Origin of the sequence: Oscillibacter valericigenes, assembly GCF_021531915.1 — a bacterium.
Taxonomy (GTDB): domain Bacteria; phylum Bacillota; class Clostridia; order Oscillospirales; family Oscillospiraceae; genus Oscillibacter; species Oscillibacter valericigenes_A.
This window is the reverse complement of record NZ_JAFBIV010000008.1, coordinates 1-55,546: the sequence shown is the minus strand read 5'-3', so window position 1 is coordinate 55,546 and position 55,546 is coordinate 1. Positions and strand designations below refer to the sequence as shown.

Sequence of the window (55,546 nt, the reverse complement as noted above, 5' to 3'; positions counted from 1 at the left end):
GACAACGGGACATGGTTCCTGTAAAATAAGGACGCGAGGAAAACAGACGGTCGCGTGGCCAGGCCGAAAGGCCGGTCATGAGGAAAGTCCGGGCTCCACAGGGCAAGGATAACGGGTAACGCCCGCCGAAGGCGACTTCAGGAAAAGTGCAACAGAGATATACCGCCCGTGAGAGTTTCTCTCACGAGCAAGGGTGGAAAGGTGCGGTAAGAGCGCACCCGATGGCTGGAGACTGTCCATCGCTGTAAACTCTATCCGGAGCAACACCGGTATGGGAGCATACAGGCTGGCCCGGCCGCTCCCGGGGTGGCTTGAACGTGCCGGCAACGGTACGTCTAGATAGATGACTGTCTAATACAGAACCCGGCTTACAGTTTTGCTCGCAAGATATGACCCCGGCTGCGGAATACGCGGCCGGGGCTCATTTTATGCCTATTGATATCGGTACTGCTGCTCCGTGTACTGGTCAATGCAGCGGAGAAACAGCTCCTGGCTTCGGAATTCCAGCAGCTCACAGTCCTCCGTCTCATGGAAGGAGACCACACGGCGCCGGGTGTCAACCCAAAGGCACCACAGGAGGTCAGTATGTTCCGCTTCCTTCATCGCTTTACTGCTCCCAAATGCAGACCAGCTTCTCACAGACCGTCTCCGGCACGGTGTCACGCCAGGTCTCCGTGATCTCTCCGTCTACCATGTCATAGATGGTATAGGGCTTCTCCACCCAGCGGGTACGGGCCACCACCTCATTTTCCCCATCGCCGTCCCAGTCACAGATGACGGCATTCATGCAGTCCTCCACCAGCAGGACGGTCTCCTTGACCTCCTCTGGATAAGGCGAACCGCCATCCTGTACCTCGTTCAGCAGCCTCTTATCCAGGGGGACATCTGTGATCCAGAACCGGGCATCGCAGAGAAAGGCCCTGCCCCGGGACTCGCTGTATGGGTCCTGGTAGTAGTTCTCCGTGGTGTAAAATACCTCGGGATACCCGAACAGTGGTTCGCACTCCACCTCAAAACTCACGTCCATCATGCCGCCCAACGAGATCCCGCTCCGCTCACAGGCCGTCACCACGCCCTGCCGGGTCCAGCGGTTCCAGCGGAAGGACATCCGGTAGGTGTACTCATCCCCCCATTCATCGGCCAGCTGGACGGCGTCAAAATCCACATTCTCTCCGCACCTCAGCCGCAGCAGATGGTCATCGTTCCAGGGCTCCATGATGTAAAGATAGTTGACTCCATCCACGGTCTCCTTCAGCTGGACCACATGGCTATCATCCTCCCGGACAGACCGAACGGATACCGCGTACAGGACCATCAACCCTGTTATCGCTAGCAGTGCCAGTACGCCGGCCAGCCGGGACCAGCCTCGGCGTTTCTCCGTTTTCACGCTATCACTGGAAATGTTCAGCAACGCCTTCACCGGACTCTCCTCCCCGCTCTCCGTCTCCTGCCTGCGGCAGGTCATCAGCTCCTCCACCGTCAGTCCCAGGGCAGCCGCCAGGGGCTCCAGCAGGGTCACGTCAGGGTAGCTCAACCCCGTTTCCCTTAGTTAAAGATATTGTTGGGTATCTCAAGATGTGTCATTCGATTTTGCCGATAAAGCGGTAGAAGATTTCCACTTCCTGTTCCCGGCTTCCGTCCTCACTTTTGACCGCTTCATGGACAAGGATTTTTTCAATCAGCGTATTCAGAAGTTCAGCCGTCAATTCTGTGGGATTGACATACTGTTTCATCAGACCTATCCACTTTTCAGCGTCAACCGCTGTCTGGGCGGCGGTCTCCATCGCTTCGTGAAGCCGTTCAATTTTTACGTCCAATTCTCGCTGTTCGCCCTGATACTTTTCGGACAGCATATTGAAATTGTATTCTGTAATGCGTCCGGCAGACCAGTCCTCATACATTTTTGCAAACAGGGTGTCTACTTCTGCTTTGCGCTTTTCCGCCTTTTTCAGTTCGGCTGTCTGCCGCTTCCTTGCAGTATTGCGTTCCTTGTCGCTGGCGTTAAGTAGCCGTTTCAGAAGTTTGTCCCCATCCTGCTGTGCCAGCACAGACCAGTATTGCAGACGGGAAAGGACATAGGCGTAAAGCACATCATAGCGGATATAGTGCATGGAACACTGGTGCAATCCTTGCCCGTACTTGCTACAATGGTAGTGGGCATAGGGATTTTTGTTCTGGCTGTTCATACCATAGGCCAGCGACCAGCCGCAGTCCGCACATTTTACCAGCCCGGAAAATATCTGTGTTGTGCCGTTCTTCTGCCGTCTGCGCCTGTTGCAAATCTGCTCCTGTACTTGACGGAACACATCTTCGGAAATAATCGCTTCGTGGGTGTTCTCCACACGATACCATTCCTCTTTTGGCTTGCGTACTTTCTTCTTGTTTTTGAATGAAATGTTGGTCTGCTTATTGTGGACGCTGTGTCCGATATAGGTTTCCTCTTTCAGAATACTTTTCACCTGCGCTATCGTCCACGCATAGGCTTTTTCCTCCGGCGCTCCGGCATAGATATTTGCGAAAGTGCCGTATCTCTGGAAATTCAGCCAGCCGGGAGTAGGTACTTTTTCTTCGACCAAAATCCGTGTAATGCTGGCGGCTCCCCGGCCATGAACGGCAAGGTCAAAAATCTTTTCGATAATCCACCTTGTTTCCGGGTCAATCAGAAGATGGCCTTTCTTATCTGGGTCTTTGACATAGCCAAGCGGAGCATAGGCTCCATAGTGTGCGCCATTTGCGAACCGTGTCCGCATGGCCGCCTTTACCTTTTTGCTGGTCTGGCGGGCGTGCATTTCATTCAGAATGTTGAGGAATGGGGCAAGCTCATTCTCTCCGTTGATGGTGTCCACATTGTCATTGACAGCGATATAGCGGACGCCTTTGCTGGGAAAGTAGATTTCCGTGTACTGGCCGGTCAGAATGTAGTTTCTGCCTAAGCGGGATAAATCCTTCGTAACAACGCAGTTGATTTTCCCGTCCTCAATGTCATCAATCATTCTCTGAAAATCCGGCCTGTCAAAGTTCGTTCCAGACCATCCATCGTCGATATATTCATCTATGACATTCAGGCCATGCTCGGCGGCATATTGCCGGAGCATCATGCGTTGTGTCTGAATACTCCCGCTTTCTCCTTGCAGTTCATCGTCCCGGCTCAATCTCATATAAAGCGCCGTGTTGTAAATCGTAGTATTGTAAGGTTGTTTCACCGTAAAAATCCTCCTTCTAAAGAAACAACCCACGCTTACAATACTTTTGCTCTATGGCAATTATATCATAAGCGTGGGCGTGTTATCAATGATGGGCTATCAGGTTGAAGCGGCTTTTTCTGCGGTATGCCGCACCACATCTACAATCAGATCACCGAGGGGCTTCCCGCCTGCGGCGAAGTGTTCGGAGATTTTTATACGGTTGTTCCCACATACAAAATACTGCGTGCCGTTCTCTGCTTGTATAACCTGCCCTGTTCGGGGTGTAAAAATATCGCTTTCACTTTTTGCCATCCAGTGTCCTCCATATTCAGTTTTCAAGGTACAATGCCGCACAGAGGCGGCGAAAATTTCTGCTTATATCTATCACCTTTCCTTTACCGTGTGCCGCTGCTGACGTTTCAGTTCCGCCAGTATATCCGGCGGGATACGGTCAACCAGCCGCTGTAAATTGTCCAGTTCGCTTTTCAGCTTTGCCCGTTCCATCGTATCTTTCATCTTTCCTTTTTCGCTGGCCTTTGCCCTTGCTTCCAACTTCTCATTCTCCGCCAGCAGGTCATTGATTGTGACCTTGTACTTTTTCAACTGCCCGGAGAAATTCTCCATCTGCGGGAACCACTTTTTCAGCATGGAGAGGGCTTCCTCTTTTTTCTTTCCGGCGTTCAGCGGGTTAATGCCGTCCAGTGTGGCTTCAATGGCTCTTGCCTGCCGGGAGAGGGAAACCGCCTGTTTGAAAAGCCGGGTGGGGATATGCTTCCGGCCTGTCCTGCTGGCGCTCTCCCCACGCTCCAAGTCAGGATATTTCTCCACCATATAGGCGTGAAAATCGTCCTGCCACTTCGTCAGGTTTGCCCGGTTGCCGATAATTTCTTTGGCGCACAGGCGGTTGTCCTTTGTCAGCGGCACAAAGACCAAGTGCAGATGGGGCGTTTTTTCATCCATGTGTACCATAGCCGAAACGATGTTCTCCCGGCCCACCCGGTCAATGAGGAAGTCCGCCGCCCTCTGGAAGTAGGCCGCTATCTCCTTTGGGGACTTGCCCTTGAAAAACTCCGGGCTGGCGGTAATCAGCGTGTCCACAAACCGAGTGCTGTCCTTGCGGGTGCGGCATCTGGCCTGCTCGATGCGGCTCTGAATGAAATGGTAGTAGCGGCCATCCGGCTTGACGATGTGGAAATTGTACTTGCTCCGGCTGGTGTCAATGTCCGGGTTGCTGGCGTACTGCTCCTTTTTCCGTTCATGGTGGGCTTCCAGCGGCCCCGCCGGGTGGCCCTTGTGCTTCTCAAATCGCAAAATTGCGTGTTGTGCCATTGAACTCCTTTCCCCATTCCATTCCTTTCCGGCGGGTTTTCCCGCCGAAAATATCTCTGATAGGATTGGAATGGAATGAATGTAAATAGATGGTTTTAATCTCTGTATTTCTATATACCGTCAGATTTCCGTACTTCAAGAGGATTGATTTTCGTACTCGCCAAGTACGGTTTTCAGCCCTCCGGCGTACCATAACCGGATTTCTTGAAGTCGGTGTTTGGAACCGCTTCATAGGATTTCGGGTAAATGCGGTTGGGTTTTCCACAGCCCTGTTTCTGGATTTCCACCAGCCCCGCATACTGCAACTCCCGCAGGGTGTTGACCGCTTTCTGCCGCCCGCAGCGGAGCAAAGCGACCACCTCGCAGATGGGGTAGTACAGGTAGACCCGCCCGTACTCGTCCGCCCAGCCGTTCTTCCGGGACAACTCCGCCCGGCGCAGGACAAAGGCATACAGCACCTTCGCTTCGTTGCTCAAGGGCTGGAATGTGGGTGCTTCAAAAAGGAAATTGGGGAGCCGGGTGAAACTGAACGCCTTTTCCGGCTGGTGAATATAAATCGTGTTTGTCATAGCGTGTTTTGTGGACGGTTAGAGGCCCGTTTTCCGGGGCGAATGATAAATGATACCAGCCGCCCCGGTTGAGGGCTTGCGGAGCCTTGCAAATCAAGGCTTTTCCCGCTCTTAACTGTCCACAGCAGACCTCCTTTTCCGTTCACTTTCTGTTTTCTGCCGCCTGTGAACTCTGGCGGCGCAGTCCGGGCAGTATTTGCCCCGGTTGGACTTCGGGACGAACACACCGCCGCACTCCGCACAGCGTTTCAAGTCCCTGTCCCGGTAAATCTCCGCTTCCAGCGTCCTGTCCAGCGGCAAGACCGCCCAGCGGAACCACTTGCAGCAGACGGAGAACGAAATCATCTGCGGACAGGCGCAGGTGTCGCCATCGTCCAGCGCAAGGCAGTTTCCGTCCTCGCAGTTGCAGCACTCCCGGCGTATCAGGCCGCTGGCTCGTCTCTTCTGGGGCGGGGTTATGCGGTAGGGGGAGCCGTCCGGCCTGTGTTCCAGCGGCGGCAGGTGTTGATAGGGTCTTTTGCTCATGCGTCCCTCCGTTTTCTTTGGCGTGTTCTGTTTCCAAGGTGCTTGTCCATCGATGAACTATCCCAAGTCTACACCTTTTTGACCGCCTGTGCCGTATATCCAAGAGGTAGGAAATCAGCCTGAAAAACTCCCTATTTCCACGCTCTCGGATTTGTGATATAATCAAAAAAAGATAAAAGACAAATTCAGGTTTCTGGTCTTCTTGCACAAAATAAAGGAGGAGCTATTATGCAAATTGTTTATATTCCAAGCGAATCAATGTCTGTTCAAGGTAAAAAAGATGAAATCTATAAAAGATATGGGAAAGACTGGAATATTAGAGAACAGGGAGGAGGTAACGGAAATTGGTTGTTGACCAGAAAAAGTGATGTGCTTGTAGATGGAAAAAGTTATCGTACTTTTGTACTTGAACACTACGGTAAATCCAAGCTGACAGCGAAGCTTGTTGATAAATTTCGTGAAGATGTAGCAAATGGTAAAATAAAACTGTAAATGCCTATGCCGTTATGCTATGAGCATAGTACATAGCATAACGGCTTCTCTTTCGTTGAGCTAGCAAGGAGGGTGAATATGTCTTTATCCATACAAGAGCGATTAAAAGACCTACGTGTGGAGCGTGGCTTGACGCTGGGGCAGCTTGCGGAGCAGACCGGGCTTTCCAAGTCTGCGCTGGGCAGTTACGAAACGGAAGACTTCAAGGACATCAGCCACTATGCCCTTATCCGGCTGGCGAAGTTTTACGGTGTGACCGCTGATTATCTGCTGGGGCTGTCTGAAATGAAAAATCACCCAAACGCCGATCTTGCAGACCTGCGTTTGAGTGATGAAATGATTGACCTGCTGAAAAGCGGGAGGATAGACAATACCCTGCTGTGTGAGCTGGCGGCGCACCCGGATTTCCCCCGGCTGATGGCTGACCTTGAAATCTATGTGAACGGAACGGCACTGAAACAGGCGCAGGGTGCAAACGCCATAGTGGACACGATGAGCGCAACTGTTATAAAAAAGCATAATCCTGGCATGAGTGATACGCAGTTAAGACAGCTTATCACCGCCCATATTGATGAGGACGAGTTTTGCCGCTATGTGATACAACGGGACATAAACGGGATTGCCCTTGCTCTGCGGGAAACACACAAGGACGATTTTTTCAGCGTCCCAGAGGATAACCCGCTAAAAGAAATGCTGGAAACTGCTGGTGAAATCGTCAGCCAGGACAGCGACACGGAACAAGCGTACTTGGCGTTTATCTGCAAACGGCTCAAGCTGAATTTTAGGAAGCTGTCAGTAGAAGAACGGAAGTGGCTGAAAAAGATTGCGGAAAAATCCGACTTGCTGAAGAATCCAAAACCGCAGAGAGGACGAAGATAAAAAATGCCTGAACGGCGGTTCTGGTTTTTCAGAACCACCATCCAGGCATTTTGTTTAGTAATAGAAAAAGGTGCAGTTGATTATTGCGTATTGTCAATCTCTCTCAAACCGGGTAGTAAAAATACGGCAAGCGCAACGATGATAATGCCAATTCCGCAAATGACAAACCATTTCTCAACTCCCAGCCGCTCCGCCAGAGGCCCGGAAATGACAAGGCCAAACGGCATGGCGAGGGAAGCGGCGCTTGTCAGTAGAGAAAAAACTCTCCCCAGATATTCTGGTTTGACCGTTTCTTGAAAAATCGCATTTTGCACACCGTAAAATGGAGCGGAAATTCCCATAACAGTACAGCACACAACAAAGACAAGAAATGCGTCTGGCGGCAAAAGCCCGGAGAGCATATTGCTAACGCCCATCAGGAGAACGGAAAGACCGATGGTGTACCGCCGTTTCTTAAAACCGCCCCAAATGCTCAGAATGACTCCGCCAAGCAGCATACCAACCGCAAAAGCAATTTCAGCGGCAGAGGCATGGGCCGGTGTTCCTTTGAAGTATGACATACAGATGAGAGGAAAAAGCGTACTGATTGGCATATAAAAGAACATATAAATTACACCAATCCAGAGCAGAGCAAAGAGGCCCCTGTTTTGCTTTAATACCACATACCCCTCTTTCATATCCTGTAAAAACTGTTGTCTTTTCGTTTCTGGACATAGTTCAGGCGTTGGTATGGACGAAATCGCAACAGTCACACAGGCAAGGATTGCACCCACAATATCTAACAATATAATTGCATTAAGAGGCCAAACAGCATATAAAAACGCTGCGGCAGCTGGACTGATAATCGCACTTACTGCTTGCATGGTCTGCGTGTAACCAGCGCATTTTGTAAGTTCCTCTTTTGGCACAATCATAGGTGTTGCTGCGCTGAATGCTGGAGAATGAAAAGCAGTTCCCGCACTTCGGATTAACAGGACAACCATAATAGACCATACGGGCAATTCCATGTAAAACGCCACCAGCGCCAGAATACCGCCAGCGGCGGCAATTATCAAATCCGCACCAATCATTACGCTTTTACGGCTGTGCCGGTCAACAAAAGCACCTGCAAACGGGCCTAAACAGGCTTGCGGCAAAAATCCAATCAGTGTTGCCGCCGTCAATATGATTGCAGAATTAGTTTTCGCAACCAAATAAAAGATAATGGCCATTTGCAAAATACCGCTGCTAATAAAGGATATTGCTTGTCCGGCAAGAAGTGTAAAATAAGTTTTTCTCCATGAATTGTTGTTTTGGGTCATAATGCGAACCTCCTTTTTTATTGCATTGTTCCTTTGTTTCTGCAATAAAAAGCAGGCGTTGTCCCACAGAGAGGGCAGACGCCTGCATAACAACAAAGCACGAAAAAACACCACGATACAGTTCAAAGACTGCTCGTGTCAAACCTACGTGTTCCTTTGCATACGCACGCAAAAAAAGCCCACCATCATGTGGAAAGGTACTTCTACTTTTTATTGCTTATTAGCGTACACAAATTAACACACGTAAGCCTCCTCCCAATCTCAAACTGTCGCACAGTATAACACACATCCGATAGACTTGTCAACCATTTTTAACCTTGTTTTCCATCTTGTTTTTCCATCTCTTACGGGCAGTAGCAAAGCCAGGCGAGCCAGTCAACGGTCAAGATGAACGGCGCTTTCAGCGCCGCCGTTGACAGTCTCGCCCGTCTTTGCTAATGGGTAATCAAGGCGGGAAAGCCATTTTAGGGCTTTCCCGCCCATTTCAATTTTGGGAGAAGAAAGGCCCCAAAATGAACGAGTGCGGCCAAACACTTTTAGGGATTGGCCACCTTGTCCACCCATCCAGCGGGGCGGCGGGGAACGGTCAAGGCCGGGCGTCAGCCCATTCATTTCAGCCTTGACGGTTTCCTGCCGTCCTGCTACTTTTCCCGGAGTGTGGCCACACATCTGGTCACGGTGTCCAGAGCTTTGGGACTTTTTGTCCCATAGGCCGGGGGCGGAGGACGAGGGACGGGGGCTTTCATAATACGCCCTGTCTGCTGCTGAAATCAGCCCTTTGTTTCCGGCTTACCAGCCCCAAACAAAGCCCTGCTTTCCTGCCGCGTCAAATGCCCTTGCCCTCCCCGGCGGCAACGGTATTTTCAGGGCAACGCCGACAGAGCGTATAACATAATACGCCCTGTCTGCTGCTGAAATCAGCCCTTTGTTTCCGGCTTACCAGCCCCAAACAAAGCCCTGCTTTCCTGCCGCGTCAAATGCCCTTGCCCTCCCCGGCGGCAACGGTATTTTCAGGGCAACGCCGACAGAGCGTATAACACACTACACTTTGCTCCGCAAAGTCGTGTGCCAAATGGGGCGCTGCCCCCTTTGGAAACCCCCACAAGAAAAGGCGGTACGCTACCCCTCCACGGGGCGCATACCGCCTTTTCTTGTTATCCAGCCCTCCGGCTGTATCGGTTGAGCAAAAGTCCGCGTGGGATTGATGTGGTATCTTTAACTTTGGGAAACTCCCCGCTCCCACTTGCTGACAGCCTTGTCTGTCACATGGAGACGCGCCGCCAGGTCCTTTTGTGTCATGTTCCGTTCTTTTCGGCGCGCCCCGATAAAGGCGCCCAGCCGTTCCTTGTTCATGTGCTTCACCTCGCCTCTGACTGTACGCCGTTTCCCTGAAAAAGGCAACCGACCAGCGGTAGAATCCATCGTCATTCATCGAGGCATCTTACTTCCTGTCCTCATTCATTTGCTGAATATACTTCCGCAGTTCAGTGTCCATAGCTGGCACAGTCTGTTTGAATAAACTTTTTCGCACGATAACGCAGAAAGAGATTGAGGTTGTTCCGGTAACTCCTAATCGTTTTAGGGGTATACTTCCGAACCTCAATCTCTTTCAAAAATTCCTTTGCTGCCAACGTCAATTTCATACAGAAAACCTCCCTATGTTTGTCGCAACAGGGATGATAATGTATGTCGTCGTTGAACAGGAGCTGTAGGAAAACTTGTAACTTTTTTGATTCAATAAGTTGACAAAATTAACTGTATTTTTGCAATTATCGTAATCAGTCCATATTCTCCCAGTTGTGCCAGACGTTCTGCACGTCGTCGTTGTCCTCCAGCATGTCGATGAGCTTGGCCATGTTCTTCAGGTCGCCCTCGCCGCTGAGGTTGATGTAGTTCTGGGGCACCATCTCCACCTGGGCGCTGACGAAGGTGTAGCCCTTGGCCTCCAGGGCCTTGACCACGTCGTTGAAGGCGTCGGGATCGGTGGTGACCTCCAGGGCGGGACCGTCGGCCTCGAAGTCCTCGGCGCCGGCGTCCAGCGCGTCCATCATGACCACTTCCTCGTCCAGCTCGCCCTCCTCGTTGTCGATGACGATGACGCCCTTCTTGTCGAAGGACCAGGACACGCAGCCCTGGGCGCCCATGTTGCCGTTGCACTTGTCGAAAGCGTGACGGACCTCGGGAGCGGTACGCTGGCGGTTGTCGGTCAGGGCCTCCACGATGACGGCCACGCCGCCGGGGCCGTAGCCCTCGTAGGTGACGGCCTCGTAGTTCTCGGTGCTGCCGGCACCCAGGGCCTTGTCGATGGTGCGCTTGATGTTGTCGTTGGGCATGTTGACGGCCTTGGCCTTGGCAATGACGGTGGCCAGGCGGGAGTTGTTGTTGGGGTCGCCGGAGCCGCCGCCCTCTTTCACGGCCACGATGATCTCCTTGGCGATCTTGGTGAACGCGGCGGAACGCTTGGCGTCCTGGGCGCCCTTGGTCTTCTGAATATTATGCCATTTAGAATGTCCGGACATAGTACTATTTCTCCTTCAAATCAATCTTTTACAAGGTATTGGATCACTTCCCGGTGGGAAGCGGATTTTGTGACGGTCAGTTCCGGGAACCGCGCCGTTAAATAGGAAACCAGTGCTTCACAGACCGGGTCCTCCGTTGGGAAATGGCCCGCGTCGATGAGGTTGATGCCCTTCCCTTTCGCGTCCAGGAAGGTGTGGTAGGTCAGGTCGGAGGTGACGAAGGTATCGCATCCGGCTTGGATGGCGAAGTCCTCGTAGTCCCCGCAGGCGCCGCCGCCCACGGCCACCTTGCTGACCAGCTTTCCGGCGTCGGCAAAGCGGACGCCGTTGGCGTGCAGGGCCTTTTGGACGGACCGGGCGAAGTCCGCCAGCGCCATGGGCGTTGCCAGAGTGCCCACCCGGCACAGGCCCTCCGGGTCTCCCAGGGGCCCAGGGTCGATCAGCTCCAGCGCTTGCGCCAGGCGGTCGTTGACCCCTCCCTCCGCGATATCCAGGTTGGTATGCATACAGGCGGCGGATACGCCGCTGCGCAGCAGCTTCAGCAGCAGGTGGCCCTGGGGCGTGTCGCTGCGGACGGTCTGCACCGGCAGCCACTTGCAGTTCATGACGGGGTGATGGCTGACGATCAGCTGACAGCCCTTTTCCAGGGCCTCGTCGGCCACGGCTTCCGTGATGTCCAGCGCCACCAGGACCCGGGAAACTTCCGTATCCGGGTCCCCCAGCAGCTGGCCTACGTTGTCCCAGCTCATGGCCAGGTCTTTGGGCGCCAGGGCAAACAGCGCCTGTTCGATGTCACGGACAGTTGGCATGGCGCCACTCCTCTCTCATAGCCAGCAGCGCGGTGACGGTGTCCCGCAGCCCGTCGGCCTTCTCCCGGTCCTCCGGGCGCTCCGAGCGGTTCTTCCCCGCGATGGCGCCCATGAGCCGGATGATCTTTTCGATGATGTAGCGGTCCCCCAGCGGGTCATGCAGCAGTCTGGCGCCGCCCCACAGCTGGCCCTGGGCCAGGGTCATCTCCCCCGCCGTGACCTCCATCACCGGGTAGAGGGTGCCCCGGTCCCGCACCAGCGCCTCCCGGCGGATGGCGTAGCCGTGGTCCATCAGGAACAGCCGCAGCTCCTCCGCCTTGGTGTGGGGGGAGAGCAGCAGGGTGTGTTCCCCGTCCGCCGTCCAGGGTGCCGCCGCCAGAATGGAGGCGATGTTCTCCCCACCCATACCGGCAATGACGATGGTGTCGGCCTCCTCCGGGCGGATGCCCACCAGGCCGTCGCCCAGGCGGTAGTCGATGCCCTCGGCCCCGTAGGTCCGGCCGGTCTCCCTGGCCCGCTCCAGGGGCCCTTTCCGAAGATCGCTGGCAATGGCAGAGGTCACGCGGCCGTGGAGCGTCAGCCACACGGGCAGGTAGGCGTGGTCTGTGCCAACATCAGCGAACCTGGCGCCCCGGGGGACCCAATCGGCCAGCAGCTGCAGCCGGGGAGACAGTTCCAGTTGTCGCATGTTCGATCCTCCGGCAGTCGGTTTAAGGACGCATACGGGTTTGCCCCCGTATGCGTCCCATTGGTGCATTGGTCCCTTACTGGGCCTTGTTGGCCTCTTCGTTCACCAGGGCCAGCAGCTTGTCCACGTCCACGCCGTGGACCATGCAGGCCTCCTCCACGGTCTCACCGCGGGAAGAGGGGCAGCCCAGGCAGTGCATGCCGATGGACAGGAAGATGGGAGCGGTCTGGGGAGCGATATCCAGGATATCACCGATGATGGTATCTTTGGTAATGGTGATCATAGCAGTTTTCCTCCAGTTTAAAATTCAACGGTGGTATTATACGCTATTGTAAACGGAAATTCAATAGAAAATCAAAGAAAAGTATACATCTTGCGGAAAAGTGCCGTCCCTTCTCCCCCTCCGCGCGCAAAAAAGCGGCGCCCGCTTTCACGGACGCCGTTTTTCCTTTGCAAGAAACAAAACCGTAGATCAGTTTGTTATCTGCCCTCGCGCATCTTGGCGAAGCACTCGCTGCAGTAGACAGGACGGTCAGACTTGGGCTCGAAGGGAACCTTGGCCTCGCCGCCGCAGGCAGCGCAAACAGCGGTGAAATACTCACGGGGGCCGCGGGCGGCGTTCTTGCGAGCATCACGGCAGGCCTTGCAGCGCTGGGGCTCGTTCTGGAAGCCGCGCTCAGCGTAGAACTCCTGCTCACCGGCGGTGAACACGAACTCCTGGCCGCACTCTTTGCACACTAAAGTCTTGTCTTCGTACATGATTTTACCCTCTCTTTGAAAAGAAAAATATATTGCGTTCAGCCTTTGCTGAATTCGCCGGAAAGAAGTTGCTGTGCTACCTTGCGGCGGATCCGCTGCACAGCGTTGTCCACGGACTTTGGGGGCTTGCCTACCGTCTCGGCAATTTCCCTGCATGAAAGACCGTCTAAATAGTACCCCAAAATCTTCGCTTCAAATTCGGACAACTGTTTCCGGACACCGGTCAGGAGGGCTGCTGTGTGCTCCCGGTCGATCAGGTGATCTTCGGGATTTCGCTGCGCCAGATGCGAGGTGCCAGAGGTGTAAGAATGACTGTCAAATTCAGGAGTATCCAGAGAAACCGACTGATTGAGCGCCTGGTGCTTTTCACGGGCCGCGGCGCGGAGTACGGAATACAGCCGGTTGCGAATGCAGACTTCGGCAAACGTCCGGAACGTGGTCTCCTTGGACCCGTCGTATTCCCGGACGGCCTTGATGAGACCCACCATCCCCTCCTGGGTCAGGTCCTCACTGTCGCCGCCGGCCAGAAAGAACGGCCGGGCGCAGGTGCGGACCAGACGGTTGTACCGCGTCACCAGAGTCTCCTCCGCATCGCGGTTCCCGGAGGCCGCCAGACGGCAAAGCTCTTCGTCCGTCAGGTCCTCCAAAGGTATTGAGGTGTTCTCATGCCATTTGCACATATCTTATTATACCTGTCCAATGCTCAAAATGTCAAGCAAATTATCAAATTTTCGTGAAACAAAATCCGCGAATTTTAGTGAATTTGGAAAATCGCCGAAAATATCACAATGTCAGCTGATCCATGCCCCCCTCCGGCACGGCTCCGCCGGGGATGGCCCGGTGGAGATGCTGGTACGCTTTCTGGGTCACGCACCGTCCCCGGGGCGTCCGGGTCAGGAAGCCCAGCTGCATCAGGTACGGCTCGTACACATCCTCCAGGGTGACGGACTCCTCGCCGATGGTGGCCGCCAGGGTCTCCAGGCCCACGGGGCCTCCGTTGTAGTTGTCCATGATGGCGCCCAGCATCCGCCGGTCCACCGGGTCCAGACCCAGGTGGTCGATCTCCAGGGCGCACAGGGCCTGGTCCGCCACGTCCTTGGTGATGACGCCGTCAGCTTTCACCTGGGCAAAGTCCCGGACACGGCGCAGCATCCGGTTGGCGATTCTGGGGGTGCCCCGGCTGCGGCGGGCGATCTCATAGGAGCCCTCGGGGACGATGTCCACATTCAGGATGCCGGCGGACCGGGTGACGATCTTCGCCAGCTCCTCCGGGGTGTACAGCTCCAGCCGCAGGGTCACGCCGAAGCGGTCCCGCAGGGGCGCGGACAGCTGGCCCGCCCGGGTGGTGGCACCGATGAGGGTGAACTTGGGCAGGTCCAGCCGGATGGAGTTGGCGCTGGGACCTTTGCCTACGATGATGTCCAGGGCGTAGTCCTCCATGGCGGGGTAGAGAATCTCCTCCACGGAGCGGTTCAGCCGGTGGATCTCATCCACAAACAGAATGTCGCCCTCATTCAGGTTGGTCAGCAGGGCCGCCAGGTCGCCGGGCTTCTCAATGGCGGGGCCGGAGGTGATGCGGATGCCCGCCCCCATCTCCTGGGCGATGATGCCCGCCAGGGTGGTCTTGCCCAGGCCCGGAGGGCCGTGGAGCAGCACATGGTCCAGGGCCTCCTCTCTCCTTCTGGCGGCCTCGATGAAGATAGCCAGGTTGTCCTTGACCTTCTCCTGGCCGATGTACTCCGCCAGGGTCTTGGGCCGCAGGGAGCTCTCCTGGGCGTCCTCCGCCAGGAAGGTCTTGGCCACAATGGGCTCCTCGTAAATATCATTTCCAAAGTCGATGCTCATAGCTTCACTTCCCTGTTTGGGGTGTATTCGCCCGCAGGCGTCCTCACTTCACCATCTTTTTCAGGCTCTGGCGGATGATCTCCTCCAGCGGCAGGTTCTCCACGTCCACGCCCTTCAGGGCCATCTGGACCTCCTGGCTGGAGTAGCCCAGCACCGCCAGGGCCTGAGCGGCCTCCGTGGCCTTGCTGGCGAACAGCGGCGCCGCCGGAACGCCCTTGCCGCCGGAGAAGTCCAGGCCCCCCGCGGTCTCCCGGGCCATTTTGTCCTTCAGCTCCAGAATGATGCGCTGGGCGATCTTCTTGCCGATGCCCGGCGCCGCCGTCAGGGCCTTGGCGTCCTCTGTGACCACGGCCATGGCCAGAGCCTCCGGCGTGGCGGAGGACAGGATGGCCAGGGCCGCCTTGGGTCCCACGCCGCTGACGCCGATCAGCATGCGGAAGCTGTTCAGCTCGTTCTGGGCGGCGAAGCCGTACAGCTCGAAGATGCCCTCCCCCACGTTCAGATGGGTATACAGCTTTCCCCGCTGGCCCTTTTTCAGAGCCGCCAGGGTGTTGTTGGTGGTTTTGCAGGCGTAGCCCACCCCGCCGCAGTCGATGACCGCCAGACCGGGTAAGATCTCCGCCACGGTGCCGTCCAGATAGTAAAACATAGCGCTCTCCTTATACCGTCTCTTTCACATTCCCCGTCTGGGGAAGCCGTGAAGTAAAACTCCTTGCATGACACAGGGCCAGAGCCAGTGCGTCCGCCGCATCGTCTGGCCTGGGGACGCTTTTCAGCTTCAGCAGCCGCTTGGTCATGTCCATGACCTGATGCTTCTCCGCCTTGCCGTAGCCCGTCACCGCCAGCTTCACCTGGGAGGGGGTGTACTCGTACAGGGGGATGCCGCACTTCTCGGCGGCGTACAGGATGACGCCCCGGCCGTGGGCCACGGCGATGCCGGTGGTGATGTTGGTGTTGAAGAACAGCTCCTCGATGGAGATCACGTCCGGCTTCAGCTGGCCGATCAGGTCCTCCATATCGGTGCCGATCTGGTACAGCCGCCGGGACAGCGGCAGGCCCGCCGGAGTGGTGATGGCCCCATAGGTCACCATGTGAACTTGTCCCCGGTCCGCCTCCACCAGGCCGAAGCCAATGGTGGCAAAGCCCGGGTCGATGCCCAAGATGCGCATAGGCCGCCCCTTCCCTGTTGAATCACAGTCAGTATAGCAGACTTCCCGCCTTTGCGCAACCGAAAAGAACAAATGTGCGAGAAAAAGACGCCCGCGCTGGGCGGGCGTCTCTGCTCTCATTTCAGCAACTCGTAGCCGTGGACGGCCAGGGCCGCCTGGATGTCGGCGATGTGCTGGTGGTTCCGGGTCTCCAGCACCAGATTGACCATGCAGGCGTTCACGTCGGAGTCCTGGTCCTCCCGGGCGTGGTTGATGGTCATGACGTTGGCACCGGTCTCGGAGATGATGCTCAGCATCCGCAGCAGGTGGCCCGGCTGGTCCACCACCTTGGTGGTGATCTCCATGATGCGGCCGGACTTGCTGAGGCCCTTGGTGATGACCCGGGACAAGGTGGTCACGTCCACATTGCCGCCGGACACCAGACAGACCGTCTTCTTTTCGGACACGTCCACCTTGTTGAACAGAACCGCCGCGATGGGGGTGGCCCCGGCGCCCTCCGCTACGATCTTCTGGTCCTCCATCAGGGCCAGGATGCCGGTGGCGATCTCGTCATCCCGGACGGTGACGATCTCGTCCACGTACTTTTGGCACAGTGCAAAGGTCAGGTCCCCGGGCCGTTTCACGGCGATGCCGTCGGCGATGGTGGAGACACCGGGCAGCTCCACCGGCTCCCCGGCGTTTTGGGAGGTCAGCATGGAGGCGGCGCCCTCCGCCTGGACGCCGATGATCCGGCAGCTGGGGCGGATGCTCTTCACCGCGCAGGCCACGCCGGAGATCAGTCCGCCGCCGCCGATGGGCACGATGATCTGCTCCACCTCCGGCAGCTGCTCCAAAATCTCCAGGCCGATGGTCCCCTGCCCCGCGATGACGGCGGGGTCGTTGAAGGGATGGGCGAAGGTGTAGCCCTTCTCCTCCGCCAGACGGGCGGCCTCCCTGGCCGCGTCATCGTAGACACCGGGCACCAGCACCACCTCAGCGCCGTAGTTCCGGGTGGCCTCGATCTTGCTGATGGGCGCGCCGGCGGGCATGCAGATGACGGACTTCATCCCCAGCCTTGTGGCGGACAGGGCGATGCCCTGGGCGTGGTTGCCGGCGGAGCAGGCGATGACGCCCCGCTCCCGCTCCTGGGGAGACAGGCTCCGCAGCTTGTTGTAGGCACCCCGCAGCTTGAAGGCACCGGTGAGCTGTAAATTCTCGCATTTGATGTACACATTCTTCCCCAGCGCCTTGGCGGGGTTCAGGGGCGTGACCCGTGCGACGCCCCGCAGGGCGTTCTGGGCCTCCCAGATGGTTTCCAGAGTGACCATGTTCCATCCTCCTCGGATTTTCATATTCCTATCATAACCGAGCTGGAAAAAAATGCAATCTGCAAATAGCACAATGTTTTCTTCTGAAAAACGATATTTCTTACAATTGTATTTATACTGGAGACAACCGCGCTTCCATGGTGCAAAAAGAGGCGCCCGCCGGGATGGCGGACGCCCTTGGTGGTCATTTGATGGGGATGGTGATGGGGATGGTCTCAGCGGTGGTGCGGGAATAGGTGGGCTGCAGCCAGACCACGTCCTCCTGATACCCCGGCAGGGGCAGCATCTCCTCGAAGTACCCGCTGCCGTCGGTGGTGGTGCCCCGGCGGTTGGCCTCGTACGGGTTCCCCGCCTCGTCATAGAAGGTGGCGTACCAGACCTGATAGCTGTGGTTTTCCTCCCGCTGCTGTACCCGGAAGGTCAGGAGCCAGCCGCCGTCCCGCTTTTCGGCGCTTTGGAAGGCAACGCCCTCCGGCAGCCGCTCCGCCGTCCGGTGCGCCAGGTCCACCCGGACAGTCTCCATGTCCTTGTCCAGCCACTCCGCCCCGGTGATGTGGAGGATCAGGTGTTCGCTGTGGGCGAAATAGGGGCTCTCCAGCCGGAAGGAAACGTAGGCGGGAGAATCCTCGTCTCCGGTGGCGCTGACGCCGTTGGAGATGGGCTCAAACCGCTCTCCGTCCTCGTTCTCCAGATAGAACGCCAGACTTTTCAGCCAGGCGGTGTTGGACGGGTCATCGGCCACGTTCACCCGAACGTGGGTGGGATAGACCTCCACCTCCGTCACCGTCAGGGACTGGCCGTCCATGTCAAAGGTCCGGTTGACGGGGATCAGCTCCCCCTTGGCGGTGAACTGGGGGTCGAACGCCAGAGCAAAGGTAAACTCCGCCAGGTAGTCCGGTTCCTCCGCTTCCACCGGCTCCAGCATCTCGTCCTCATAGGATCTCACAGGCGCTTCTGTCGGACCCTCCGACCAGTCCGGCTCCACATAGGTGGTGACGCCGAAGGTCATGGTGAAGCTGTCGGGGACGTTGTGATCGCCGTAGTCCAGGGTGTAGTGCAGCAACGTCCCGGGGGGCTGGTCCCAGCTGCTGCCGATGGTGGAGCATACCTGCTCCGGTTCGTAGCGGGGCATCTCGGCGTTCAGGTTGTCATACCCCGGGGCATTCAGGGTAAAGAAGATGTTCAGCTGCTTCTGGTCCACGATGACGTATTCGATGGTGGCGGTGATGCCGTTCACCGTCTGGCTCTGCCCAATGGGCTGAACGTACTGGTTCTCCACGGCGGCGGACAAACTGGGCGACCAGGCCACGGCTTTCGCCAGCTCCCGCAGCACCGGGATGCTGCCGCAGGCACGGGCAAAGGGCACGGACAGGTTCACCAGCAGCACAAAGGCCGTGAAGCAGGCGGCGATGCTGCCGCAGGAGATGCCCCAGGCCCGCCGTTTTTTCTGTAAAGCGGTTTTCCTTTTCACCGCTTTTTCCACAGTGCATTCCAGCTCTGCCGGAACACTTTCCAGCTCCGCCAGCAGGTTCTTGTATTCCTCGTTTCGGCTCATACGGACTCCTCCTCTCCCAGTTCCAGCCGCAGCAATTGCAGGGCACGCCGCTGCCGGGTGGCCACGGTGCCCTGGGGCACCTCCAACGCGGCGGCGGTCTCCGCCCGGGACAGACCGGCGAAAAACCGCAGGATGATCACCGACCGCAGGTCCTCCGGCAGGCGGCGGACGGCATCCTTCAGGGGCAGGCCGTCGTATGCGTCCGGTCCGGCGGTGTCCGGGAACGTCTCTTCCCCGGAAAACCGCTTGCGGCGGCGCAGCTCCTTATGACATTCGTTCAGCAGGATGCGGGTGAGCCAGGTGTCGAAGAACGCCGGCTGGCGCAGCTTTTTCAGGGCCCGCAGGGCCTGATACACCGCCTCGTCCACCGCTTCCAGGGCATCCGCCTCCCTGCCCAGATACAGGTACGCGGTGCGGTACAGCCGCCCCCGCAGGGCCTGCACCCGGGCGGCAAAGGTCTCCTGATCCATGGGCGCCCCTCCTTTCCTCGTTCTGACTGTTAGAGTGTTTGAGATGGGATTTTGTTTTGGGGTACAAGAAAAATTTTGAGGCGGGCGGCTGATAGCCGCCCCTACAGGTTCTGTCGGGGGGCCAATAAAATGGTGGAACGGAGGCAAAAAATCAGCACGGCGGCTGCCGTGCTGACGTTTATGCTCGGGGATGTGCCTTTTGATATACATCCTTCAATTGCCGCTTCACCACATGGGTATAGATCTGGGTGGAGGAGATATCCGCATGGCCCAGCATCTCCTGGATGGACCGCAGGTCCGCGCCGTTTTCCAGCAGGTGTACGGCAAAGGAGTGGCGCAGGGTGTGGGGGGTGATCTCCTTCTGGATGCCCGCCATCTCCTGATAGTGCTTGATGATCTTCCAGAAGCCCTGGCGGCTCATGCGCTCGCCGTTCATGTTGACGAAGAGGGCCTGCTCACTGCTGTCGGCGATCAGCTGGGGGCGGATGGTCTTCACATAATCCTGCAGCGCCTTGACGGCGGTGTGGTACAGGGGGATGATGCGCTCCTTCCCCCGGCTCTCGCAGCGGATGAAGCCCGCCGCCAGATTCAGATCATCCAGGTCCAGGGAGATCAGCTCACTGACCCGGATGCCGGTGGCATACAGCAGCTCCAGCATGGCGTGGTCCCGGAAGCCCTTGGCATCCACGCACTGGGGCTGCTCCAGGAACAGCTCTACTTCTTTATTGGTCAAAATTTCCGGGTACTTCCGCTCCACCTTGGCAGCGGCCACACCCTTGGCGGGATTGCTGTCCAGTTCTCCGGTGGAGATCAGGTAATTGTAGAAGGATTTCACAGAGGCCAGGAACCGGGTCACCGATGCCGCGGACTTGCCCCGGCCCTGCATCCAGCTCATATAGGAGCGGACCATGTCGCTGTCCGCCTCCAGCAGGCCGCAGCCCTCGGTGTGATCCAGATAATCGGCAAACTGGGTCACGTCCCGCAGGTAAGAGCTGATGGTATTCTGAGAAGCGTGCTTCTCCTCCGCCAGATAGGCGCCGTATCGTTCGATCAATTCCATGTCAGCTCTCCCACTCTCTTTCGTATCAGACCAGGACACGTCCCAGAACCAGCCGCAGCAGCCACGGCGAAACAAACAATTCCACACACACGCCAACCAGCAGTGTCAACATACACAGCCCCAGACGCCGCCACCAGACTTTTCCATAGGTCACCGGGGCGGCCCGCCGTCCCCTCCCAAAGGACATGGCGGCCAGCGCCGCGGCGGAGCCCCAGGCGGGGACCGCCAGCAGAAAAAACACCGGCAGCGTCACGGCGCACCGCAACCCGAAGACCGCCAGTGCCAGCATGACCCCGTCGGCTCCGAAGGCCGCCGTGAAGCAGCAGACGGAAAAGGACAGGAAAAAGCCGAACAGCAGGGCCGTGCAGGGCAGCAGCACCACCCCGACGGAGGCAAAGCCCAGCAGCGCCGCCAGCAGCGGATACCGCAGGTACAGCACCAAGGCCGACAGGACGGTTCCGGCGGTGACGCCGCCCTCCACCGTGACATAATGGTGAAGGTATTCCGATAACTCCCGGCCTGCCTCCCGCGGGACCCGGCCCGCCAGGACCTGTCCCAAACAGACTCCGGCCAAAAAGAACAGCGCCAGGAACACCATGCGGGGCAGTGGAGAGGGCTGTCCCCCCTTGCCTCGATCCATTAAGCTCAAACCGCCTCACCTCGCTGCATCCTATGCGGAGACGGAGGGGATTATGAGCGGACCGCGCGCCGCAGCATCCCTGCCTGGATACGGAGCGGTTAACGTAAATCTATTATTCTTATAATATAGTGCAATTTTCCAAATTTATCAAGGAATTTACCTGAAAAACATCTTTTTTGGTAGTTATGTCAAATTCTTATGTTAACTGTATTATGTCAACCTCGGAAACAAGTGGGGCCAGACAGCCCTCCGCACCCCGGATATGGGCAAGATGTGGGGGCAAGCCAGCCGGCGGCGCCCCATATCTGCCCTCCCCCACCGCCACGCCGCAAGGGCGCGGACGGCGGGCCGCCTCCTTTGAATAAAGCGACCAAACCACAAATTTGTAGATTTTCACAAAGGGCTACTTCCGCTTCCGGCGCCTGCCGCCCCGCCGTCCGCCAAGCAGCCCCGCCGCCAAACCGCCGCCCAGCGCGCAAAGCAGCAGAATGACGCCCCTGCTGCCGATGCCGTCGGGCCAGCAGGCCAGCCCCACCACCAGCAGAACCGCCGCGAACAGCGCGGTGTTCAGCAGGGCCGCCGGCAGCGGACCCCAGGGGGTCCTGTAGGCCGTCACCCCTCCCCCGCTGAGCGCCCCCAGCAGGCAGAGGACCGCCACCGTCGGGAAGGCTGCCCGCTCCGGCACCGCGCCCTTCACCGCCAGCAGGGCCAGCAGCAAAATCCCCGCCAGATACACGCTCAGCGATACAGCGGTCCCCTGCAGCAGTACCGCTCCCGTCGTCGTCCGCTTTTTCCTTTTCCCCTTGGACATAAAAAAACCTCCCCTGCAACATGCTCGTCACTGGAGCATATTCCAAGGGAGGTATTTTTTATGACGCGGGAAGCAGATCGGAATTACTTTTCCTCGGTCTCGGCGGGGATCTCGTCCACGGGCTCCTCGGGGACCTCGTTCTTCTTGGACTTCTTCTCGGCCTCGGGCTGCTCGCTGGTCTGGACGCCCACGCTGGACAGCGCCCACTTGGCGAACTCCATACGGACCCGGTCCTCGCTGGTCTCGATGACAAAGGTGTCATTGGTGACAGACACGACCTTGCCGATGATGCCGCCGATGGTGGTGATGGTGTCGCCCTTCTTCAGGCCCTCACGCATCTCCTGCGCCTTCTTCTTACGCTTGTTCTCGGGACGGATCATCATGAAATACATGATGGCGAACAGCGCCACGATCATGATGATGGAAGACATACCCTGGCTACTCATGTTGAAATACTCCTTTTGTTTCAAAAATTCAGAACACTGCTATTATACCAAAACCCACAGGTTTTGCAAGAACTTTCTTGCGTTTACGCCCGCAGCTCCAGCTTTCCGCTGTACCGGGCCCGGAAGTCCGCGAAATTCCCCTCGTCCAGGGCCTGGCGGATCTTCGCCATCAGCTCGTTGTAGAAATAGAGGTTGTGCAGCACGGCGAACCGCAGGGCCAGCACCTCGTCGGCCTTGAACAGGTGCCGCAGGTAAGCCCGGGAGAAATTCCGGCAGACCGGGCAATTACAGCTCTCGCTGATGGGGCGGTCGTCGGTCTCGTACTTCTGGTTCAGGATGTTGACCGTCCCCTCCCAGGTGAAGAGCTTGCCGTGGCGGCCGTTGCGGGAGGGCATGACGCAGTCGAAGAAGTCTACGCCCCTGCTGACGGCCTCGATGATGTTGCTGGGGGTGCCCACGCCCATGAGATACCGGGGTTTTTCCGGGGGCATGTGGGGCTCCACCACGTCGATTATCTCGTACATGACCTCCGCCGGCTCCCCCACCGCCAGACCGCCGATGGCGAAGCCGTCGCAGTCGATCTTGGCGATCTGCTGCATGTGCCAGGCCCGCAGGTCCGCGAAGGTGGCGCCCTGGTTGATGCCGAAGAGCATCTGGTGGGGGTTCACGGTGTCCTGCAGGCTGTTGAGCCGGTCGTGCTCGATCTTGCACCGTTCCAGCCACCGCAGCGTCCGCTCACAGCTGGCCTTGGCGTACTCATAGGGCGCCGGGTTCTCCACGCACTCGTCGAAGGCCATGGCGATGTCGCTGCCCAGGTTGGACTGGATCTGCATGGACTCCTCGGGACCCATGAAGATCTTGTGGCCGTCGATGTGGGAGGCGAAGGTGACGCCCTCCTCCTTGATTTTCCGCAGGGACGCCAGGGAAAACACCTGGAACCCGCCGGAATCCGTCAGGATGGGGCCGTCCCAGTTCATGAATTTGTGGAGGCCGCCCATCTGCCGCACGATCTTGTCGCCGGGCCGCAGGTGCAGGTGGTAGGTGTTGCTCAGCTCGATCTGGCAGCCCACTTCTTTCAGGTCATGGGCGGAGACGCCGCCCTTGATGGCGGCCTGGGTGCCCACGTTCATGAACACCGGCGTCTGCACGGTGCCGCCATGGGCGCAGGAAAATTCACCGCGCCGGGCGCGGCCTTCGGTTTTGAGTACTTTGAACATATTCCTTCTCGTTTCTGTTTATTTTGCACGGTCAAAAAAGGTCCGCAGCTCCGCGGGGACAAGTCCTTCCTGGGAATGCCCCATTTCGTACTATTTTTATTATAGTACACCTGTCCCACCGGCGCAAGACGAAAAGCAGAGCCTTTCATCCTTCGGCAAATATGAATTTACCGTTTCATATAAAGCAAGGGATACGGTCCGTTCCTAATGGTTTATCTTTTTCATCAAAAACGATATTCCACCAACAATGAACGCCCCCGCTGTAAGCTCGGTTGCCATCAAAGCCCAAAGCATGATAGTTCCGTCAACTCCGTGATGAGCAAGGTGTTTGGTCCAAAACCATACGATAACTGAGAGCAGCGCAAAAACGCCCGAGATAATATAGCCTCTTTTCCATTTAAGAAACATCGATCTGACAATTATTCCAATCAAAAACGGCAAAACAAAAACTGTAAATCCTGTACGATTCATATAACCACACTCCGTCAAATTCCGGTTTGTTGCCTTCATGATACTACAGGATGGAAGTCTCCGCAACAACGATAGCCGGTGAAAACGACCCACGTCTTTTGATCAGGCAAAATGGCAAAAGAAGCGCGCCGGCGTCGCGGAATTTCCGCTCCGAGACAAAAACCGCCCGCCCCAGGGCCGGGGCAGGCGGTTGGTTCAGGCGGATTCCTCCGCCGGGTTCACATGGACCATGCAGTGCTTCACTTGGGGGAACTGGGCCTCCAGGGCATCGTGGACGGCCTGGGCGGTGGCGTGGGTGACCTTCAGGGGCAGGTCACCGTCGGCGGCGATCTCCACATCCACATACATCCGGTCGCCGAACAGGCGGGTGTTCAGGGCGTCCAGCCCCAGCACGCCGGGCTGGGCCAGGATGGATTTGCGCATCTCCTCCGCCGTCTCCGGGTCGCAGGCGTGGTCCGTCATCTTCTCCAGAGCGTCGGACATGATGTCCCAAGCGGCCTTGTGAATGAACAGGCAAATGACCACACTGGCAATGGGGTCCAGGGCCGGGAAGCCAAGACGGGCTCCCAGGATGCCCGCGAAGCTGCCCACGGAGGACAGGGCGTCGGAGCGGTGGTGCCAGGCCTCGGCCTTCAGGGCGCTGGAGTCGATCTTCTTGGCCGCCAGCCAGGTGTACCAGAACATGGCCTCCTTCACCACAATGGAGACCACGGCGGCCACCAGGGCCAGCACACCGGGCACCAGCAGTTCCTCGCCGCCGGCGACCTTCCGGATACCGCTCCAGCCGATGCCCAGGCCCGTGGCTCCCAGGATAACGGCCAGGACCAGGGCCGCCACACACTCCAGCCGCTCATGGCCGTAGGGGTGGTCCCGGTCGGCGTCCCGTCCCGCCAGCTTCACGCCCAGAATGACGATGAAGGTGGCCAGTACGTCCGACGCAGAGTGGACGGCGTCGGAGATCATGGCTCCGGAGTGAGCCAGGAAGCCGGCCAGGAATTTGAAGCCCGCCAGGGCCAGGTTAATGGCGATGGTGACGGCGGATACGCTCACCGCCACTTTCTCATGTTGTCTTGGGTCCATAAGTTACCTCCCATACTGTCTTTTTGGCAGATAGCTCAATGCCCGCAAATAGGTGCAAAAAAACACACCCGCGGCACAGGTCGCACTGTCCCGCAGATGTGTGGTGAATCTCATCCGCTGCCGCTGAACGCGGCCCGACGCACAGGCTGTTTCAGCCCGCCGTCTGCTCAGTTTGTACTGTTGTCCGGCGCTTTCAATCAGAGAAGCGTGATGCAGTGCAAAGAGGATATCCATAAGATATCATACGGATAAAGGGTTGTCAAGTTGTTTCGCAAACGTTTGTGGTGACAAACTTCGAGCTTTTTTGACGATTTTAGTGACATGTTCTGCCTGTGGAAAACTCACCGCAGGAACATGGCATCTCCGAAGGAGAAGAACCGGTACCGCTCCTTCACTGCCTCCTGGTACGCCGCCAGGACCTGCTCCCGGCCCGCGAAGGCGGACACCAGCATGATGAGGGTGCTCTCCGGCAGATGGAAGTTGGTCACCAGGCCGTCCATCACCTTAAACTTGTAGCCGGGGTAAATATAGATGTTGGTCCACCCCGCCTTGGCTTCCATGTGGCCGTCGTCGGCGGCCCAGGATTCCAGGGTGCGGCAGGAGGTGGTGCCCACGCAGATGACCCGTCCGCCGTTTGCCTTGGTCTTGTTGATGAGGTCCGCCGTCTCCTGCGGAATGACGCAGTACTCGCTGTGCATCTCGTGGTCGGTGATCTCTTCCTCCTTCACGGGCCGGAAGGTGCCCAGGCCCACATGGAGGGTCACATAGCCGATGCCCACGCCCTTGGCCGCGATCTTCTCCAGCAGCTCCGGGGTAAAGTGCAGGCCCGCCGTGGGGGCCGCCGCGCTGCCCACCACCTTGGAGTACACGGTCTGATACCGCTCCTGGTCCTGCAGTTCCTCCTTGATGTAGGGCGGCAGGGGCATTTTGCCCAGGTGCTCCAGCACCTCCAGGAAGATGCCCTCGTAGTCGAAGCGCACCAGACGGTTGCCGTCGGGCAGCTCCTGCACCACCTCGGCGGTCAGCTCGCCGTTGCCGAAGCTCAGCTTGGCCCCGGTGCGCATTTTGCGGCCCGGCCGCACCAAGCACTCCCAGGTCTTCTCCCCCCGGTCGATCAGCAGCAGCACCTCGCAGGCGCCGCCCCCCGGCAGCCGCTGGCCCAGCAGGCGGGCGGGCAGCACCCGGGAATTGTTCAAAATCAGGCAGTCGCCGGGGTTCAGAAAGTCCGGCAGCTCGTAAAAGTGGTGGTGCTCCATCGCCCCCGTGGCCCGGTCCAGGGTCATCAGGCGGGAGGTGTCCCGCTTGTCCAGGGGCGTCTGGGCGATCAGCTCAGGGGGCAGGTCATAGTAAAAGTCACTTGTTTTCATGGTCCGTTTCCTGTTCTTCACCGGATGGTGATATCGGTATAGTAGAATTCGAGAATTTCCGTGTAGTCATAGCCCAACTCCGCCATGGCCCTGGCGCCGTACTGGCTCATGCCCACGTTATGGCCGCTGCCGGTGCCAGTGATGGTGAAGGTGCCGTTCCTGGAGGCAGTGGTCTTTGCGCTGCTGCCGCCTGTGGTCACCGACGCCTGGGACACCCCGGCGGCAGTGATGATGCTGGCGCTGTTTCCCTCCAGCCGGGAGATTTTCCCGCTGCCGGAGATGACGGACAGACCATCCAGTCCGGAGAGGGTCTGATTGCCGTTGACGGTAATACCGGTGCCCGTGGAGGGACCTCCGCCGTTGATGCCGAACCGCAGGCTGGGGATGGACTTGCCGTAGGTGCTGCTGTAAAAGATGGTGCGGCAGGTGTCGCCGGTGACCGTCAGGCTGCCCTTGGTCCCCTCAAAGGTCACCCTCTTCACATTGCCCAAAGGCGTGTATTCCGATACATACACATTTTTCACCGTGCCGATGTCCTTGCCGCCGGTCATGGAGGGCTTCTGCTCCAGGATCCAGGTCAGCTGGTCGGCGGTGTAGGTGACGGACCAGTTATAGTTTGGAATGGAGATCTGGGCCTCGTAGGGGTCCTCCTTCCCTTTCAGATAGCCTCTCTCACTGCCCCAGACATTGGCAACATCCTCGGTGGCACCGCCGTTGGAGGAGTGGTAGACGGCGTCCTGCACCAGCTCGCCGCGGTAATACAGCATCTCCCCCGCTGTGTTCTCCACAGCCTGGTCGCTGCGGGCCGATGGGGCGGCGCCGCCGCTGCCCCGGCCGTAATAGACCTGACAATCGGTGGTAGCGCAAACGTCGAAGCCGTAGGCCGCCAGGTGCTTGCTGGTGCGGCAGGCGTAGGTCCGGGCGCAGACCGCCTGGGCCTCCAGAGCCGCCAGGGGCCAGTCGCCGTTCATCTCATAGGGGATGACGCCCTTGACGTACTCCTCCAGATCCACCACGTTGATGACGCTCAGGTTCCCGCCGGAGGTCCTCCGGTATGCAAAGGCGCCGGGGTACTTGTAGCCCTTGAACCAGGTGACCGGCTCCTGCCTGCCGTTGTCGGGCCGGACGCCGAAGGTCTGGCTGTCGTCGTACTCGAAGAGAATGTTTGTGGTGCGGGTGACGGTCACCAGAATGCCGGTGTCCGAGGAGCAGGCGGCGTAGCCCTCCCCCAGATCATCGACAGCCCGTTCCGCGGCCCGCTCCGTCTCGTAGGCACCCACGCGGACCACATATGTCCCGTCGATCCAGGCGGGATAGCCGCCGTAGTTCCAGGCGGCCTCCTGAGCCTCGTCAAAATTGCCGAAGCCGTCGATCTCCACATGCCAGGGGCCCAGGTAGCCGGTGATGGCGGCGGGCTCTCCTGCGGAATAATTCCCGCCGCTGCTCATATAGATAGTACCGGCGGCGGTCATGGAGATGGCGGTCTCTTCCGTCCAGCCCAAGGCCTCGAACTGCCGGTCACTGTCGAACCAGCCGAACGCATAGCCCGCCCCCTCCGCGTTTTCCAGATTGGCGGAAAACAGGGCGGAATCGCCATACCGCAGGCCCACCAGAATGGTGTCGTTCACCACAGCGGAGGCGGAAACGGTGCTCAAGGCGAAAAATGTCACAACGAAAAGTGTAGTCAGCAGTGTTTTTTTCATGGAACCTCCCAAGGGCAGCCGTCTTGACGGCATCCCAAAAGCGTGGTACTATACGTACAACAAACATTTGTCCGCTGTACAAGTACACAAGTATCTCTCATATAGAGACAGTATAGTACAAACCAACGGCACATTCAACCAAAATCGACGGGGACGGACAAATTCCCTCCCCGGAAGCAACAGCAGGAGGAACAAGCACATGAAACAGTACAAAGTCGGCATCATCGGAGGCACGGGCATGGTGGGCCAGCGGTTCATCACCCTCATGGAGAATCACCCCTGGTTCCAGCTCACCGCCATCGCCGCCAGCGCCCGCAGCGCCGGCAAGCCCTACGAGGAGGCCGTGGAGGGCCGCTGGGCCCTGGATATCCCCATGCCCGAGGAAGCCAAGAAGATCGTGGTCCTGGACGCCCAGGCCGACGCGGAGAAGCTGGCGTCCATGGTGGATTTCTGCTTCTGCGCCGTGGACATGAAGAAGGACGAGATCCGGGCCCTGGAGGAGAAGTACGCCAAGCTGGAGTGCCCCATCGTCTCCAACAACTCCGCCCACCGCTGGACCGACGACGTGCCCATGGTGGTGCCCGAGATCAACGCTGAGCACCTGGATGTCATCGAGGCCCAGCGCAAACGCCTGGGGACCAAGCGGGGCTTCATCGCCGTCAAGAGCAACTGCTCCCTCCAGAGCTACGTGCCCGCCCTGCATCCTCTGCTGAAGTACGGCCTGGAGAGCGCCCTGGTCTGCACCTATCAGGCCATCTCCGGCGCCGGCAAGACCTTCCAGCGCTGGCCCGAGATGGTGGATAACTGCATCCCCTACATCGGCGGCGAGGAGGAGAAGTCCGAGCAGGAGCCCCTGAAGCTGTGGGGCCATGTGGAGGACGGCAAGATCGTCAAGGCGGAAGGCCCCGCCATCACCGCCCAGTGCTTCCGGGTGGCCTGCCAGGACGGTCATATGGCCGCCGTGTTCATGAAGTTCAAGGATGGCTGCAAGCCCTCCATCGAGCAGATCAAGGCCGACTGGGCCGCCTTCCGGGGCCCCGCCCAGGAGCTGGAGCTGCCCTCCGCCCCCAAGCAGTTCCTCCACTATTTTGAGGAGGAGAACCGCCCCCAGACCCGTCTGGACCGGATGCTGGAGCACGGCATGGCCGTGTCCCTGGGCCGCCTGCGGGAGGATTCCCAGTACGATTACAAGTTCGTGGGCCTGAGCCACAACACCCTCCGGGGTGCCGCCGGCGGCGCCGTCCTGCTGGCCGAGCTGCTGTGCAAGAAGGGCTACATTGAGGCGAAGTAACGCCGTACATCCCATCACCCGAGAGACCGGATACCGTTTTGGTATCCGGTCTCTTTTCTTCAAAACAGGACAGGTTTTGCAAAGTTTTTCGCACATTTTCCAATGATATTGCATAAAGTAATCCTGTACAACGCTGTCAACAGCCACGGACTGTATAGGAGGTACATATGCGAACACCTATTTTTACCGGCTCTGGCGTGGCCATCGTCACGCCCTTCCGCAATGAAACGGTGGACCTGCCCGCTCTGGGACATCTCATTGACCTCCAGCTGGAGGCGGGCACCGACGCCATCATCGTCTGCGGCACCACCGGTGAGGCCAGCACCATGACCTACCGGGAGCGGATGCGGACCATTGAATACTGCGTGGAACAGGTGAACGGCCGGGTGCCGGTCATCGCCGGCAGCGGCTCCAACGCCACGGAGGTGACGGTGGCCCTCAGCCGGGACGCCCAGCACGCCGGGGCCGACGCCCTGCTGCTGGTGACGCCCTACTACAACAAGGCCAGCCAGACGGGGCTGGTGCGGCACTATCAAGTAGTGGCCGACGCCGTGGACCGGCCCGTGATCCTCTACAACGTCCCCTCCCGCACCGGAGTCAATATCGCCCCGGAGACCTACGTGCAGCTGGCGCAGCACCCCAACATCGTGGGCGTCAAGGAGGCCTCCGGAAACCTGGGCAATATCCAGCGGACCCGTGCCCTCTGCCCGGCGGATTTTTACATCTGGTCCGGCAACGACGACGAGACCGTGCCCATCTGTGTTCTGGGCGGCGTGGGGGTCATCTCCGTGGTGGCCAACATCGCCCCGGCCCTCATGCACCGGCTGACCCAGCTGTGCCTTGCTGGGGACTACAAGGCCGCCGGAGCATTGCAGGTGGAATTGAAAGCCCTCTGCGACGCCATGTTCTGCGAGGTGAACCCCATTCCCGTCAAGACCGCCATGGGGCTCATGGGACTCTGCGAGGGCACTCTCCGCCTGCCCCTGTGCGAGCCCAGCGCCGCCAACCGGGAGCGGATCCGCAGCACGCTGGTGGGATACGGCCTGATGCCCGCATAAACGGAAAAAGAAGGCCCACCCTCCCGGTGTGGGCCTTCCCTGCTATCTTTATTCCTCCGCCGGAGCGGCCCCCTGTTCGATGGCGGCCGCCAGCGCCCATGCCGTCAGGCCATCCTCCAACAGCGCCGGGTCGCCTTCCGCCATCTGCCACAGCTCCAGGAAGCCGTCGTCGAACTCCGCGCCGCTGCCGCTGGTGCGGAACTCACCGTTCTCCGTGCTCATCAGCAGGGTGCTGCTGTCCAGGTAGCCGTGGACCTCCCGCAGGAAGCCCGCCAGAGCCGGGACATTCAGCTGGTGTCCGGGCATGTTGAAATTGCCGTCCCAGACCACCGTGCTCTCCCGCAGCAGTCGCTCCGTACCGGGGTTGGCGCTGTCCAGAGCAAAGAGCTGGTAGTGGTACTCTGCCCAGCCCTGCCACATCTCCGGTTTGTACCGCAGCAGGTAGTCCTCCCCGTCGATCTCGCAGGCAAAGATGCTGGTCCAGCCCGGATGGCTTCGGTGAGCGCTCTCCGTCCACAGGCGGGTGCCGTCTTTTTGGGTGATCTGCAGCTCGTAGAAGCCCGTGCGGCCCTCCACCTCCGGGTCCAGCAGGGTCACCAGCTCCATGTTTTCCGGAATACCGTCGTGGTCAAAGTCATAGATGCCCGCCAGCTTTTTGGTGGTCTGCTCCGTGCTGGTGCCCTTCAGGCGGCTGCTCTCCGCGCGAATCTCACAGCGGTAGGTGCTCTCCTCCGTACCGCCCCGGACGCCGCCCAGGGTGACCAGCAGCGTATCGTTCCCGGTCCACCGGCCCCAGTCCTCCTCCGGCAGGAAGGCGCCCTCCGGGATGTTGGAGCCGTCCGGCATGGTCATGTGCCAGTAGGCGCTCTTCACCGGCTCCAGCACCGTCACCATGACCTCCGTCTCCGTGGTGCGGGCAATGGCTACATAGCTGCCGCTGGGGGACCACAGCACTGACTGGCGGTAGTCGCCCTTGTCCTCCCAGGCCAGCTCCTCCGCCGACGGGTCCAGTACCGGCACGCTGTCCAGCAGATACAGCCCCCCGGACGGCACCTCAAGCTCCGGGGGCTCCTCCCAGTCCTCCTCCGGCAGGATCACCGCAGACTCCTGCGGGGTCTCTGGGTCTGTTTCGGGCTTCGGCTGGACGCCAACCTGACCGCAGCCCGCCAGCAGCAGGCACAGCGCCAGGGAAACCGCGATCTTTCTCATAAAAACGCCACCCTTATCTGGTCTTTTTTACCAGTATAAGGGCGGCGTTCCTGTTACGTCAACCACAATTCGGTTACAATTTGTGACGATTCCCGTTACTGAGTGAAAGCTGGCTCCAGCGTTTTGAGATTTTCCTCCAGGGATTTGCTCTCATCATAGGCCGCGGATTCCGTCACGAAACACAGGTCGTCCCGGAAGTCCGCGCCGCTGCCGCCGGTGCGGAACTGGCCGCCCTCGGTAGTCAGCAGCAGGGTGCTGTCATCCAGATAGCCATGGACCTCCTCCAGGAAGGCGGCGATGGCGGCGGGGTCAAAGGACTGATGCATGTCGCTGTCAAACATCATATCAAACTCCACTCCATTTGCTTCCTGCATCACCTCTTTCCCTGTACTGTCCAGGGAAAACAGCTGATACACATAGGCATAGTAGCTCTGCCCCACAGCAGGGGTATACTGCAGCAGATAGTCCTGCCCGTCCAGCTTCAGGGAAAAGACGGACACCCAGCCCGCGTGGTATAGCCCCGCCTCCTGGTGCCACATAGTCGTTCCGTCCTGCTTTTTGACCCACAGTTCATACCTCGCCGGAAAAGCAGGCGCATTTTCCGGCGTCAGCACCGTCAGCAGCTCCACGGTTTCCGGTTCCCCGTCGTGGTCGAAGTCGTAATTCCCCGGCAGGGTCTCTGTGGTCTGCTCCATGGCGCTGCCGGTGGTCTCCTCCTCTCCGGCATGCACCACGCAGCGGTAGGTGTGCTGTTCCTCCCCATCGCTGCCCCGGCCCACGGTCAGCAGCAGGGTTTCCGCGTCCAGCCACGTTCCCCAGTCCTCCGGTAGGAAGACGTACTCCGGGATGGGGCTGCCGTCCGGCAGCGTGAAGTCCCAACTGGTCCACCAGGCTGTGGAGATAACCTTCACGGCCGTCCAGGTGCGGCCGCCGTAGGCCAGGGCTACCAGGTTGTTTCCCGGAGACCAGGAAACCGACTGCCAGAGATAGCCCCGGTCCTCCCATTTTACTTCCCCGGTCTCCCGGTCCACGATTTGTATGGCTTCCGGGATCCGCAGGCCGCTGACAACATTTTCACTGGCTCCTATGGTCCGCGCCTCCAGACTGCCGTTTGGGGAGACGGTCTCCCCTTCCAGCTCCGCCACCGGCGTGTTTGCCAGCAGCTCCGCACAGGCCGCATTCTCCGCCGATGGGTTCGCCTGTTCTGTCAGCCAAGGCCGTGTCCCGAAAACTACCGCCGCCGTCACCGCCAGCAGGACAAACAGTCCCAATATTTGCCGCTTTTGCATAAAAATACCACCCCGACACTGTCATACGTACAGCATACGGAGCGGTATTTTTTATGTCAACTAAAATTCGGTTACAATCCGGCCACGGCGGGCGGATACTATCCGCCCCTACATTCGGTTACAAAACCAGGCCCTTAACCCGCGTTCTGCGCCCGGCGGAATTCGATATAGTCCTCGTAGGTACCCATCTTGTCGATGAGCTTGCCGTTCTCGAACTCCATGATGCGGTTGGCCACAGTCTGGACAAACTCATGGTCGTGGCTGGAGAACAGCACCACGCCCTTGAAGTCGATGAGGCCGTTGTTGACGGCGGTGATGGACTCCAGGTCCAGGTGGTTGGTGGGCTGGTCCAGCACCAGCACGTTGGAGCCGAACAGCATCATGCGGGACAGCATGCACCGCACCTTCTCGCCGCCGGAGAGGACCTTGACAGGCTTGAACACATCGTCGCCGGAAAACAGCATCCGGCCCAGGAAGGCCCGCTTGAAGGACTCGGTGTTCTCCTCCGCGTTGTCCGCCGTATACTGGGCCAGCCAGTCCAGCAGGTTCAGGTCGCAGTCGTTGAAGAAGGCGGAGTTGTCCAGGGGGAAGTAACTGGTGGTGATGGTGGTGCCCCACTTGTAGCTACCCTGGTCCGGCTCCAGCTCGCCCATGAGGATCTTGAACAGGGTGGTCTTGGCGATCTCATCCTCGCCCACGAAGGCCACCTTCTCGTCCCGGTTGACGCGGAAGCTGATGTTGTCCAGCACCTTGCGGCCGTCCACAGTCTTGGACAGGTTCTCCACCACCAGGATCTCCTTGCCGCACTCCCGGTCCATCTTGAAGCCCACAAAGGGATACCGGCGGGAGGAAGCGGGCATCTCCTCCACGCTCAGCTTGTCCAGCAGCTTGCGGCGGGCGGTGGCCTGCTTGCTCTTGGACTTGTTGGCGGAGAAGCGCTGGATGAACAGCTGCAGCTCCCTGATCTTCTCCTCGTTCTTCCGGTTCTGGTCCCGGATCATCCGCTGGACCATCTGGCTGGACTCGTACCAGAACTCGTAGTTGCCCACGTACATCTTGATCTGGCCGTAGTCCACGTCCACGATGTTGGTGCAGACGGTGTTCAGGAAGTGGCGGTCGTGGCTGACCACCAGCGTCAGCGCCTCGCAGTCCATCAGGAAGTCCTCCAGCCACTCGATGGCCTGGATGTCCAGATGGTTGGTGGGCTCGTCCAGGAGGATGATGTCCGGCTTGCCGAACAGTGCCTGGGCCAGCAGGACCTTCACCTTCTCCTTGGCAGTCAGGGTGGACATCTCGCTGTACAGGATGTCGGCGGACAGGCCCAGGCCCTGGAGCAGACGGGAGGCGTCGCTCTCAGCCTCCCAGCCGTCCATCTCGGCGAACTCGGCCTCCAGCTCGGAAGCCTTCACGCCGTCCTCCTCAGTGAAGTCCTCCTTCTCATAGAGAGCGTCCTTCTCCTTCATGATGTCGTAGAGCCGCTGGTTGCCCATGATGACGGTGTCCAGCACGGTGTAGGCGTCGTACTGGAAGTGGTCCTGCTTCAGAATGGACATGCGCTGGTCCTTGGAAATGATGACCTCGCCGCTGGTGGGCTCCAGGTCGCCGGAGAGGATGCGGAGGAAAGTGGATTTGCCGGCGCCGTTGGCGCCGATGATGCCGTAGCAGTTGCCGGGGACGAACTTCAGGTCCACGTGCTTGAACAGGTTCTGGCCGCTGAAGTTCATGCTGACGTCGTTGACTGTGATCATGTCGATTCCTTTCTATACGCAGAACAGGCGCGGGGCGAACGCCCCGCGTCTGCTGCTATGATGGTTTCTTATTACAGGTAAGCGCGGTGGAAGACCTTCTTGCCCTTCTTGATGACCACGCCGTCGCCCTCGAAATCGCTCTGGTCGAAGGCCACATCGATGGAGGTCACCTTCCGGTCGTTGACGGCCACGCCGCCCTGCTGGATCAGCCGCCGGGCCTCGCCGTTGGAGGCGCACAGTCCGCAGGCCACCAGCAGGTTAATAGCGCCGATCCTGCCATTTTCGAACTTGTCGGCGGTGAGCTGGGAGGAAGGCATGTGCTCCAGCGAGCCCTTGCCGGAGAACAGGCCCCGGGCGGTCTCCTGGGCCTTGTTGGCCTCCTCCTCGCCGTGGACCAGCTTGGTCAGCTCGTAGGCCAGGATCTCCTTGGCAGTGTTCAGCTGGCTGCCCTCCCACTTGTCCATCTCGTCGATCTGCTCCAGAGGCAGGAAGGTCAGCATGCGGATGCACTTGAGCACGTCGGCGTCCTCGATGTTCCGCCAGTACTGGTAGAAATCGTAGGGAGAGGTCTTGTTGGGGTCCAGCCACACGGCGCCGCTGGCAGTCTTGCCCATCTTCTTGCCCTCAGAAGTCAGCAGCAGGGTGATGGTCATGGCGTGGGCGTCCTTGCCCAGCTTGCGGCGGATCAGCTCGGTGCCGCCCAGCATGTTGCTCCACTGGTCGTTGCCGCCGAACTGCATGTTGCAGCCGTAGTGCTGGAACAGGTAGTAGAAGTCGTAGGACTGCATGGGCATGTAGTTGAACTCCAGGAAGCTCAGGCCCTTCTCCATGCGCTGCTTGAAGCACTCGGCCCGCAGCATGTTGTTGACGGAGAAGCAGGCGCCGATGTCCCGGATGAAGTCCACGTAGTTCAGGTTCAGCAGCCAGTCGGCGTTGTTGACCATCTGGGCCTTGCCCTCGCCGAAGTCGATGAACCGGGACATCTGCTTCTTGAAGCAGTCGCAGTTGTGCTGGATGGTCTCCCGGGTCATCATGGAACGCATGTCGCTGCGGCCGGAGGGGTCGCCGATCATGGCGGTGCCGCCGCCGATGAGGGCGATGGGCTTGTTGCCGGCCATCTGCAGCCGCTTCATCAGGCACAGGGCCATGAAGTGGCCCACATGGAGGGAATCGGCGGTGGGGTCAAAGCCGATATAGAAGGTGGCCTTGCCGTTGTTCACCAGCTCCCGGATCTCGTTCTCGTCGGTCACCTGGGCGATCAGGCCGCGGGCAACCAGTTCTTCGTAAATCTGCATGGTAATCTCTCCTGTTCAGATGTAAAAGTTCACCGAAACGGAATAAAACGCCCCCGTCCCGGCAGGGACAGAGGGCGAAATGCTTTCGCGGTACCACCTCTGGTTCGCCGCCCCCTCGCGGAAACGGCCTCACGCCGTGCCAACACACGGCAGCGCGGTAACGGGCGCACCCGGGACACGCCTACTGGGTCTTGACATGACTGTTGGGGCGCCGGCTCCGCGGTGTATTCGGCGGGCGTCCCTCTCCCCTTTCCACCGTCCAGGGGCTCTCTTGGCAGGGCGTTCCGCGTACTTCTCCGCATCAATGCCATATACGTGGGGTATTTTATCCGATTTGCGGAAGATTGTCAATGGAAAACGGCGAAAATGTTTCAAAAATGTTTCGAGACCGGAGAACAAAAGCTGGATACTCCGTTCCCCGATCTGTCAGAACTCAGATGGACTTCCGGTAGGCCTCCGCCGCGTCCAGCAGCTCCCCGGCGCTCTCCAGCAGAGCCTCCGTCACCTGGCTGCCGCCGGTGATGCGGGCCAGCTCCGCCTTGCGGGCCTCCCGGTCCAGCAGGACAACGTGTGTAAAGGTCCTTCCCTTTTCTTCTCCCTTCTCCACGGAGAAGTGGGTGTCCGCCATGGCTGCCAGCTGGGGCAGATGGGTCACACACAGCACCTGCTTGCGACGGCTGACCTGGGCCAGCTTTTCCGCCACCTTTTGGGCCGCCCGGCCGCTGACGCCGGTGTCCACCTCGTCGAACACCAACGTCCCGATGGCCTCCTGCTCCGCCAGCACGTTTTTCAGCGCCAGCATGATGCGGGCCAGCTCGCCGCCGGAGGCGATCCTGGCGATGGGCCGCAGGTCCTCCCCCACGTTGGCGGACATCAGGAACCGGATGGTATCGCAGCCGTCGGCGGCGGGTTCCTTCTCCGCGAAGTCGATGGCAAAGCGGATCTTCTTCATGTCCAAGTCCCGCAACTCCCGCTGGATACGGTCCTCCAGAGCCTTGGCGGCTTCCTTTCGCACACGGGTCAGCTCTGCCCCCGCGGTCCGCACCGCCGTCTCCGCTTTTTTCAGCTTCTGTTCCAGCAGGATCAACGTGTCGTCCGCCGTCTCCATGGCGTCCAGCTCCGCCCGGCACTTGTCCAGGTAGGCCAACATGTCCTCCACGGTGGCGCCGTACTTCTTTTTCAGGCGGTACAACTGGTCAGCGCGGCTCTCCACCGCGTCCAGTTCCTCCGGGGAAAAGTCAAATTCCGTCCGCTTGTCCCGGATAGTCTCGGCAAGGTCAAAGGCTTCACAGCGCAGGTTTTCCAAGCGTTTGTACAACTCCGCCAGGTCGTCCCCCAGGGTGCGGATGGTGCCCATGGCCTCCTCCGCGTCCCGCAGCTGATTCACCGCTCCGGCGGAGGAATCGTCGCCGAACAGGCAGTACTCCGCCCCGGACAGGGCCGCCATGAACTTCTCGCCGTTGCGCAGGATGTTGCGGCGCTGGGTCAGTTCCTCTTCCTCCCCGGGCACCAGCTCCGCCCGCTCCAGCTCGTCGATCTGAAACCGCAGGCTGTCCATGCGGCGGGCCTTCTCAGCCTCGTCCATCTTCAGAGCGCGAATTTGGGCTTTCAGGTCCGCCATGGCGTCGTATTCCTTCCGGTAGGCCGTCAGCACGCCTTCCGTCCGCCCGAAGCGGTCCAGGTAGGCGCCGTGCTGCTCCTCGTCCAGCAGGGCTGTGCCGTCGTGCTGGCCGTGGATGTTCAGCAATTCGGCGCCGATCTGCCGCAGCTGGGCCACGGTGATGGGGCGGCCGTTGGCACGGCAGGCGTTTTTGCCGTCGCTGAAAATTTCACGCTGCAGCAAAATGGTCCCGTCCTCGTCCGGGGCCACGCCGTTGGCAGCAAGGCCCGGCAGGTCCGTCGGAACGCTGGAAAATTCCGCGCTGACGAAGGCCTTGTCGGCCCCGGTGCGAATCAGCTCCCGGGAGGTCCGGCCCCCCAGCACCGCGCCCATGGCGTCGATGACGATGGACTTGCCGGCGCCGGTCTCGCCGGTGAGGGCGTTGAAACCCGAGCGGAACCGGATATCCGCCTGCTCGATGACGGCGATATTCTCAATATGAAGCAGTTCCAGCATGTGGATCCCTCCTTCTCAAGTTCAGAGCATGGCACGGATCTCCTCGCAGAAGGCCGCCGCGGAGTCCGCGTCCTGCATCAGCAGGAAGGCCGTGTCGTCCCCGGCCAGGGAGCCCACCATGTAGGTGATGTCCATGTTGTCCAGAGCTGAGCAGGCCGCGCTGGCCAGACCCGGCATGGTCTTGATGACCACGATGTTCTGGGCACAGGCAATGCTGGTGATGCTCTCCCGGAAGATGGTCCGCAGCTTCTCCGCGAAGTTCAGCTTGGTGCGGTTGCCGGAGACGGCGTACTTGTATACCCCATGGCCCACCGGCTCCTTGATCAGGTGCATCTGCTTGATGTCCCGGGAGATGGTGGCCTGGGTGCTGCTGATGCCCCGCTCCTGGAGACGGGAGAGCAGCTGCTCCTGTGTCTCGATATTTTCCTGGGAAATGATCTCCAGAATCATGGCTTGACGGTCATTTTTCATCATTCATCCCTCCCGGCAGCATTTTTTGGGCAAAAATTTCACAGAAGCTCTTCTCCGTCAGACGGACCAGCTTCGTCACGTACTTGCTGCGCCGCACCAACACCTTATCGTCGGACCGCAGGCTGAAGGCCCTGCTCTCGTCCACGAACAGGTACACTGGCTTGCGGCCGTTGCGCTCCAGTTCCACCGTCAGCACATGCTCCGGAGAGAGGACGTAGGAAGAAAAGCGCATGTTGTGGGTGCAGATGGGACAGACCACCATGGTCTGGGCCACCGGCTCCACCACGGGGCCGCCGGCAGACAGGGAGTAGGCCGTGGAGCCGGTGGGAGTGGAGACAATGACACCGTCTCCGGCGATATCCGCAAGGTGGCGGCCGTCGGAGGAAATTTTCAGGTGGATGACGTGGGAGATGGGACCTTCCCGGATCACCGCGTCGTTGAGGCCCAGGTTGGTGTAGATCTGCTTGCCCTCCCGGATGACGGAGACATCCAGCATCATCCGCTGCTCCATCTCAAAGTCCCAGTCCTGCAGCTTCCGCAGGACCTCCAGCTCGCCCTTCTCCAGCTCCGCCACGAAGCCCAGGCCGCCCATGTTGATGCCCAGCACAGGGACCTTGTTCAGGGCTGCCAGCTTGGCCAGGTGCAGGATGGTGCCGTCGCCGCCGAAGGTGATCATCAGGTCGGCGTCCTTCATCTCCTGGGGCAGGGGCCGCACATCGTAATCGGCGAAGGCCCCCTCCTTCTGGTCCCGGAAGGGAGAGCACACCACGGTCCGGAAGCCCATCTCGTGGAGTATTTTTTCAGCGGCCCTGGTGGTCACCATGCCGTGGTCCCGGTTGGGGTTGGGGCACAGGATGATCTTTTTCGTATTCACTGTCCGTTCCCCTCCCCGTGTTCCTTCAGGGTCCGGTGGGATTCCTCCACCAGCGCCTTCAGATCAAATTCCATGGGCTGCCATTCCCCCTTTTCCAGGTACCCCAGGTACTCGATGTTCCCCTCGGGTCCCCGGATGGGAGAGTATGTCAGGCCAAGGACTGTAAAGCCGGATTCCTTTGCATGTACAAGGAAGTTTTCCAACACCTCCAGATGCACCGCCGGGTCCCGGACCACGCCCTTTTTGCCCACTTTTTCCTTCCCCGCCTCGAACTGGGGTTTCACCAGGCAGGCCACGTGGCCGCCGTCCTTCAGGACGTTGTGGACCGCGGGCAGGATCAGCTTCAGGGAGATAAAACTCACGTCGATGGAGGCGAAGTCCAGCTCGTCGGGGATCTGCGCATGGTCCAGATACCGGGCGTTGGTCCGCTCCATGCAGACCACCCGGGGGTCCTCCCGCAGCTTCCAAGCCAGCTGGCCGTAGCCCACGTCCACGGCGTAGACCTTGGAGGCGCCGTTTTGCAGCATACAGTCCGTAAAGCCGCCGGTGGAGGCGCCGATGTCGCCGCAGACGGCGCCCTCCAGCTGCACCGGGAAGGTGTCCATGGCCTTTTCCAGCTTCAATCCGCCCCGGCTCACATATTTCAATACATTCCCCCGGACCTCGATCTCCGCGTCGTTGGGGACGGCGGTGCCGGGCTTGTCCACCCGCTGGCCCTTGACGAACACCAGTCCGCTCATAATGGTGGCCTGGGCCTTCTGCCGGGTCTCCAGATAGCCCCGCTCCACCAGCAGCACGTCCAGCCGTGTTTTATTTGCCATGCTTCACCGCCTCCTCTGCCGCAGCCGCCACCCCGGCGGCGTCCAGGCCGAAGCGGTGCTCCAGCTCTGCCACGCTGCCCTCGGGGGCGAAGGTCTTTCCAAGATTCTTCAAAATGAGTTGCTCCGGGGCCTGTCCGTGCTCTGCCAGAATGGCGGCCACCCGCTGGCCCACGCAGCCCGCGCCGAAGGAATCCTCCAGCACCAGCAGCGTTTTCCGGCCGCCAAGGGCCTCGCAGACAGTCCCGTGGTCCAGGGGCGAGATCTGATTCAGCTTCAGGACCTCCGCCCGGATGCCCTTTTCCGCCAGCCGCTCCGCCGCTTCCAGCAGATGATTCACCAGCACGCCGTAGCTCAGTAGCGTCACGTCGCTGCCCTGCCGCAGCCGCGCCACCGGCTCCGCCGACCGGTCCTCCCGGAAGGCCCCCTCTCCCCCTCTGGGATACCGGACCGCCACGGGGCCGTCCAGTTCAAAGACGGCCCTTTTCAGCATGGACCGCAGTTCCGCGAAGTTGGAGGGACACAGCACCGTAAAGCTGGGGATGGTGCACAGGAACAGGGGGTCGAAGCAGCCGTGGTGGGTCTCGCCGTCGGGGCCAACCAGGCCCGCCCGGTCCACGCCGAACACCACATGGAGCCGCTCCAGGGCCACATCGTGGATCAGCTGGTCATAGCCACGCTGCAAAAAGGTGGAATACACCGCAAACACCGGGATCATCCCCTGGCTGGCAAGGCCCGCCGCCATGGAGACCCCGTGGCCCTCAGCGATAGCCACATCGAAAAACCGCTCCGGGAATTCCTTTGCAAAGCCCGACAGGCCGGTGCCGTCCGCCATAGCGGCGGTGATGGCACACACCCGGGGGTCCCGGGCAGCGCAGTCCGTCAGCGCCTTGCCGAACACAGAAGAAAAACTCTCCCCGCCGGGCTTTTTCACCAGGCCGGTCTCCGGATCAAAGGGGCTGATGCCGTGGAACTTGCCGGGATTCTGCTCCGCAAAAGAATAGCCCTTGCCCTTCACCGTGTGGACGTGGACCAGCACAGGTCCGTTCTGCTCCTTCGCCCACTGCAGCATGTCGCACAGGCGGGGCAGGTCGTGGCCGTCAATGGGCCCCAGATAGGTGAAGCCCATGTCCTCGAACAGGGTACTGCCGGGCCAGAGAGCTTTTTTCAGGGCCGTCTTGACCCGGTGGTTGAAGCGGTACAGGCTGTTCTCCATAGGCCGCTTGCCAAAGAGACCCCGATACCACTTTTTGAAATGGTAGTAGGCCGGCTTGCTGCGCAGGCGACTCAGATGGGTGGGCATGGCCCCCACGTTGGGGTTGATGGACATGCCGTTGTCGTTGAGAATGACGATCAGCGGCTCCCCGGAGGCCCCGGCGTTGTTGAGGCCCTCATAGGCCAGGCCGCCCGTCAGGGCGCCGTCGCCGATCAGAGCCAGCACGCTGTAATCCTTATTCTGTAAAGTCCTGGACCTTGCCATGCCAAGCGCCACAGAGACGGAGTTGGAGGCATGGCCCGCGATAAACGCGTCGTGCTCGCTCTCGTAGGGCTTGGGGAAGCCGGACAAGCCGTCCAGCTGCCGCAGAGTGGAGAATAGCTCCTGACGCCCCGTCAGGGCCTTGTGGACGTAGCACTGGTGGCCCACGTCGAACACCAGCCGGTCCGAGGCGGTGTCAAAGCCCCGGTGGATTGCCACGGTCAGCTCCACGGCCCCCAGGTTGGAAGCCAGATGGCCGCCGGTCCGGGATACATTTTCGATCAAAAACTCCCGCAGCTCCTGACACAGCTGGGGCAGCTGGGCCTTGTCCAGCGCCTTGACGTCAGCGGGAGAGTGGATGGTTTCCAATAGCATAGTGTTGCCTTTCTTTCAGCGGTGGAAAACATGGAGGAAGCGGCCGGCACAGTAGACCACTTTGGTACTCTGCTTCATGGCGAAGGTCTTGCCCAGGGCCTTGCCGCCGATGGTCAGGCCGGAGATCAGGGCGGTGACGGCCACGGAGAGCAGCACGGAGCGCAGATCCAGCGCCGTCTGGAGCTGCACCACGATGACGGCGGCGGTGGTACCGGAGACGATGCCGCAGATGTCGCCCACCACGTCGTTGCAGACGCTGGAGACCTGGCTGGCATTCCGCAGCAGCATCAGGGACTCCTTGGCGCCCTTTTCCTTGTGGGCAGCCATGGAGTGAAAGGGTCTGGGGTCGGCAGCGGTGACCGCCACGCCGATGATGTCGAACAGGATGCCCAGGCCGATGAACATGGCCAAAATCAAAACAGCGACTGCCACGCCCGCGCCCGCCAGCATCGACTCCGATGCCAGACTGAGCACTGCGGACAGGGCGACCGCCATCAAAAAGACCGTAAAGGCCCAACGGTATGGAGAGACTGAACCGCTCTTTTTCTTCTGTGTTTTTTTCAAAGGAACCTCCAACCGGGTTTGGTATCACAAATTTCATGCATCTGTATCCTCCTTCCTTTCCTCTCGGGGCCTCCGCGCGAACCCAGCGAAGCGGATCGCGTGGGGAAAGGAGGAAGGAATGGAGCGTGCGCAGCTTTCGCCATCCGGCGGAAGCGGAGCGCAGCGAAATTTTTTCCGACGTGCTAAGACGGCGGCGGCAGAAAAAGTAAATCTTACGGCTTAGGTACGGGTTGGTTTTCCCCATGGCGCACCTCTCGTTGCCGATGGAGGCGGTTCCCCCTTCGGCGCCATGGCACAGCGTTGCCAGTCAGCGCTACCCGATTGCCACTTAGTCCGCACTGCAATCCTTTTTCTGCCCCGCAAAGACAGCCTAGGTGATTTCCACTACAGTCTGTCCGTTTCTTTAGCCTCTTTTGCAGAGACGGTTTCAGAGAGCAGGGGGCCGCCATGCTCCGGCCGGGAGCGAAAACGGCCTGACCTCTCATTCACCAATCCCCACGCAAGGCAGGCTACATCTGCACACAGCGTTACGGCCCGGGATGGCCGATGCACCGCATTGCAGGTTCATCATCTGCTTCGTACACAGCTCGGAAATACCGCGATGGGAGTACGGCTGTGCACAAGAACAGGTCTCCACGGAAACAGGGTCGGGGTAACCATGCCATTGGAAATCGCCCTGAGTCCGCAAGCACGCATGGCGTGCTTCCCCCCAGCACCCACCCAAAACTGGGCGTATCAAGCAGGCACCAGAGGTTTCATCGGTGTGCCCTTCAGAGGATTTTTAGGCCCTCCCTAGGAAACGGCAGATCTGACTAGAATACTGCGCCGCCGCTTAGCGTGATTCAGTATAGCACGGTTTTTATAAATATACAACATATTCTGTATATACAAATTGTGAATTTTTCGATGCAGGCTATTTAACCCGCCGCAAAAAGGATGCCGGACCAGGCACCCACCCGTCCGGCACACATCGTTCATTGTTTATTTGTTCCGCTCCGCCAGGCTGTCCGCCAGCTCCGCCAGGAAGCCATCGGCATCCAGGGCTCTCACAGCAGCCTTGGCCTTCTCCGTGCAGTCCAGCACCTTCCGGTCACAGGCCTCCAGACCCAGCAGGTCCACGTAGGTCACCTTGCCCTCCTCCTTGTCGGAGCCGATGGGCTTGCCGAACTCGTCCGCATTGCCGATGACATCCAGCATATCGTCCCGGATCTGGAAGGCCAGCCCCAGCTGGTAGCCGTATTCCTCCGCAGCGGCCAGCAGCGCCGGGTTTCCCCCGGCGGCAGCCACGCCCAGCTTGCAGGCCCCGGCGATCATGGCGCCGGTCTTCAGGTGGTGGACCTCCCCCAGCTCCTCCTCTGTCTTGGGGGCGTGGAGGGTGTCGATGACCTGGCCTGCCACCATGCCGTCGGCCCCGGCGGCCTTTGCCAGGATCAGGGCACAGTCCGCCCTCTGCTCCGCCGCCAGACCGGGGGCGGTCAGAATGATCCGGAAGGCTTCGGGCTGGAGGGCGTCTCCCGCCAGGACGGCCAGTGTCTCGCCGTAGACCTTGTGGTTGGTGGGCTTCCCCCGGCGCAGGTCATCGTCGTCCATGCAGGGCAGGTCGTCGTGAATCAGGGAATAGGTATGCACCAGCTCCAGGGCGCAGGCCACGGGGACGGCGGTGTGCCAGTCCAGACCCGCCAGCCGGGCGAACTCCAGCGTCAGCACCGGGCGGATGCGCTTGCCGCCCGCCAGCAGGCTGTACCGCATGGATTCATACAAATCCGCCCAGTGGGGCTTGTCCGAAAACAGACCGTTCAGATACGCTTCCACCGCTTTCCGGTATTCATCATACCGGGCGTCAAAGGCTGCTTTTTCCATGTTCAGTCCTCCTCCGTTTCAAAGGGCAGCTCCACAGGGGCACCGTCGGCGCCCTTCATCAGCTTCACCACCTGCTGCTCTGCCTGGTCCAACTGTTTGGAGCAGGCGGCGATCAGCTTGGTCCCCTCCTCAAAGAGGGCCAGGGAATCCGCCAGAGGGGCGTCGCCCTTCTCCAGGGCCGCTACGATCTCCTCCAGCCGGGCCAGCTGCTGCTCAAATGTCACTTTCTTCGCACTCATGGATGTACCTCCTCCACTGTGGCGGTCAGGCCGCCCTCTCCCAGGGTCACGGTCACCCGGTCGCCCGGTGCCGCGTCCTGATAACTTTTCAAGATCTGCCCCGTCTTATTCTGGGCCATGGCATAGCCCCGGCCCAGCACCTTTAAGGGGCTCATGGCGTCCAGGGACGCCGCCAGGGCGGCAAAGCCCTGCCGCTTCCTGGCCAGCTGTCCGGCGGCCAGGTCGCCCAGCCGCTGCTGAACGTGGACCAGCTCCATCCGCTTGTCCTGGACGTAGGCCAGGTGGTCGGTCATGACCCGCTTTTGGGCCAGGGTCTCCAGCTTTTCCCGCAGGGCTTCCAGCCGAGCGGTCTCTTTCTGCTCCATCCGCTCCCCGGCGCCCCGGAGCCACCGCAGCAGCTCCACCTGATCCGGTACGGCGATCTCCGCCGCGTTGGAGGGGGTGCTGGCCCGGGCGTCCGCCACAAAGTCGGAGATGGTCACATCCGGCTCATGGCCCACAGCGGAGATGACCGGGGTCTCGCAGTTGTAAATGGCACGGGCCACCCGCTCGTCGTTGAAGGCCCACAGGTCCTCCATGGAGCCGCCGCCCCGTCCGGTGATGATCACGTCGCCGATCTTCCACTTGTCGGCGTACCGGATGGCCCCGGCGATCTCCGGCGGGGCCTCCGCGCCCTGCACCCGGACGGGCAGCAGGATGACTTTGGCGATGGGATACCGGCGGCGCAGAATACGGATCATGTCGTGGACCGCCGCGCCGGCGGAGGAAGTGACAATGGCGATCTTCTCCGGGTAGGCCGGCAGGGGCTTCTTGTGAGCGGGGTCGAACAGGCCCTCATCATACAGCTTGGCCTTCAGTTGCTCGAAGGCCACCGCCAGGTCGCCCACGCCCTCCGGGGTCATGGTATTGCAGTAGAGCTGGTAGGCGCCGTCCCGGGGAAAGACCGTGACCCGGCCCGTCACCAGCACCTTCATGCCGTTCTCCGGCCGGAACCGGAGTTTCATGGCGGCACTCTTGAACATGACGCAGCGGATGGCGCCCTCCGGGTCCTTCAGAGAGAAGTAATGGTGGCCGGAGGGATACATTTTATAGTTGGAAAGCTCGCCCCGGACGCAGATGTTCTGCAGCATGGGCTCGCCATCCAGCAGGAGTTTGACCAGATTGTTCACTTCGGTGACGCCGAAGATGTGGTTTTCCATAGAGGCCTCCTTTGAGGGTGTCCCCCTCTCGGGGGACGCTGGGGGTGACGCCCCCCATTTCTCTTTCTCTTGGAAAGAGAAACGGGCCGCGCCCGGTCCAAAGAGAAAGCGCTTTTCGGCGCAAATACAGCGCCATTGGCGCCTTTTTGCTTCCAAACGAGAGTAGTTGCAGTCGGTGCAGTGCAAACTTGCAGGCTCGTACCGAGTGCGCTTTGGTCCCGGGGAACAGAGAACTGCTTCCCCGCATTTGTGGGTATAGGTACTGCTTTCGGAGTGGATATCGTATGGTCTCGGCGTCTCTTTCCGCTGCCGCTGGCCAGGGGTGCCGGGACAGCGCGTAGCGAAGCGGAACGCGCGGGGCCAGAAAGACAGGCCTTTCGTCGCCCCCCCCGAAAGCAAGTCGGAACCCTCCGCATGCGGCGGCAGGCGATTCCGGTTCCGCCTGTGTCGGGCGCACCCGGTACAGGCTTCCACATTCGCACCGCACCGGCCACGACAACTTTCGCATTTGCGGTCAACTTGACACAAGCGTGTCAAGTTGATCCGCCCAAGCGCCTTTCTTTTCCACCGCTGCGGCGGCGACTTTTCTTTCGGCAAGACGAAAGAAAAGTGGGGCCGCATCCCCACCCATACCTGTCAGGTATGGAAAAACGGGACAGAGTCCCCCCCTGCCCCGCTCTGCCGTTTTTCTTATTCTCCGATCTCCTGCCGCACAAAGCTGCCCAGGATGCCGTTGATGAACTTCACCGTCTCCGGCGTCTCATACTTCTTGGCGATCTCCACGGCCTCGTTGATGGCGGCGCCGTTGGGGATGTCCGGCATGTACAGCATCTCGTACATGGCCACCCGCATGATGGCGGAGGCCACCAGAGGGATACGGGCAAAGCTCCAGCCCTTGGAGTACTTGGCGATATAGCCGTCCAGTTCGGCGGCGTGCTCGTTGACGCCCTTCACCAGACGGCGGATATAGTCCGCCTGCTTGGCGTTGGGCGCTTCCGTATAGATGGGGTCCTCCTCCGCCAGAGTGGAGAAGGTGTCCGCCGTCAGACGTTCGTCCAGCAGCGTGTCAATGGGCTTATCCGTAAAGCTCAGCTCATAGGAAAGATGGATGGCGATCTCCCGCGCGGTGTTCCGTACCATAAAGCAACTCGTCCTTTTCTCTCTCTTTTACGCCAGGGTCACGCCGCCCACGTGGATGTTGACAGCCTCCACAGGACAGCCGGTCATGGCCTCCACGGCGGAGGACACGGCCTTCTGGGCATTTTCCGCAACCTCGGGGATGGGATGGCCGTACTGCACGGTCAGGTACAGGTCCAGCACCAGCGCGGCGCCGGTCATATCGATCTTCACGCCCTTGGCGCCCTTCTGGGCGTTCTTCTTGTTGGTCACCAGGTCTGTGACGCTGCCGCCCAGGTTGGTCATCATGCCGGAGACGCCCTCCACCTCCCGGACAGCGCCCACGGCGATGGCGGCAATGACCTCCTCAGAGATGTTGATGCTGCCGTTTTCCTCGGGCATGGTCATGTATTCCTTGCTCTCAGCCATTTAGATTCTCCTTAATTCGTTGTATAAACGATACTGGTTCACATATCTGGTTAGATATTGTACCATGAAGCCGGAGAAAATACAACAGCTAAATCGAATTTGTGCGGTCAATCCGCTGCCATGATCTTGATGCCGCTGGCGTCCAGTCCCGTCTCGGCCTTGGCGATGTCCGTGATCTTGGCCACGTCCTCCGCCGTCAGCTCCCCGGAGCCGGTGGACACCACCACGCTGATGCTCTCGTCCCCCATGAAGGCCACGCAGTCCTTGTAGCCCTTGGCTGTCACCAGATTCTCGATCTGGGCCTCCTTCAGCGTATAGGCCGCCAGGACCTGGATGCTCTCGCTGGCCTCGTTGGCGGTGGCGGTGTCGGCGCCCTCCTGCTCCGCGGCGTCCTTCAACAGGGAGATGGCGTTGTCCCGGGCCTGCTGACGGGTGAGCCGGGCAGAGGCAAAATAGTCCGAGCCGGTGTAGACCGCCTCCTCGTCTGCCGCTCCCTCAGTATCTCCCTCCTGGCCGGAGACCAGGGTGGCCTCCCCCAGCAGCTTGCCCCCTGCCTCCTGGGCGTCCTTCACCGCGTCTTCCCCGGAATATTTCCAGTTCAGCGCCACCGCCGCGCACACCAGGATCGCCATGGTGGCCACAACCACATTCCGTTTCCATTTTCCACGCATCTTGTTCTTCCTCCTCCAAATGATCACTGCCATTTTGCCACGGTGACGCGGTCGGCAGACAATCCCGTCAGCGCCGCCACCGCCTCCGTCACCGCCAGCTTCACCTCCGCCCGGTCGCCCCCCTGGCACACCACCAGGGCTCCCCGGTAGGTGGGATACACCGTCCGGACCACCACGGTCCCGTCTCCCGCCGCTCCGTCCACCAGCACGGTCTCGGAGCGTCTGGAGTAGTCCTCCGGCGCCGCCGTGGAGCCGCTGTACGCCAGCTCCGTGTTCTGGGCCAGCTGCCGCTCCCCGTCGGAATCCACCGTCAGCAGCACCTTCACCTGTCCCACGCCGCTGATGGTGCCCAGAATCTCCTCCATGTCCGCCTGCAGGTCCCGCTCCGCCGCGGCCAGCGCGGCGGCTGCGGGCGTACTGATGGTCGTAGCGGTCGTTTTCTTCCCACTCGGCCATAGCAGCAGCCCGACGCCGATCAGCACTGTCAAACCCACGAACTTGTATTTGTCCCATAGCTTTCGCACTCCTTCAGTTTTCCCCTTCATGCCATACCTGCCTCTCCCCCGGGATGCCCAGTTCCTCTTCCATGCAGGCTGCCAGGGCCGGGGACCTGGGTCCCCACAGCTCCGCCTGCCAAGGCACCGGGACGCCGTCGGTGCCGGGTTTTGCTGTAACCTGCACTTTCACCGACAGCCCCAGCGTGTCTGCTTTGTCCGATATATATGCGGCGGTCCGCTCCTCTATGATTCCCGCCAGTTCCGCTTCCCCGGCGGCTGACAGTTCCTCCTGCCGCTGCCCGATGGCTCGCTCATAGTCCTCCAGATGCAGGTCCAACCGGCTCAGGTCCGCCCCCAGCACCGGCCGCAGCAGCACCACCAGCAGGATCAGGCCCCCGGTAAAGGAGGCGATCTTCCGGATGCTCCCCTCCGGGACCAGGGTCTGAGCCACAGACAGCAGCATGCTCACTGCCACCAGGGAGGTGAGCCACTCCCGCAGCGCCCCCATCACGGCACCACCGCCGCCACGGAGGACAGCACCGACACCAGCAACAGCAATGCACAGGCGCCAGTCATGCCCAGCACCAGGCCGAAGGCGCCCCCCAGGCCGTCGATAAGCTTGCACAGGCCCGGTGCGCCGATGGCCGCCGCCAGAAAGGCCGTCAGCTTATAGAGGAGATACTGGACCCCCAGCTGCAAAAAGGGGTAGGCGCAGGCCGCCAGAATGGCCAGCATCCCCACAAATCCGATGGTATTTTTCAGCATCCCGGCCCCCACCAGCACCGTTTCCGAGGCCTCGGCAATGATACCGCCCACTACCGGCACCACCCCGGAGATGGCCGCCTTGGTGACCCGCACCGCCGCGCCGTCCGCCGCGCCGGAGATGACCCGGGCCACGGAGAGATAGACGGTGAACACCAGCAGCGCGGTGGTCAATATCCAGGTGAGGATTTTTTTCAATCCCTCCGCGATGGCCCCCAACCGGCTCTCCGGCAGGCAGGCAGCCGCCGCCAGGGCGCCGATATAGAGATACACCATGGGCAGCAGCAGCCCGTCCACCAGGTTTAGCAGCAGGTCCACGAAAAAAACCGTGGTCACCTGCTGCACGGTGGCGGTGGTCACCGCCCCGGAGGCCGCCGTGGCCGCCGCCAGGGTGGGCAGCAGGGCTTTGGAGAAGCGGTTCAGCTCCCCGATGGTCTCTGCCCCCAGGCCCATAAGGGAGTCCAGGCTCCCCGCCGTCAGCAGCGTGACGGACAGGGCCCCCGCCATGGGCAGGAACAGGGCGCTTTTTCCCCCGGCTCCCTGGGAAAAACCCTCCACGGCGGAGCAGAGGACCACCACCAGCAGCACCGACGCGGCTCCCCGGGTCCGCTGCCGCAGGACCTCCCCCACCTTGCCCTTCATGTCCTCCAGGATACGGCCCACTCCACGGGCAAGGCCGCCCGGGTCCGCCGGGTCCGCAAACACTATAAGGTCCTCCGTTTCCTCCGGCAATGCCTTCAGCAGGTTCCGGGGCACCTCCGCCGCGCTGGCTTTTCCCATCAGGAGAACGGCAGCCAGCAGTAAAAAGACCCATTGTTTCATTCCATCAGCTCCAGCAGCAATGTCAATACCGCCCGCAGCAGGGGCAGGGCCACCAGCAGGGCGCAGACCGCCCCCGCCGTCTCCACCACGGCCCCCAGAGCGGATTCCCCGGCGTCCCGGCAGAGAGTGCTCCCCACCTTCACCACCAAGGCAATGCCCACGGTCTTGTACAGGGGGACGAACAGGTCCAGAGAAACGCCGCTGCGCTCCCCCAGCTCCGTCAGGAAGGACAGCAGCTCCTCCAACGCCCCCGCCAGATACAGCAGCACGGCAGACACGGCGGCCAGGGTCAGCAGCAGCGCCAGCTCGGGGCTGCCCCGCCGCACCACCACCGCCAGCAGCGCCCCCACCACGCAGAGGGCCGTGATCTGGAACACCTGCTCCATGGCTAAAACCGGAACAGGGTCTTGATGAGATCAAACAGGTCGCTGATCTCCTGCACCAGGATCATCAGCACCACCACCAGACCCGCCAGGGTGGTCATCATGGCCTGCTCCTCCCGTCCGGAGCGCACCAGCAGCTGGTTCAACACCGCCACCAGAATGCCGATAGCGGCGATCTTGAAAATCAGATCCACATCCATACTTGTCCCTCAAATCAGTAAAATCACCAGCAGCGCCGCCCCGGAAAAGCACAGGGCCGCCGTCCGCCGGTCACGCTCCGGGCGCTGGCGCTCCAGCTCCTCGATGCCCCGTGCCAGGTCGGTAATGACAAGGGATATCCCCTTACAGATGCTCTCCTCGTCGCCCCGGAGGGTAAGATTCTCCAAAACCTCCCGCTCCCGGGGCGCCAGGGGCAGCAGCCGCACGCCGTCCCGCCACACCGTCTCCAGTCCCTCTCCCTGCAGGGCCGCTTCGGCGGACCGCTGAAACAGGGCGGCGGTCTCCAGCCCCCGGCAGTCCGACCCCAGAGTCTCCAGCAGCAACGGCAGCGGCGTCCGGGCCATGCGGATCTCCTCCCGCATCCGCCGCAGGGCAGACAGCAGGTCCCCCAGGGCCGTCCGGGTCCGCCGCCGCTCCGCCAAGGCGATCAACCAGTACAGCGCTCCTCCGCCCAGCACGCAGACGCTTCCCAACAGCTTCAGCATGGCAGTTCCTCCACTTCATAGGCCCGTCCCCCGTCGGCCCGGGTAATGCGGACCGCCATGCGGAAGACCCGGTCCTCCAGCAGCCGGCGGTACAGGGGCTTTTCCAGCAGCTCCGCCACATCCGCCGCGTGGACGGTGGCCAGCAGCCGCACGCCGCACCCGGCCGCCAGGGACATAGCCTTCACATCCTCCGGCACCGTGATCTCGTCCACGGCGATGACCTGGGGGTTCATGGCCCGCAGCACCAGAGGGATGCCCAGGGCCTTGGGGCAGGCGTCCAGCACATCGGTCCGGGGCCCCACGTCCATCTGGGGCTTGCCCCGGTACATGACCGCCACCTCTCCCCGCTCGTCGATGAGAGCCACCCGCCGGGGACCGTATGGCTCCACCCCCTCCGACAGACGCCGCACCAGGTCCCGCAGCAGGGTGGTCTTGCCGCCGCCTGGGGGTGAGAGAATCAGCGTGCTGCAAAGCTCTCCGTCCCGGAACAGCTCCGGGGCCAGAGCGTCGGCGATCCCCGGCTGCTGCCGGGCGATGCGCACCGCCGCCGAGCAAAAGTCCTTCAGCGTGGTGTTGACGCCGTTTTTCATCACCGCCGTGCCGCACAGCCCCACCCGGAAGCCTCCCCGCACGGAGAGATAGCCCTCCCGCAGGGTCTCCGCCGCCGCGTAGCGGGAGAATTCCGTGGCGATGTCGCAGAGGGTGTCCAGCTCCTCCGGCTCCACCACCGCGTCCAGCGGCACCTCCCCCGACGGCAGCAGCACCGTCAGGGACTGTCCGGTCCGCAGGCGGAATTCCTCCGCCGCTCCTTTCTGGTCATCCGGCAGCGCCATGGCCAGCTTCCGCAGCCGCACCGGCAGCACCGATGCCGCCTCCTCATACCGCAGGACTTTCTGCTCCTTTTTCAAGGGCGTCCCCTCCCTGTTCATTCGTTGCTCCATCCTATGAGGGCTCGTCCCGCTGTATGCCACGGTTTTTTCCACGAAAAAAGCGGCTGTCCAAAATGACAGCCGCTTCTGTTGCGTCTCATTTGTTCAGTTCCGTCTCGCAGCGCTCCCCCTGGGCCATCTCCCAGATGCCCCGGATGCCGCAGCGCACCATGCTGGTGACGGCGGCGTCGGTGTAGAAGGCCATATGCTGGGTCATGATGACGTTGCGGAACTGGTGGAGGTAGAACCAGTTCCGGTTGGGGAGGATATCCGTGCGGTGGTCCTCATGGATGATGCCCTCGTCCCCCTCACAGGTGTCCATGCCCAGAGCGCCGATCTTCTCGCTCTCGATGCCCTCCACCAGGGCCTCGATGTCCGCCAACTCTCCCCGGGAGCAGTTCAGGATCACCACGCCGTCCTTCATCCTGGCGATGGCCGCCCGGTCGATGATGTGGCGGTTGGAGTCCAGCAGGGGCATGTGGAGAGAGATCACGTCGGCCTGGGCCAGCAGGGTCTCGAAGTCCACGTAGGTCACCAGTGGCTGCACCGCCGGGTTTTCGTACTTGTCGAAGGCGATGATGCGGCAGCCGAAGCCGGAGAGGTTCCGGACCACCTGAGCGCCGATTTTGCCGGTGCCGATGATGCCCACGGTCAGGTCCTTCAGCTCCCGGCCCTGAAGCCCCTGCAAAGAGAAGTCGTTGACCTGTCCCCGCCACATGGCCTGCTTGTAGTGCCGCAGGCACATGAGCAGCAGCATCACCGTGAAATCCGCCACGCCGTTGGGGGCGTAGCTGGCGTTGCAGACCCGGATGCCCACCTGCTTGGCGTGGACCAGGTCGATGTGGTCATAGCCCACGGTACGGGTCGACAGGTACTCCACCCCCATGGCCCGCCAGGCGTCCAGCAGCGCGGCGTCGATGCGTCCCTGTCCCAGGATGGAGACCCCCAGGCAGCCCTCCGCCAGTCGGGCATTTTCGAGAGCAGGCACCTCCGCCGTCACCGCCAGTTCCACGCCCAGCTCCCGGCTCTGGCGGTCCAGCTCCGCCCGCTCGTCCTGCCGCACCTCGTACACCATGATCTTCATTGCCAGCTATCTCCTTTGTCAATCATCATTCGTGATTGTAGTACAGGAAAGTTCGCCTTGCAACCGCCGGTTTTCGATGCTATCATAAGAAAAAATGATACTTCAGGAGGGGCACCCATGAACATCAACCAGCTGCGGTACTTCGTGGCGGTGGCGGAGCAGCGCAGCTTCACCAAGGCCGCCAATCAATATTACCTGTCCCAGACCGCCGTCACCCAGCAGGTGCGGGCTCTGGAGGAGACCCTGGGGGTCCAGCTGCTGGACCGCAACAGCCGTCCCGTCTCCCTGACCCCCGCCGGGGCCGTGTTCCTGACGGAGGCCAAGGCCATTCTGGAGCGGATGAATACCGCCGTCAGCCGGGCCCGGGACGCCTCCACCGGGCTGGTGGGCTCCGTCCGCATCGGCTACACCAAGGGCTACGAGCGCAGCGACCTGTCCAACAAGCTGCGGGCCTTCCACCGGGACTATCCCAACATCCTGCTGACCTGCTTCCGCTGCGACACCGACATGCTGGCGGCGGGATTGCTGAACGGCGAATACGACATCATCTTCACCTGGGACAGTACCAACATCCGCCAGGAAAGCCAGGTGGAGCTCCGCATGGTGGAACGGGCCCGGCTGGTGGTGGCCCTGTACGGCAGCCATCCCTTCGCCCGCCGCACCGCCCTGCGCCGCTCGGAGCTGAAAAATGAGACCATCCTCTTCATGACCCCCTCCAGCACCGGCGCCTCCTTCGGCGACGACCACTTCATGCAGCTCTACCAGCAGGCGGGCTACCTCCCCAACATCCTGCTGCGCTCCAACGACGTGGAGAGCATCCTGATGATGGTGGCGGCGGAGGAGGGCATCTCCATCCTCCCCGCCTACTGCACCGACAAGCTGACCAACGCCGACAACCTGATCTTCGTTCCCCTGATTGGTGAGGAGGAGACAGAGGACATCCTGGCTGTCTGGCGGAAGGACGACCCCAGCCAAGCCCTCCAGCACTTCCTGGAGCGGGTGCTGTAACGTTCCGCACCCTTTCCGGGCCATTGCATACACTGGATTGAAAGAAGCCTTTTCTTTCATCAGCTACTTATTAGGAGGTATTGCAATGCCCGAGAAAGTTATGCCCGGTCCCGTGGAGGACGCCAGCGGCATCCGTGAGGCGGTTTGCATCCATACCCGAAAGATCTATGATTCCTGCCGGGACAAAGATTGTATCGAAGACCTGCGGTTCTATCCCAAGCTGCAGTATGTGGATGTCATCAACCGTGCACTGTCTGTGAAGGGCGGCTGCGCCCATCTGCTGTACGTATACGTGGACGTGGAGCCCGTCAGCTTCAACCGGGGCTTCTACACCGTGGATATGCGGTTCTTCTACTCCGTATCCCTCCAGGCCTACCTGAGCAGCCCGGTGCCGGTGACGGTGGAGGGCCTGTGCGTCTTTGACAAGCGGGTGCTCCTCTTCGGCAGCGAGGGGAACGCCAAGATCTTCTCCTCCGAGCTGCGCACCGGAGAGCCCGATCTGCAGATGATGCGCCGGGCCAACGCCCCCGTGGCCGTGGTGGAGGCCGTGGACCCCATCGTGCTGGACGCCCGCCTGATGGAGGGCTGCGGCCGCCGGGACTGCGACTGCGACCTGTGCGAGGTCCCCACCTTTGTCAACAACTGCTTCGACGGGGAGCTGTCCAGCGGCGACGACTCCCGCCGCATCTATGTGACCCTGGGTCAGTTCTCCATCGTCCGCCTAGAGCGGGACTCCCAGCTGCTGATCCCGGTCTACGACTACTGCATGCCCGAAAAGGACTGCACCTGCGGCACCGGCGGCAGCTGCAACGAGGACCCCTGCAGCATTTTCCGCAACATTTCCTTCCCGGTGGGTGAGTTCTTTCCCCCCAACACCATCCGCAAAAACGACGATTACGAAGGTGCCAAATTCTGCGGCGCCTGCGGTCAGTGAGTAAAAAGACAGCCGCCCGATTTGAAGTGACCCCGAAAAGTTAGACAATAATTGAAATCAAAAATTGTTCAAGCAACCGAGAGGGCTTGTTGTCTGTGAAGTGCAGGCGGCAAGCCCTTTAGCGTTGC

The 55,546-nt window shown here is 60.3% G+C and carries 61 protein-coding genes, 1 other RNA gene and 1 riboswitch; of the genes, 7 read left to right on the top strand and 55 right to left on the bottom strand.

Annotated elements, in window-relative coordinates:
• Positions 1-34 precede the first annotated feature (34 nt).
• An RNA gene (rnpB, locus tag JQM66_RS07260) (RNase P RNA component class A) lies at positions 35-387 on the top strand.
• Positions 388-432: 45 nt separating this feature from the next.
• On the opposite strand, the gene JQM66_RS07255 is transcribed toward rnpB, so the two are convergent.
• The 7 genes from JQM66_RS07255 to JQM66_RS07225 all read right to left on the bottom strand — a co-directional run bounded on the left by JQM66_RS07255 (position 433) and on the right by JQM66_RS07225 (position 5,608).
• A complete protein-coding gene (locus tag JQM66_RS07255; RefSeq protein ID WP_235229217.1) occupies positions 433-603 on the bottom strand; it encodes a hypothetical protein in 171 nt (56 codons plus the stop codon).
• A gap of 4 nt (positions 604-607) precedes the next feature.
• Positions 608-1,534 (bottom strand): hypothetical protein, encoded by a 927-nt coding sequence (locus JQM66_RS07250; RefSeq protein WP_235229216.1) that lies wholly within the window; start codon positions 1,532-1,534, stop codon positions 608-610.
• Positions 1,535-1,580: 46 nt separating this feature from the next.
• Entirely contained in the window at positions 1,581-3,203 is a 1,623-nt protein-coding gene (locus tag JQM66_RS07245) for a recombinase family protein (protein WP_002334812.1), read from the bottom strand.
• 99 nt (positions 3,204-3,302) lie between these two features.
• A complete protein-coding gene (locus tag JQM66_RS07240; protein WP_002334813.1) occupies positions 3,303-3,497 on the bottom strand; it encodes a hypothetical protein in 195 nt (64 codons plus the stop codon).
• Between the two features lie 72 nt (positions 3,498-3,569).
• Entirely contained in the window at positions 3,570-4,514 is a 945-nt protein-coding gene (gene mobV, locus JQM66_RS07235; protein ID WP_235229215.1) for a MobV family relaxase, read from the bottom strand.
• Positions 4,515-4,687: 173 nt separating this feature from the next.
• The gene (locus JQM66_RS07230; RefSeq protein ID WP_002575861.1) at positions 4,688-5,083 is read right to left on the bottom strand and encodes a replication initiator protein A; all 396 of its coding nucleotides are present in this window, start codon (positions 5,081-5,083) and stop codon (positions 4,688-4,690) included.
• A gap of 111 nt (positions 5,084-5,194) precedes the next feature.
• On the bottom strand, positions 5,195-5,608 hold the full coding sequence (locus JQM66_RS07225) for a cysteine-rich VLP domain-containing protein (RefSeq protein ID WP_002575860.1): 414 nt from the start codon (positions 5,606-5,608) through the stop codon (positions 5,195-5,197).
• A gap of 228 nt (positions 5,609-5,836) precedes the next feature.
• On the opposite strand from JQM66_RS07225, the gene JQM66_RS07220 reads away from it, so the two are divergent.
• Both JQM66_RS07220 and JQM66_RS07215 read left to right on the top strand, forming a co-directional pair.
• On the top strand, positions 5,837-6,100 hold the full coding sequence (locus JQM66_RS07220; RefSeq protein WP_002575859.1) for a hypothetical protein: 264 nt from the start codon (positions 5,837-5,839) through the stop codon (positions 6,098-6,100).
• A gap of 78 nt (positions 6,101-6,178) precedes the next feature.
• Positions 6,179-6,979, top strand: coding sequence for a helix-turn-helix domain-containing protein (locus JQM66_RS07215; RefSeq protein WP_002575858.1), 801 nt, complete (start codon positions 6,179-6,181; stop codon positions 6,977-6,979).
• 80 nt (positions 6,980-7,059) lie between these two features.
• Here the strand turns inward: JQM66_RS07215 and JQM66_RS07210 are convergent, their stop codons facing one another.
• The 24 genes from JQM66_RS07210 to JQM66_RS07095 form a co-directional block, all read right to left on the bottom strand.
• Positions 7,060-8,280: an MFS transporter gene (locus JQM66_RS07210; protein WP_002584949.1), complete on the bottom strand. Its 1,221-nt coding sequence runs from the start codon at positions 8,278-8,280 to the stop codon at positions 7,060-7,062.
• A 1,215-nt stretch (positions 8,281-9,495) separates the two neighbouring features.
• Positions 9,496-9,633: a helix-turn-helix domain-containing protein gene (locus tag JQM66_RS07205; RefSeq protein ID WP_235229214.1), complete on the bottom strand. Its 138-nt coding sequence runs from the start codon at positions 9,631-9,633 to the stop codon at positions 9,496-9,498.
• A gap of 131 nt (positions 9,634-9,764) precedes the next feature.
• Complete coding sequence (locus JQM66_RS07200) at positions 9,765-9,923, bottom strand: hypothetical protein (RefSeq protein WP_235229213.1); 159 nt, start codon at positions 9,921-9,923, stop codon at positions 9,765-9,767.
• 135 nt (positions 9,924-10,058) lie between these two features.
• Complete coding sequence (locus JQM66_RS07195; RefSeq protein ID WP_235229212.1) at positions 10,059-10,799, bottom strand: YebC/PmpR family DNA-binding transcriptional regulator; 741 nt, start codon at positions 10,797-10,799, stop codon at positions 10,059-10,061.
• Between the two features lie 20 nt (positions 10,800-10,819).
• Positions 10,820-11,608: a Nif3-like dinuclear metal center hexameric protein gene (locus JQM66_RS07190; RefSeq protein WP_235229211.1), complete on the bottom strand. Its 789-nt coding sequence runs from the start codon at positions 11,606-11,608 to the stop codon at positions 10,820-10,822.
• The gene (locus JQM66_RS07185; protein WP_235229210.1) at positions 11,592-12,296 is read right to left on the bottom strand and encodes a tRNA (adenine(22)-N(1))-methyltransferase; all 705 of its coding nucleotides are present in this window, start codon (positions 12,294-12,296) and stop codon (positions 11,592-11,594) included. Before JQM66_RS07185 ends, JQM66_RS07190 begins: the two co-directional genes overlap by 17 nt.
• A 76-nt stretch (positions 12,297-12,372) precedes the next feature.
• Positions 12,373-12,579: a DUF1858 domain-containing protein gene (locus JQM66_RS07180; protein WP_235229209.1), complete on the bottom strand. Its 207-nt coding sequence runs from the start codon at positions 12,577-12,579 to the stop codon at positions 12,373-12,375.
• A 197-nt stretch (positions 12,580-12,776) separates the two neighbouring features.
• Entirely contained in the window at positions 12,777-13,055 is a 279-nt protein-coding gene (locus JQM66_RS07175; RefSeq protein WP_235229208.1) for a zinc-ribbon domain containing protein, read from the bottom strand.
• 38 nt (positions 13,056-13,093) lie between these two features.
• Positions 13,094-13,735, bottom strand: a complete 642-nt coding sequence (locus tag JQM66_RS07170; protein ID WP_235229207.1) for a sigma-70 family RNA polymerase sigma factor — start codon at positions 13,733-13,735, stop codon at positions 13,094-13,096.
• A 103-nt stretch (positions 13,736-13,838) separates the two neighbouring features.
• Positions 13,839-14,900: a Holliday junction branch migration DNA helicase RuvB gene (gene ruvB / locus JQM66_RS07165; RefSeq protein ID WP_235229206.1), complete on the bottom strand. Its 1,062-nt coding sequence runs from the start codon at positions 14,898-14,900 to the stop codon at positions 13,839-13,841.
• Between the two features lie 43 nt (positions 14,901-14,943).
• On the bottom strand, positions 14,944-15,549 hold the full coding sequence (gene ruvA / locus JQM66_RS07160) for a Holliday junction branch migration protein RuvA (RefSeq protein ID WP_235229205.1): 606 nt from the start codon (positions 15,547-15,549) through the stop codon (positions 14,944-14,946).
• A 10-nt stretch (positions 15,550-15,559) separates the two neighbouring features.
• Positions 15,560-16,069 carry a crossover junction endodeoxyribonuclease RuvC gene (ruvC, locus tag JQM66_RS07155; protein ID WP_235229204.1) on the bottom strand — a complete coding sequence of 170 codons (510 nt, stop codon included), beginning with the start codon at positions 16,067-16,069 and terminating at the stop codon, positions 15,560-15,562.
• A gap of 116 nt (positions 16,070-16,185) precedes the next feature.
• Entirely contained in the window at positions 16,186-17,376 is a 1,191-nt protein-coding gene (gene ilvA / locus JQM66_RS07150; RefSeq protein ID WP_235229203.1) for a threonine ammonia-lyase, read from the bottom strand.
• Positions 17,377-17,560: 184 nt separating this feature from the next.
• Complete coding sequence (locus JQM66_RS07145; RefSeq protein ID WP_235229202.1) at positions 17,561-18,931, bottom strand: DUF4179 domain-containing protein; 1,371 nt, start codon at positions 18,929-18,931, stop codon at positions 17,561-17,563.
• Positions 18,928-19,401, bottom strand: coding sequence for a sigma-70 family RNA polymerase sigma factor (locus JQM66_RS07140; protein WP_235229201.1), 474 nt, complete (start codon positions 19,399-19,401; stop codon positions 18,928-18,930). The genes JQM66_RS07145 and JQM66_RS07140 overlap by 4 nt, the downstream gene beginning before the upstream one ends.
• A 178-nt stretch (positions 19,402-19,579) precedes the next feature.
• Positions 19,580-20,461 carry a site-specific tyrosine recombinase XerD gene (gene xerD / locus JQM66_RS07135; protein WP_235229200.1) on the bottom strand — a complete coding sequence of 294 codons (882 nt, stop codon included), beginning with the start codon at positions 20,459-20,461 and terminating at the stop codon, positions 19,580-19,582.
• 25 nt (positions 20,462-20,486) lie between these two features.
• The gene (locus JQM66_RS07130) at positions 20,487-21,101 is read right to left on the bottom strand and encodes a hypothetical protein (RefSeq protein WP_235229199.1); all 615 of its coding nucleotides are present in this window, start codon (positions 21,099-21,101) and stop codon (positions 20,487-20,489) included.
• Positions 21,102-21,504: 403 nt separating this feature from the next.
• On the bottom strand, positions 21,505-21,912 hold the full coding sequence (locus JQM66_RS07125) for a hypothetical protein (protein ID WP_235229198.1): 408 nt from the start codon (positions 21,910-21,912) through the stop codon (positions 21,505-21,507).
• Between the two features lie 83 nt (positions 21,913-21,995).
• Complete coding sequence (yajC, locus tag JQM66_RS07120) at positions 21,996-22,358, bottom strand: preprotein translocase subunit YajC (RefSeq protein ID WP_235229197.1); 363 nt, start codon at positions 22,356-22,358, stop codon at positions 21,996-21,998.
• An 83-nt stretch (positions 22,359-22,441) separates the two neighbouring features.
• Entirely contained in the window at positions 22,442-23,575 is a 1,134-nt protein-coding gene (gene tgt, locus JQM66_RS07115) for a tRNA guanosine(34) transglycosylase Tgt (protein WP_235229196.1), read from the bottom strand.
• A gap of 204 nt (positions 23,576-23,779) precedes the next feature.
• Positions 23,780-24,046, bottom strand: coding sequence for a hypothetical protein (locus tag JQM66_RS07110; protein ID WP_235229195.1), 267 nt, complete (start codon positions 24,044-24,046; stop codon positions 23,780-23,782).
• Positions 24,047-24,241: 195 nt separating this feature from the next.
• Positions 24,242-25,126: a cation diffusion facilitator family transporter gene (locus tag JQM66_RS07105; protein WP_235229194.1), complete on the bottom strand. Its 885-nt coding sequence runs from the start codon at positions 25,124-25,126 to the stop codon at positions 24,242-24,244.
• Positions 25,127-25,209: 83 nt separating this feature from the next.
• Positions 25,210-25,307: riboswitch (NiCo riboswitch) on the bottom strand.
• A gap of 160 nt (positions 25,308-25,467) precedes the next feature.
• Positions 25,468-26,493 (bottom strand): tRNA preQ1(34) S-adenosylmethionine ribosyltransferase-isomerase QueA, encoded by a 1,026-nt coding sequence (gene queA, locus JQM66_RS07100; RefSeq protein WP_235229193.1) that lies wholly within the window; start codon positions 26,491-26,493, stop codon positions 25,468-25,470.
• 17 nt (positions 26,494-26,510) lie between these two features.
• Positions 26,511-28,196, bottom strand: a complete 1,686-nt coding sequence (locus JQM66_RS07095; protein ID WP_235229192.1) for a SpoIID/LytB domain-containing protein — start codon at positions 28,194-28,196, stop codon at positions 26,511-26,513.
• A 199-nt stretch (positions 28,197-28,395) separates the two neighbouring features.
• On the opposite strand from JQM66_RS07095, the gene asd reads away from it, so the two are divergent.
• A complete protein-coding gene (gene asd, locus JQM66_RS07090) occupies positions 28,396-29,487 on the top strand; it encodes an aspartate-semialdehyde dehydrogenase (protein ID WP_235229191.1) in 1,092 nt (363 codons plus the stop codon).
• Positions 29,488-29,654: 167 nt separating this feature from the next.
• Positions 29,655-30,545 carry a 4-hydroxy-tetrahydrodipicolinate synthase gene (gene dapA / locus JQM66_RS07085; protein ID WP_235229190.1) on the top strand — a complete coding sequence of 297 codons (891 nt, stop codon included), beginning with the start codon at positions 29,655-29,657 and terminating at the stop codon, positions 30,543-30,545.
• Positions 30,546-30,593: 48 nt separating this feature from the next.
• On the opposite strand, the gene JQM66_RS07080 is transcribed toward dapA, so the two are convergent.
• The 24 genes from JQM66_RS07080 to JQM66_RS06965 form a co-directional block, all read right to left on the bottom strand.
• Complete coding sequence (locus JQM66_RS07080; RefSeq protein ID WP_235229189.1) at positions 30,594-31,754, bottom strand: hypothetical protein; 1,161 nt, start codon at positions 31,752-31,754, stop codon at positions 30,594-30,596.
• A gap of 95 nt (positions 31,755-31,849) precedes the next feature.
• A complete protein-coding gene (locus JQM66_RS07075; protein ID WP_235229188.1) occupies positions 31,850-33,043 on the bottom strand; it encodes a hypothetical protein in 1,194 nt (397 codons plus the stop codon).
• 134 nt (positions 33,044-33,177) lie between these two features.
• Positions 33,178-34,791 carry an ABC-F family ATP-binding cassette domain-containing protein gene (locus JQM66_RS07070; RefSeq protein WP_235229187.1) on the bottom strand — a complete coding sequence of 538 codons (1,614 nt, stop codon included), beginning with the start codon at positions 34,789-34,791 and terminating at the stop codon, positions 33,178-33,180.
• Positions 34,792-34,862: 71 nt separating this feature from the next.
• Positions 34,863-36,086, bottom strand: a complete 1,224-nt coding sequence (gene tyrS / locus JQM66_RS07065) for a tyrosine--tRNA ligase (RefSeq protein ID WP_235229186.1) — start codon at positions 36,084-36,086, stop codon at positions 34,863-34,865.
• A gap of 433 nt (positions 36,087-36,519) precedes the next feature.
• On the bottom strand, positions 36,520-38,202 hold the full coding sequence (gene recN / locus JQM66_RS07060; RefSeq protein ID WP_235229185.1) for a DNA repair protein RecN: 1,683 nt from the start codon (positions 38,200-38,202) through the stop codon (positions 36,520-36,522).
• A gap of 21 nt (positions 38,203-38,223) precedes the next feature.
• A complete protein-coding gene (locus JQM66_RS07055; protein ID WP_235229184.1) occupies positions 38,224-38,673 on the bottom strand; it encodes an arginine repressor in 450 nt (149 codons plus the stop codon).
• Positions 38,663-39,547: an NAD(+)/NADH kinase gene (locus tag JQM66_RS07050; RefSeq protein ID WP_235229183.1), complete on the bottom strand. Its 885-nt coding sequence runs from the start codon at positions 39,545-39,547 to the stop codon at positions 38,663-38,665. Before JQM66_RS07050 ends, JQM66_RS07055 begins: the two co-directional genes overlap by 11 nt.
• Positions 39,544-40,368, bottom strand: a complete 825-nt coding sequence (locus JQM66_RS07045; protein WP_235229182.1) for a TlyA family RNA methyltransferase — start codon at positions 40,366-40,368, stop codon at positions 39,544-39,546. The genes JQM66_RS07050 and JQM66_RS07045 overlap by 4 nt, the downstream gene beginning before the upstream one ends.
• Positions 40,358-42,217 (bottom strand): 1-deoxy-D-xylulose-5-phosphate synthase, encoded by a 1,860-nt coding sequence (gene dxs / locus JQM66_RS07040; RefSeq protein WP_235229181.1) that lies wholly within the window; start codon positions 42,215-42,217, stop codon positions 40,358-40,360. Before dxs ends, JQM66_RS07045 begins: the two co-directional genes overlap by 11 nt.
• Before the next feature lie 15 nt (positions 42,218-42,232).
• On the bottom strand, positions 42,233-42,781 hold the full coding sequence (locus JQM66_RS07035) for a hypothetical protein (protein WP_235229180.1): 549 nt from the start codon (positions 42,779-42,781) through the stop codon (positions 42,233-42,235).
• Positions 42,782-43,762: 981 nt separating this feature from the next.
• The gene (locus JQM66_RS07030; RefSeq protein WP_235229179.1) at positions 43,763-44,641 is read right to left on the bottom strand and encodes a polyprenyl synthetase family protein; all 879 of its coding nucleotides are present in this window, start codon (positions 44,639-44,641) and stop codon (positions 43,763-43,765) included.
• 2 nt (positions 44,642-44,643) lie between these two features.
• Positions 44,644-44,880: an exodeoxyribonuclease VII small subunit gene (gene xseB / locus JQM66_RS07025; protein ID WP_235229178.1), complete on the bottom strand. Its 237-nt coding sequence runs from the start codon at positions 44,878-44,880 to the stop codon at positions 44,644-44,646.
• Positions 44,877-46,079 (bottom strand): exodeoxyribonuclease VII large subunit, encoded by a 1,203-nt coding sequence (xseA, locus tag JQM66_RS07020; RefSeq protein ID WP_235229177.1) that lies wholly within the window; start codon positions 46,077-46,079, stop codon positions 44,877-44,879. Before xseA ends, xseB begins: the two co-directional genes overlap by 4 nt.
• 690 nt (positions 46,080-46,769) lie before the next feature.
• Positions 46,770-47,219, bottom strand: a complete 450-nt coding sequence (gene nusB / locus JQM66_RS07015; protein ID WP_235229176.1) for a transcription antitermination factor NusB — start codon at positions 47,217-47,219, stop codon at positions 46,770-46,772.
• A gap of 27 nt (positions 47,220-47,246) precedes the next feature.
• A complete protein-coding gene (locus JQM66_RS07010; RefSeq protein WP_235229175.1) occupies positions 47,247-47,624 on the bottom strand; it encodes an Asp23/Gls24 family envelope stress response protein in 378 nt (125 codons plus the stop codon).
• A 107-nt stretch (positions 47,625-47,731) separates the two neighbouring features.
• Complete coding sequence (locus JQM66_RS07005) at positions 47,732-48,295, bottom strand: SpoIIIAH-like family protein (protein ID WP_235229174.1); 564 nt, start codon at positions 48,293-48,295, stop codon at positions 47,732-47,734.
• Positions 48,296-48,318: 23 nt separating this feature from the next.
• Positions 48,319-48,819: a hypothetical protein gene (locus tag JQM66_RS07000; RefSeq protein WP_235229173.1), complete on the bottom strand. Its 501-nt coding sequence runs from the start codon at positions 48,817-48,819 to the stop codon at positions 48,319-48,321.
• Between the two features lie 4 nt (positions 48,820-48,823).
• Positions 48,824-49,300, bottom strand: a complete 477-nt coding sequence (locus tag JQM66_RS06995) for a stage III sporulation protein AF (protein ID WP_235229253.1) — start codon at positions 49,298-49,300, stop codon at positions 48,824-48,826.
• On the bottom strand, positions 49,300-50,376 hold the full coding sequence (locus JQM66_RS06990) for a stage III sporulation protein AE (protein WP_235229172.1): 1,077 nt from the start codon (positions 50,374-50,376) through the stop codon (positions 49,300-49,302). The genes JQM66_RS06995 and JQM66_RS06990 overlap by 1 nt, the downstream gene beginning before the upstream one ends.
• A complete protein-coding gene (locus JQM66_RS06985; protein ID WP_235229171.1) occupies positions 50,373-50,762 on the bottom strand; it encodes a stage III sporulation AC/AD family protein in 390 nt (129 codons plus the stop codon). Before JQM66_RS06985 ends, JQM66_RS06990 begins: the two co-directional genes overlap by 4 nt.
• Positions 50,763-50,764: 2 nt before the next feature.
• A complete protein-coding gene (gene spoIIIAC, locus JQM66_RS06980) occupies positions 50,765-50,959 on the bottom strand; it encodes a stage III sporulation protein AC (RefSeq protein WP_235229170.1) in 195 nt (64 codons plus the stop codon).
• 9 nt (positions 50,960-50,968) lie between these two features.
• A complete protein-coding gene (locus JQM66_RS06975) occupies positions 50,969-51,463 on the bottom strand; it encodes a stage III sporulation protein AB (protein WP_235229169.1) in 495 nt (164 codons plus the stop codon).
• Complete coding sequence (locus tag JQM66_RS06970; protein ID WP_235229168.1) at positions 51,457-52,371, bottom strand: stage III sporulation protein AA; 915 nt, start codon at positions 52,369-52,371, stop codon at positions 51,457-51,459. Before JQM66_RS06970 ends, JQM66_RS06975 begins: the two co-directional genes overlap by 7 nt.
• Positions 52,372-52,489: 118 nt before the next feature.
• A complete protein-coding gene (locus tag JQM66_RS06965) occupies positions 52,490-53,476 on the bottom strand; it encodes a D-isomer specific 2-hydroxyacid dehydrogenase family protein (RefSeq protein ID WP_235229167.1) in 987 nt (328 codons plus the stop codon).
• A 117-nt stretch (positions 53,477-53,593) separates the two neighbouring features.
• Here JQM66_RS06965 and JQM66_RS06960 point away from each other — a divergent pair, with 117 nt between their 5' ends.
• Positions 53,594-54,484 (top strand): LysR family transcriptional regulator, encoded by an 891-nt coding sequence (locus JQM66_RS06960; RefSeq protein WP_235229166.1) that lies wholly within the window; start codon positions 53,594-53,596, stop codon positions 54,482-54,484.
• Positions 54,485-54,569: 85 nt separating this feature from the next.
• Positions 54,570-55,418, top strand: coding sequence for a hypothetical protein (locus JQM66_RS06955; RefSeq protein ID WP_235229165.1), 849 nt, complete (start codon positions 54,570-54,572; stop codon positions 55,416-55,418).
• The last annotated feature ends 128 nt before the right edge of the window (positions 55,419-55,546 follow it).

Coding starts and splice junctions, on each gene's coding strand:
- JQM66_RS06985 (WP_235229171.1), bottom strand. CDS start 50,762: ATGGAGCAGGTGTTCCAGATCACGGCCCTCTGCGTGGTGGGGGCGCTG.
- JQM66_RS07225 (WP_002575860.1), bottom strand. CDS start 5,608: ATGAGCAAAAGACCCTATCAACACCTGCCGCCGCTGGAACACAGGCCG.
- JQM66_RS06960 (WP_235229166.1), top strand. CDS start 53,594: ATGAACATCAACCAGCTGCGGTACTTCGTGGCGGTGGCGGAGCAGCGC.
- JQM66_RS06990 (WP_235229172.1), bottom strand. CDS start 50,376: ATGAAACAATGGGTCTTTTTACTGCTGGCTGCCGTTCTCCTGATGGGA.
- JQM66_RS07170 (WP_235229207.1), bottom strand. CDS start 13,735: ATGTGCAAATGGCATGAGAACACCTCAATACCTTTGGAGGACCTGACG.
- JQM66_RS07030 (WP_235229179.1), bottom strand. CDS start 44,641: ATGGAAAAAGCAGCCTTTGACGCCCGGTATGATGAATACCGGAAAGCG.
- JQM66_RS07075 (WP_235229188.1), bottom strand. CDS start 33,043: ATGCAAAAGCGGCAAATATTGGGACTGTTTGTCCTGCTGGCGGTGACG.
- JQM66_RS07210 (WP_002584949.1), bottom strand. CDS start 8,280: ATGACCCAAAACAACAATTCATGGAGAAAAACTTATTTTACACTTCTT.
- JQM66_RS07045 (WP_235229182.1), bottom strand. CDS start 40,368: ATGGCAAATAAAACACGGCTGGACGTGCTGCTGGTGGAGCGGGGCTAT.
- ruvC (WP_235229204.1), bottom strand. CDS start 16,069: ATGCGCATCTTGGGCATCGACCCGGGCTTTGCCACCATTGGCTTCGGC.
- JQM66_RS06995 (WP_235229253.1), bottom strand. CDS start 49,300: ATGGGGGCGCTGCGGGAGTGGCTCACCTCCCTGGTGGCAGTGAGCATG.
- JQM66_RS07205 (WP_235229214.1), bottom strand. CDS start 9,633: ATGAACAAGGAACGGCTGGGCGCCTTTATCGGGGCGCGCCGAAAAGAA.
- JQM66_RS07130 (WP_235229199.1), bottom strand. CDS start 21,101: ATGGATCGAGGCAAGGGGGGACAGCCCTCTCCACTGCCCCGCATGGTG.
- JQM66_RS07230 (WP_002575861.1), bottom strand. CDS start 5,083: ATGACAAACACGATTTATATTCACCAGCCGGAAAAGGCGTTCAGTTTC.
- yajC (WP_235229197.1), bottom strand. CDS start 22,358: ATGAGTAGCCAGGGTATGTCTTCCATCATCATGATCGTGGCGCTGTTC.
- JQM66_RS07195 (WP_235229212.1), bottom strand. CDS start 10,799: ATGTCCGGACATTCTAAATGGCATAATATTCAGAAGACCAAGGGCGCC.
- JQM66_RS06965 (WP_235229167.1), bottom strand. CDS start 53,476: ATGAAGATCATGGTGTACGAGGTGCGGCAGGACGAGCGGGCGGAGCTG.
- JQM66_RS06955 (WP_235229165.1), top strand. CDS start 54,570: ATGCCCGAGAAAGTTATGCCCGGTCCCGTGGAGGACGCCAGCGGCATC.
- ilvA (WP_235229203.1), bottom strand. CDS start 17,376: ATGGTCACTCTGGAAACCATCTGGGAGGCCCAGAACGCCCTGCGGGGC.
- JQM66_RS07190 (WP_235229211.1), bottom strand. CDS start 11,608: ATGCCAACTGTCCGTGACATCGAACAGGCGCTGTTTGCCCTGGCGCCC.
- xseA (WP_235229177.1), bottom strand. CDS start 46,079: ATGGAAAACCACATCTTCGGCGTCACCGAAGTGAACAATCTGGTCAAA.
- JQM66_RS07070 (WP_235229187.1), bottom strand. CDS start 34,791: ATGATCACAGTCAACGACGTCAGCATGAACTTCAGCGGCCAGAACCTG.
- JQM66_RS07240 (WP_002334813.1), bottom strand. CDS start 3,497: ATGGCAAAAAGTGAAAGCGATATTTTTACACCCCGAACAGGGCAGGTT.
- ruvA (WP_235229205.1), bottom strand. CDS start 15,549: ATGTTTTACTATCTGGACGGCACCGTGGCGGAGATCTTACCCGGTCTG.
- JQM66_RS07125 (WP_235229198.1), bottom strand. CDS start 21,912: ATGTCCAAGGGGAAAAGGAAAAAGCGGACGACGACGGGAGCGGTACTG.
- JQM66_RS07215 (WP_002575858.1), top strand. CDS start 6,179: ATGTCTTTATCCATACAAGAGCGATTAAAAGACCTACGTGTGGAGCGT.
- JQM66_RS07110 (WP_235229195.1), bottom strand. CDS start 24,046: ATGAATCGTACAGGATTTACAGTTTTTGTTTTGCCGTTTTTGATTGGA.
- xerD (WP_235229200.1), bottom strand. CDS start 20,461: ATGGAATTGATCGAACGATACGGCGCCTATCTGGCGGAGGAGAAGCAC.
- JQM66_RS07005 (WP_235229174.1), bottom strand. CDS start 48,295: ATGCGTGGAAAATGGAAACGGAATGTGGTTGTGGCCACCATGGCGATC.
- JQM66_RS07255 (WP_235229217.1), bottom strand. CDS start 603: ATGAAGGAAGCGGAACATACTGACCTCCTGTGGTGCCTTTGGGTTGAC.
- JQM66_RS07185 (WP_235229210.1), bottom strand. CDS start 12,296: ATGCGACAACTGGAACTGTCTCCCCGGCTGCAGCTGCTGGCCGATTGG.
- recN (WP_235229185.1), bottom strand. CDS start 38,202: ATGCTGGAACTGCTTCATATTGAGAATATCGCCGTCATCGAGCAGGCG.
- queA (WP_235229193.1), bottom strand. CDS start 26,493: ATGAAAACAAGTGACTTTTACTATGACCTGCCCCCTGAGCTGATCGCC.
- spoIIIAC (WP_235229170.1), bottom strand. CDS start 50,959: ATGGATGTGGATCTGATTTTCAAGATCGCCGCTATCGGCATTCTGGTG.
- ruvB (WP_235229206.1), bottom strand. CDS start 14,900: ATGAGCATCGACTTTGGAAATGATATTTACGAGGAGCCCATTGTGGCC.
- dapA (WP_235229190.1), top strand. CDS start 29,655: ATGCGAACACCTATTTTTACCGGCTCTGGCGTGGCCATCGTCACGCCC.
- nusB (WP_235229176.1), bottom strand. CDS start 47,219: ATGGTACGGAACACCGCGCGGGAGATCGCCATCCATCTTTCCTATGAG.
- dxs (WP_235229181.1), bottom strand. CDS start 42,217: ATGCTATTGGAAACCATCCACTCTCCCGCTGACGTCAAGGCGCTGGAC.
- JQM66_RS07200 (WP_235229213.1), bottom strand. CDS start 9,923: ATGAAATTGACGTTGGCAGCAAAGGAATTTTTGAAAGAGATTGAGGTT.
- JQM66_RS07055 (WP_235229184.1), bottom strand. CDS start 38,673: ATGAAAAATGACCGTCAAGCCATGATTCTGGAGATCATTTCCCAGGAA.
- xseB (WP_235229178.1), bottom strand. CDS start 44,880: ATGAGTGCGAAGAAAGTGACATTTGAGCAGCAGCTGGCCCGGCTGGAG.
- tyrS (WP_235229186.1), bottom strand. CDS start 36,086: ATGCAGATTTACGAAGAACTGGTTGCCCGCGGCCTGATCGCCCAGGTG.
- JQM66_RS06975 (WP_235229169.1), bottom strand. CDS start 51,463: ATGCTGAAGCTGTTGGGAAGCGTCTGCGTGCTGGGCGGAGGAGCGCTG.
- JQM66_RS07105 (WP_235229194.1), bottom strand. CDS start 25,126: ATGGACCCAAGACAACATGAGAAAGTGGCGGTGAGCGTATCCGCCGTC.
- JQM66_RS07180 (WP_235229209.1), bottom strand. CDS start 12,579: ATGATCACCATTACCAAAGATACCATCATCGGTGATATCCTGGATATC.
- JQM66_RS07010 (WP_235229175.1), bottom strand. CDS start 47,624: ATGGCTGAGAGCAAGGAATACATGACCATGCCCGAGGAAAACGGCAGC.
- JQM66_RS07175 (WP_235229208.1), bottom strand. CDS start 13,055: ATGTACGAAGACAAGACTTTAGTGTGCAAAGAGTGCGGCCAGGAGTTC.
- asd (WP_235229191.1), top strand. CDS start 28,396: ATGAAACAGTACAAAGTCGGCATCATCGGAGGCACGGGCATGGTGGGC.
- JQM66_RS07220 (WP_002575859.1), top strand. CDS start 5,837: ATGCAAATTGTTTATATTCCAAGCGAATCAATGTCTGTTCAAGGTAAA.
- JQM66_RS07095 (WP_235229192.1), bottom strand. CDS start 28,196: ATGAAAAAAACACTGCTGACTACACTTTTCGTTGTGACATTTTTCGCC.
- JQM66_RS07145 (WP_235229202.1), bottom strand. CDS start 18,931: ATGAGCCGAAACGAGGAATACAAGAACCTGCTGGCGGAGCTGGAAAGT.
- tgt (WP_235229196.1), bottom strand. CDS start 23,575: ATGTTCAAAGTACTCAAAACCGAAGGCCGCGCCCGGCGCGGTGAATTT.
- mobV (WP_235229215.1), bottom strand. CDS start 4,514: ATGGCACAACACGCAATTTTGCGATTTGAGAAGCACAAGGGCCACCCG.
- JQM66_RS07080 (WP_235229189.1), bottom strand. CDS start 31,754: ATGAGAAAGATCGCGGTTTCCCTGGCGCTGTGCCTGCTGCTGGCGGGC.
- JQM66_RS07140 (WP_235229201.1), bottom strand. CDS start 19,401: ATGGATCAGGAGACCTTTGCCGCCCGGGTGCAGGCCCTGCGGGGGCGG.